The sequence below is a fragment of the Nonomuraea sp. NPDC005650 genome (assembly GCF_040605375.1).
In the GTDB taxonomy this organism is placed as follows: Bacteria; Actinomycetota; Actinomycetes; order Streptosporangiales; family Streptosporangiaceae; genus Nonomuraea.
This window is the reverse complement of sequence record NZ_JBEXCR010000012.1, coordinates 227518-284882: the sequence shown is the minus strand read 5'-3', so window position 1 is coordinate 284882 and position 57365 is coordinate 227518. Positions and strand designations below refer to the sequence as shown.

Annotated in this window: 50 protein-coding genes (2 of these 50 only partly in view); 14 read left to right on the top strand and 36 right to left on the bottom strand. The window is 72.3% G+C overall.

Annotation, left to right across the window (positions count from 1 at the left end; all coding sequences use genetic code 11):
* Positions 1-268 carry the start of a transporter substrate-binding domain-containing protein gene (locus ABZS69_RS22640; protein WP_355375624.1) on the bottom strand. 653 nt of this gene lie to the left of the window's left edge, so the window shows 268 of its 921 coding nt (coding positions 1-268); the start codon lies at positions 266-268; its stop codon lies off the left edge, out of view.
* 158 nt (positions 269-426) lie between these two features.
* On the opposite strand from ABZS69_RS22640, the gene ABZS69_RS22635 reads away from it, so the two are divergent.
* The 3 genes from ABZS69_RS22635 (at position 427) to ABZS69_RS22625 (ending at position 2759) form a co-directional block, all read left to right on the top strand.
* Entirely contained in the window at positions 427-1614 is a 1188-nt protein-coding gene (locus ABZS69_RS22635; RefSeq protein ID WP_355375621.1) for a sugar diacid recognition domain-containing protein, read from the top strand.
* Positions 1615-1713: 99 nt separating this feature from the next.
* Positions 1714-1926, top strand: coding sequence for a hypothetical protein (locus tag ABZS69_RS22630; protein ID WP_355375619.1), 213 nt, complete (start codon positions 1714-1716; stop codon positions 1924-1926).
* A 140-nt stretch (positions 1927-2066) separates the two neighbouring features.
* Complete coding sequence (locus ABZS69_RS22625; protein WP_355375617.1) at positions 2067-2759, top strand: hypothetical protein; 693 nt, start codon at positions 2067-2069, stop codon at positions 2757-2759.
* 8 nt (positions 2760-2767) lie between these two features.
* On the opposite strand, the gene ABZS69_RS22620 is transcribed toward ABZS69_RS22625, so the two are convergent.
* On the bottom strand, positions 2768-3388 hold the full coding sequence (locus tag ABZS69_RS22620; protein WP_355375614.1) for a TetR/AcrR family transcriptional regulator: 621 nt from the start codon (positions 3386-3388) through the stop codon (positions 2768-2770).
* A gap of 84 nt (positions 3389-3472) precedes the next feature.
* Between ABZS69_RS22620 and ABZS69_RS22615 the strand changes: the two genes are divergently transcribed.
* Positions 3473-4675, top strand: a complete 1203-nt coding sequence (locus ABZS69_RS22615) for a cytochrome P450 (RefSeq protein ID WP_355375611.1) — start codon at positions 3473-3475, stop codon at positions 4673-4675.
* Positions 4676-4777: 102 nt separating this feature from the next.
* Positions 4778-5677, top strand: a complete 900-nt coding sequence (locus ABZS69_RS22610; RefSeq protein ID WP_355375609.1) for a CHRD domain-containing protein — start codon at positions 4778-4780, stop codon at positions 5675-5677.
* A gap of 72 nt (positions 5678-5749) precedes the next feature.
* Here ABZS69_RS22610 and ABZS69_RS22605 read toward each other — a convergent pair whose 3' ends face one another.
* The 3 genes from ABZS69_RS22605 to ABZS69_RS22595 all read right to left on the bottom strand — a co-directional run bounded on the left by ABZS69_RS22605 (position 5750) and on the right by ABZS69_RS22595 (position 9713).
* Positions 5750-7747: a serine/threonine-protein kinase gene (locus ABZS69_RS22605; protein WP_355375606.1), complete on the bottom strand. Its 1998-nt coding sequence runs from the start codon at positions 7745-7747 to the stop codon at positions 5750-5752.
* 171 nt (positions 7748-7918) lie between these two features.
* Complete coding sequence (locus ABZS69_RS22600) at positions 7919-8737, bottom strand: ABC transporter permease (RefSeq protein WP_355375604.1); 819 nt, start codon at positions 8735-8737, stop codon at positions 7919-7921.
* Positions 8738-8768: 31 nt separating this feature from the next.
* Positions 8769-9713, bottom strand: coding sequence for an ATP-binding cassette domain-containing protein (locus tag ABZS69_RS22595; protein WP_355375601.1), 945 nt, complete (start codon positions 9711-9713; stop codon positions 8769-8771).
* A 59-nt stretch (positions 9714-9772) separates the two neighbouring features.
* Here ABZS69_RS22595 and ABZS69_RS22590 point away from each other — a divergent pair, with 59 nt between their 5' ends.
* Positions 9773-10522 carry a TetR/AcrR family transcriptional regulator gene (locus ABZS69_RS22590; protein ID WP_355375598.1) on the top strand — a complete coding sequence of 250 codons (750 nt, stop codon included), beginning with the start codon at positions 9773-9775 and terminating at the stop codon, positions 10520-10522.
* A 46-nt stretch (positions 10523-10568) separates the two neighbouring features.
* The gene (locus tag ABZS69_RS22585; protein WP_355375595.1) at positions 10569-10958 is read left to right on the top strand and encodes a hypothetical protein; all 390 of its coding nucleotides are present in this window, start codon (positions 10569-10571) and stop codon (positions 10956-10958) included.
* Here ABZS69_RS22585 and ABZS69_RS22580 read toward each other — a convergent pair.
* From ABZS69_RS22580 to ABZS69_RS22480, 21 genes are all read right to left on the bottom strand, one after another.
* Entirely contained in the window at positions 10924-11796 is an 873-nt protein-coding gene (locus ABZS69_RS22580) for a pentapeptide repeat-containing protein (RefSeq protein ID WP_355375592.1), read from the bottom strand. The two genes, ABZS69_RS22585 and ABZS69_RS22580, sit on opposite strands and share 35 nt — an antisense overlap.
* A gap of 136 nt (positions 11797-11932) precedes the next feature.
* Positions 11933-12637 carry a BTAD domain-containing putative transcriptional regulator gene (locus tag ABZS69_RS22575; protein ID WP_355375589.1) on the bottom strand — a complete coding sequence of 235 codons (705 nt, stop codon included), beginning with the start codon at positions 12635-12637 and terminating at the stop codon, positions 11933-11935.
* 322 nt (positions 12638-12959) lie between these two features.
* Positions 12960-17126, bottom strand: coding sequence for a DUF4157 domain-containing protein (locus ABZS69_RS22570; protein WP_355375586.1), 4167 nt, complete (start codon positions 17124-17126; stop codon positions 12960-12962).
* A 2-nt stretch (positions 17127-17128) separates the two neighbouring features.
* On the bottom strand, positions 17129-18451 hold the full coding sequence (locus ABZS69_RS22565; protein WP_355375583.1) for a DUF6519 domain-containing protein: 1323 nt from the start codon (positions 18449-18451) through the stop codon (positions 17129-17131).
* A 10-nt stretch (positions 18452-18461) separates the two neighbouring features.
* Entirely contained in the window at positions 18462-20528 is a 2067-nt protein-coding gene (locus tag ABZS69_RS22560; protein WP_355375580.1) for a phage tail protein, read from the bottom strand.
* Positions 20525-23086: a putative baseplate assembly protein gene (locus ABZS69_RS22555; RefSeq protein WP_355375577.1), complete on the bottom strand. Its 2562-nt coding sequence runs from the start codon at positions 23084-23086 to the stop codon at positions 20525-20527. The genes ABZS69_RS22560 and ABZS69_RS22555 overlap by 4 nt, the downstream gene beginning before the upstream one ends.
* 6 nt (positions 23087-23092) lie before the next feature.
* A complete protein-coding gene (locus ABZS69_RS22550) occupies positions 23093-25678 on the bottom strand; it encodes a putative baseplate assembly protein (RefSeq protein WP_355375574.1) in 2586 nt (861 codons plus the stop codon).
* The gene (locus tag ABZS69_RS22545; protein WP_355375571.1) at positions 25675-26043 is read right to left on the bottom strand and encodes a GPW/gp25 family protein; all 369 of its coding nucleotides are present in this window, start codon (positions 26041-26043) and stop codon (positions 25675-25677) included. Before ABZS69_RS22545 ends, ABZS69_RS22550 begins: the two co-directional genes overlap by 4 nt.
* On the bottom strand, positions 26040-26384 hold the full coding sequence (locus ABZS69_RS22540) for a hypothetical protein (protein ID WP_355375569.1): 345 nt from the start codon (positions 26382-26384) through the stop codon (positions 26040-26042). The genes ABZS69_RS22545 and ABZS69_RS22540 overlap by 4 nt, the downstream gene beginning before the upstream one ends.
* A gap of 14 nt (positions 26385-26398) precedes the next feature.
* Positions 26399-26986: a phage baseplate assembly protein V gene (locus ABZS69_RS22535; RefSeq protein WP_355375566.1), complete on the bottom strand. Its 588-nt coding sequence runs from the start codon at positions 26984-26986 to the stop codon at positions 26399-26401.
* A 9-nt stretch (positions 26987-26995) separates the two neighbouring features.
* Entirely contained in the window at positions 26996-28105 is a 1110-nt protein-coding gene (locus tag ABZS69_RS22530) for a hypothetical protein (protein ID WP_355375563.1), read from the bottom strand.
* Entirely contained in the window at positions 28095-28409 is a 315-nt protein-coding gene (locus ABZS69_RS22525; protein WP_355375560.1) for a LysM domain-containing protein, read from the bottom strand. The genes ABZS69_RS22530 and ABZS69_RS22525 overlap by 11 nt, the downstream gene beginning before the upstream one ends.
* Entirely contained in the window at positions 28409-29089 is a 681-nt protein-coding gene (locus ABZS69_RS22520) for a hypothetical protein (protein WP_355375557.1), read from the bottom strand. The genes ABZS69_RS22525 and ABZS69_RS22520 overlap by 1 nt, the downstream gene beginning before the upstream one ends.
* Complete coding sequence (locus ABZS69_RS22515) at positions 29086-29319, bottom strand: hypothetical protein (protein WP_355375555.1); 234 nt, start codon at positions 29317-29319, stop codon at positions 29086-29088. Before ABZS69_RS22515 ends, ABZS69_RS22520 begins: the two co-directional genes overlap by 4 nt.
* Positions 29316-31487, bottom strand: coding sequence for an ATP-binding protein (locus tag ABZS69_RS22510; RefSeq protein ID WP_355375553.1), 2172 nt, complete (start codon positions 31485-31487; stop codon positions 29316-29318). Before ABZS69_RS22510 ends, ABZS69_RS22515 begins: the two co-directional genes overlap by 4 nt.
* Positions 31484-32671: a Pvc16 family protein gene (locus ABZS69_RS22505; protein WP_355375551.1), complete on the bottom strand. Its 1188-nt coding sequence runs from the start codon at positions 32669-32671 to the stop codon at positions 31484-31486. Before ABZS69_RS22505 ends, ABZS69_RS22510 begins: the two co-directional genes overlap by 4 nt.
* Positions 32668-33366: a hypothetical protein gene (locus tag ABZS69_RS22500; RefSeq protein WP_355375549.1), complete on the bottom strand. Its 699-nt coding sequence runs from the start codon at positions 33364-33366 to the stop codon at positions 32668-32670. Before ABZS69_RS22500 ends, ABZS69_RS22505 begins: the two co-directional genes overlap by 4 nt.
* Positions 33363-33998, bottom strand: a complete 636-nt coding sequence (locus tag ABZS69_RS22495) for a hypothetical protein (RefSeq protein WP_355375546.1) — start codon at positions 33996-33998, stop codon at positions 33363-33365. The genes ABZS69_RS22500 and ABZS69_RS22495 overlap by 4 nt, the downstream gene beginning before the upstream one ends.
* A gap of 11 nt (positions 33999-34009) precedes the next feature.
* Positions 34010-34540: a phage tail protein gene (locus ABZS69_RS22490; RefSeq protein ID WP_355375544.1), complete on the bottom strand. Its 531-nt coding sequence runs from the start codon at positions 34538-34540 to the stop codon at positions 34010-34012.
* 25 nt (positions 34541-34565) lie between these two features.
* Positions 34566-36065 (bottom strand): phage tail sheath C-terminal domain-containing protein, encoded by a 1500-nt coding sequence (locus tag ABZS69_RS22485; protein ID WP_355375541.1) that lies wholly within the window; start codon positions 36063-36065, stop codon positions 34566-34568.
* Positions 36066-36335: 270 nt separating this feature from the next.
* Positions 36336-36641: a hypothetical protein gene (locus ABZS69_RS22480; RefSeq protein ID WP_355375539.1), complete on the bottom strand. Its 306-nt coding sequence runs from the start codon at positions 36639-36641 to the stop codon at positions 36336-36338.
* Between the two features lie 123 nt (positions 36642-36764).
* Between ABZS69_RS22480 and ABZS69_RS22475 the strand changes: the two genes are divergently transcribed.
* Genes ABZS69_RS22475 through ABZS69_RS22465 form a run of 3 tightly spaced genes read left to right on the top strand, consistent with a single transcriptional unit; the run spans position 36765 to position 43714 of the window.
* Entirely contained in the window at positions 36765-37154 is a 390-nt protein-coding gene (locus ABZS69_RS22475; RefSeq protein ID WP_355375536.1) for a YbaB/EbfC family nucleoid-associated protein, read from the top strand.
* A gap of 52 nt (positions 37155-37206) precedes the next feature.
* Complete coding sequence (locus tag ABZS69_RS22470; protein ID WP_355375533.1) at positions 37207-43167, top strand: NUDIX domain-containing protein; 5961 nt, start codon at positions 37207-37209, stop codon at positions 43165-43167.
* A gap of 31 nt (positions 43168-43198) precedes the next feature.
* Positions 43199-43714, top strand: coding sequence for a hypothetical protein (locus ABZS69_RS22465; protein ID WP_355375531.1), 516 nt, complete (start codon positions 43199-43201; stop codon positions 43712-43714).
* A 10-nt stretch (positions 43715-43724) separates the two neighbouring features.
* Here ABZS69_RS22465 and ABZS69_RS22460 read toward each other — a convergent pair whose 3' ends face one another.
* Positions 43725-44231, bottom strand: a complete 507-nt coding sequence (locus ABZS69_RS22460; protein WP_355375528.1) for a helix-turn-helix domain-containing protein — start codon at positions 44229-44231, stop codon at positions 43725-43727.
* Between ABZS69_RS22460 and ABZS69_RS22455 the strand changes: the two genes are divergently transcribed.
* The 4 genes from ABZS69_RS22455 to ABZS69_RS22440 all read left to right on the top strand — a co-directional run bounded on the left by ABZS69_RS22455 (position 44222) and on the right by ABZS69_RS22440 (position 46668).
* Positions 44222-44830, top strand: coding sequence for a hypothetical protein (locus ABZS69_RS22455; RefSeq protein WP_355375525.1), 609 nt, complete (start codon positions 44222-44224; stop codon positions 44828-44830). The two genes, ABZS69_RS22460 and ABZS69_RS22455, sit on opposite strands and share 10 nt — an antisense overlap.
* Entirely contained in the window at positions 44823-45008 is a 186-nt protein-coding gene (locus ABZS69_RS22450; protein WP_355375523.1) for a hypothetical protein, read from the top strand. The genes ABZS69_RS22455 and ABZS69_RS22450 overlap by 8 nt, the downstream gene beginning before the upstream one ends.
* A 36-nt stretch (positions 45009-45044) precedes the next feature.
* A complete protein-coding gene (locus ABZS69_RS22445) occupies positions 45045-45965 on the top strand; it encodes a hypothetical protein (protein WP_355375520.1) in 921 nt (306 codons plus the stop codon).
* 172 nt (positions 45966-46137) lie between these two features.
* Positions 46138-46668 carry a hypothetical protein gene (locus ABZS69_RS22440; protein WP_355375517.1) on the top strand — a complete coding sequence of 177 codons (531 nt, stop codon included), beginning with the start codon at positions 46138-46140 and terminating at the stop codon, positions 46666-46668.
* Between the two features lie 42 nt (positions 46669-46710).
* Here ABZS69_RS22440 and ABZS69_RS22435 read toward each other — a convergent pair whose 3' ends face one another.
* The 9 genes from ABZS69_RS22435 to ABZS69_RS22395 form a co-directional block, all read right to left on the bottom strand.
* The gene (locus ABZS69_RS22435) at positions 46711-47772 is read right to left on the bottom strand and encodes a LacI family DNA-binding transcriptional regulator (protein ID WP_355375514.1); all 1062 of its coding nucleotides are present in this window, start codon (positions 47770-47772) and stop codon (positions 46711-46713) included.
* A 101-nt stretch (positions 47773-47873) separates the two neighbouring features.
* Complete coding sequence (locus tag ABZS69_RS22430) at positions 47874-48785, bottom strand: carbohydrate ABC transporter permease (protein WP_355375511.1); 912 nt, start codon at positions 48783-48785, stop codon at positions 47874-47876.
* Positions 48782-49642 carry an ABC transporter permease subunit gene (locus ABZS69_RS22425; protein WP_355375690.1) on the bottom strand — a complete coding sequence of 287 codons (861 nt, stop codon included), beginning with the start codon at positions 49640-49642 and terminating at the stop codon, positions 48782-48784. The genes ABZS69_RS22430 and ABZS69_RS22425 overlap by 4 nt, the downstream gene beginning before the upstream one ends.
* A gap of 57 nt (positions 49643-49699) precedes the next feature.
* Complete coding sequence (locus tag ABZS69_RS22420; protein ID WP_355375510.1) at positions 49700-51379, bottom strand: extracellular solute-binding protein; 1680 nt, start codon at positions 51377-51379, stop codon at positions 49700-49702.
* Between the two features lie 29 nt (positions 51380-51408).
* Positions 51409-53175, bottom strand: coding sequence for a cellulose binding domain-containing protein (locus ABZS69_RS22415; RefSeq protein ID WP_355375507.1), 1767 nt, complete (start codon positions 53173-53175; stop codon positions 51409-51411).
* 195 nt (positions 53176-53370) lie between these two features.
* On the bottom strand, positions 53371-54615 hold the full coding sequence (locus ABZS69_RS22410; RefSeq protein WP_355375504.1) for an amidohydrolase family protein: 1245 nt from the start codon (positions 54613-54615) through the stop codon (positions 53371-53373).
* Complete coding sequence (locus ABZS69_RS22405; RefSeq protein ID WP_355375501.1) at positions 54612-55418, bottom strand: ABC transporter ATP-binding protein; 807 nt, start codon at positions 55416-55418, stop codon at positions 54612-54614. The genes ABZS69_RS22410 and ABZS69_RS22405 overlap by 4 nt, the downstream gene beginning before the upstream one ends.
* Positions 55411-57093 (bottom strand): dipeptide/oligopeptide/nickel ABC transporter permease/ATP-binding protein, encoded by a 1683-nt coding sequence (locus tag ABZS69_RS22400; protein WP_355375499.1) that lies wholly within the window; start codon positions 57091-57093, stop codon positions 55411-55413. Before ABZS69_RS22400 ends, ABZS69_RS22405 begins: the two co-directional genes overlap by 8 nt.
* Positions 57080-57365, bottom strand: the final stretch of a protein-coding gene (locus ABZS69_RS22395) for an ABC transporter permease (RefSeq protein WP_355375496.1). The gene runs 731 nt beyond the window's last position; the window shows 286 of its 1017 coding nt (coding positions 732-1017); the start codon falls outside the window, past its right edge; the stop codon is at positions 57080-57082. The genes ABZS69_RS22400 and ABZS69_RS22395 overlap by 14 nt, the downstream gene beginning before the upstream one ends.

The following is a 57365-nucleotide window of genomic DNA, read 5'->3' as shown; positions in this document are numbered from 1 at the left end:
CGGTGACCTGGGGTTCGAGCCGCAGGCCCAGCTTCTTGGCGACCGTCTGGAGGATCTCGCTGTCGATGCCGACCAGTTCCTCGCCTCTGACCGCCGTGTACGGCATGTACGGCTGGACGGCTACCTTCAGCACCCCGGGTTCGAGGGTGCCGTACGTGTTCGCGGCCGCCGGCTCCGTCGCGTCGTCGCCGCACGCCGTGAGCGAGGCGAGCGCGACCAGCGCGAGGGCCGCGCCGAAGACGTTCCTCCGGCGCCTTGTCCACCACATAGATCCCGACCTCCATTCCGGAATCAGCCCCCCGACCTGGCCTTTCTTCGAATAGGACCACGTTAAAGGGGGTTAACTCCGGCGTCATTGGATGATAAGTACGTAGATATCGACCTTTATGGTGTTGAATTCGTACGATTCGCATGAAGGCAGGTCTCATGGCGACGTCCGGTCACGCATGGCCGCCGATCCTGACGCCCGCGCTCGCGCAGGGCATCGCCGGCGACACCAGCGACATCATCGGCTTCAACGTCCTGATCACCGACCGGCACGGCACGGTCATCGGCAGCGGCGACAGCAGCCGCATCGGCTCGTTCCACGAGGCGTCCGTCGAGGTCATGCACACGCTGGAGCCGGCCGCCCACTCCGGCGACCAGGCCCGCAGGCTGCGGGGGGTGCGGCCCGGGATCACCCTGCCGATCGTCATCGACGGCCGCGCGGTCGGCACGGTCGGGATCACCGGCTCCCCCGCCCAGGTGAAGCGGTTCGGCCTGGTCGTCAAGCGCCAGACGGAGATCCTGCTGCAGGAGTCGATGCTGCTGCGCTCGCGGATGTTGCGCGAACGGACCCTGGAGGACCTGCTGCGCGACATCATGCAGTTCGACCCGGACGTGGCCGACCCCGACGAGCTCATGGCCAGGGCGCAGGAGCTCGGCTTCAACCTGGGCCAGCCGCACACGGTCGTGCTCATCGAGCTCAGCGAGACCCCAGGACACGGGGACGGCACGGACTCCCGGCCTGGTCTGCTCCGCGTCATCCGGGAGGTCTTCTGCGGCCCGCAGGATCTCGTCGCCTCCGTGGCGGGCGGCCGCTACGCCGCGCTCCGCTGGACCTCCGCCCCCGCCGACCTGCGGCCGCTCGCCGACCGGCTGGCCGACCGCATCCGGCAGAGCGCCGGGCTGCAGGCCAGGATCGGCATCGGCGTCGGCGCCTCCTCCGTCCCGGGGCTGCACGCCTCCTTCGCCGACGCGGCGGCGGCGCTGCGCCTCGGCCCCCGCGTCCGCCCCGGCTCGCCGGTGCACGCCATCGACGAGCTACGCGTGCACCAGGTGCTGGCCGCCGCCCCCTCGACCGCCCGCCTGCGCCTGGGCGAGGTCTTCACCACCGAGCTGCGCGAGCGCCCCGAGTGGCCCGCCCTGCGGCAGACGATCATCGCGTTCTGCGAGAACGGGTTCAACCTCGTCAAGGCCGCCTCGGCCCTGAACATCCACCGCAACACGCTGCTCTACCGCCTCGACAAGATCGCCGCGCTGTCCGGCCACAGCGGCGACGACCACGTGGCCCGGCTCGGCATGTACCTGGCCTGCGTCGCCGACCAAGTCGACCAAGTCGACCACCCGGCATAACCCCACAAACCCCGACACCTTTCCTGACCTGCGACAACACCGCGAACAACCATCGGCAACCAAGCATCAAACCCGGCAGACGACAACACCGGGAGCACCATGAAAACTGGTACGAAAGCCACCCTCGCCGTCCTCACTGGCGCCCTCACCACGACCGCCACGTTCCTCCTCACCGCCGCCCTCAGCCCCATCCCGGCCCCCACCCAGCCGGTCCCCCACTGCTCGGGCGGCAGCGCCGCGCACCCCGGCGAGCGGATCTGCCACCACGACGCCGTCGACCGGCCCAGAGAGCTCAGCTCAGCCCGGCCATGACCCGCCGCGGGGCGCCGCGCGCGAAAGTTTCACACCGGGTTGACTGAGCGGGTCAACAAGCGGAAAGTGTGTCTCGTTTGGATTGTTAATTTGGATAACAGCCAAACTAAAGACAGCGCAGAGGCAGAAGGGACCATGCAATGCGCAGGATCGTGCGTTCAGCCGTACCCGTATGCGTACTGGCGATCATCATCGGCCTCTTCGCCCCGCCCGCGCTGGCCGCGACCTGGTCCTCCAGCGCCCAGTGGGGCACCTGGACCAACGGCGGCTACACGCTCTACAACAACATCTGGGGCGGCGGCGCCGGCCCGCAGACCATCTGGGCGAACTCCTACAGCAACTGGGGCGTGTGGGCCAACCACCCCAACACCGGCGGGGTGAAGTCGTACCCGAACGCCACCAAGTACGTCGGCAAGCGCATCAGCGCCCTCGGCAGCGCCACCAGCAGCTTCAACGTCACGGTGCCGAACGGCGGTTCGTACACGACGGCGTACGACATCTGGGACTCGGCGAACGCGTACGAGATCATGCTCTGGATGAACAAGCACGGCGCCGTCGGCCCGCTCGGCTCCCGCCAGACCAGCGCGACGGTGGGCGGGCACAGCTGGGACGTCTACCGGGGCAGCAACGGCGCGAACCAGGTCTTCTCGTTCGTCAGGACCGGCAACACCAACTCCGGCACCGTGGACATCAAGGCGGTGCTCAACTGGCTGCGTACCAACGGCTGGATGGGTGACGTGACGCTCGGCAACGTGCAGTTCGGCTACGAGATCACCTCCTCCAGCGGCGGGATGGACTTCGTCACCAACAGCTTCTCGGTCTCCGCGAGCTGAGCGCCCGGCTAGGCCGGGTCGTCCTCGCGGTAGACGGCCATCAGCAGCGGGCGGGTCAGAGCGGCCATCTCAGCGGGTGAGCTCGGGCAGCCGTGCTGAAGCCAGTCGGTCGCGACGCCGATGAGCGCGCCCGCCGTGAACGCGGCGGGCACGTCATGCGGCGTCTGAGCCGTGTAGTCGGTCGGGACGCCGTCCCCCGTGGCGGCGCGGCGCGCGCCGGCGTAGGCCGCGACGGTGGCGCGGCGGCGCACGTGGTCGATGACGCGCGCGCTCCCCTGGGGCCCGAGCACGCTGCGGTAGAGGCCGGCGTGCTCGTCGAGGTGGGCGAAGAAGGTCAGCAGCGTGTCGGGGGCCGGGTGCGGGACGTGCCCCGCGCCGGGGTCGGGGATGGCCTCGACCAGGTCGTCGATCATCGTCGTGCAGGCCGCCTCGGCCAGCTCGTGCACGTCACGGTAGTGGTCGTAGAACGTGGAACGACTCACCCCGGCGCGTTCTGCGACGTCGGCGACGCTGATCCGGGACAGCTCACGGTCCTGGACGAGGTCGATCAGCGTGCGTTGCAGGGCCGATTGGGTGCGGCGCACCCGCGGGTCGTTCAGGTCGCTCTTTCTGTCTCTGGTGAGGGCCACGCCTCAGTGTACTGTGACCTACATCTGTAGGTTAGCCTACAGATGTAGGGAAGTTTGGGAATGGCACGCTGATTGGGGACAACCGTGACCGCTGACTCCGCTGAGACGCTCCAGATCACCCGCACCTGCCCGTACGCCCCGCCTGAGCAGCACCTTCGCCTGCTGCGCGAGCAGCCGGTCAGCAAGATCATGCTGCCGAGCGGTTCGCCCGCCTGGGTCGCCGCCCGCTATCAGGACATCCGCACGGTCCTGAGCGACCCGCGTTTCAGCGCCGACCGCCGCCATCCCAACGCGCCCAGGCTGAGCGGCGAGATGGCGCCCGCCAACTCGCCGCTGCCCAAGATGATGCTGGAGATGGACCCGCCCGAGCACGGCCACGCGCGTCGCGCGGTGATCGGGGAGTTCACCGTCAGGCGCATGGCGGCGCTGCGGCCGCGCATCCAGCAGATCGTGGACGAGCACCTGGACGCCATGCTGGACGGCCCGCGCCCGGTCGACCTGGTGTCGGCGCTGGCCCTGCCGGTGCCCTCGCTGGTGATCTGCGAGCTGCTCGGCGTGCCGTACGACGAGCACGACTTCTTCCAGACGCACTCCGCGCAGTTGCTCAACCGCACCATCACGGCGCAGGAGCGCCAGCACGCGGCCTTCGAGCTGGTCATCTACCTCGACAAGCTGATCAAGGCCAAGGAGGAGAACCCGACCGACGACCTGCTCGGCCGCCAGGTGATCAAGCAGCGCGAGAGCGGCGAGGTGGACCACAGCGCGCTGCTCAGCCTGGCGTTCCTGCTGCTGATCGCCGGGCACGAGACCACGGCGAACATGATCTCGCTGGGCACGTACATGATGCTGCGCCACCCCGAGGCGCTCGCCGCGCTGCGCGAGGACCCGGCCAAGACGCCGGGCGCGGTCGAGGAGCTGCTGCGGCACTTCACCATCGCCGAGTTCGCGATCATGCGGGTGACCACCGAGGACGTGGAGCTCGGCGGCACGGTCATCCCCGCGGGAGAAGGCGTGCTCACCCTGGCCAACGCCGGCAACCGCGATCCGGAGGCGTTCGAGGACGCCGACTCGTTCGACATCGAGCGCGACGCCCGCAGCCACCTGGCGTTCGGCTACGGCCCGCACCAGTGCCTGGGCCAGAACCTCGCCCGCGTGGAGCTGGAGATCGTCTTCAACACCCTGTTCCGGCGGATCCCCGGCCTGCGGCCGGCCGTGCCCGACGAGCAGCTCTCGTTCAAGGATGAGGCCAGCGTGTACGGCATGCACGAGCTGCCCGTCACCTGGTAATGCCGCGCGGGGCGGCAGCGGATCACCTTCGCCGTTGAACCAAGGTCATGTATCGGCCCGTACCTCCCAGGAGTAACCACCAACGACGAACAAGGGCCGATCATGAACAAGCGCACCCTCGCTCTTCCTGGCCTGGCCATTTCCACGGCACTGCTCGCCGTCCCCGCTCCCCCGGCCGCCGCACAATCCAGCACGCCCATCTACCTGGCCGCCAGCCTCGCCGGCAAGAACGAGGTGCCCGCCGACGGCACCAAGGTCGGCGACAACGACGGCGCCGCCCTGGCCGTCTTCCGCATCCACGGGCAACGCGTCGACTACGCGGTCCGCTGGAGCAACGTCAACGCCCCCAGCGGGTTCCACATCCACAAGGGCACCAGCGGCCAGAACGGCGATGTCGTCATCCCCTTCATCACCACCGCCCTGCCGCCCCAGCTCCACGCGATCAAGGGCACCGTCCAGGTCAAGGACACCAACCTCCTCTCTCGCATCCTCAACAACCCGAAGGGTTGGTACGCCAACCTCCACAACGACGAGTTCGGCGGCGGCGCCGTCCGCGCCCAGCTCACCCGCATCCGCCCCGTCGCCCTGGAATCCATCCTCGCCCACGGCTTCGGCCGCACCCTGACCACCCGCGCCGACGGCAAGCAGGAGATCCCCGCCCCCGGCACCAAGGTCGGCGACAGCAACGGCCGCGCCGCCTGGCTCGTCCAGCCCGAAGGCGACCGCGTCTGGTTCGCCGCCACCTGGAAACACGTCGACACCCCGACCGCCGCCCACATCCACCGCGCGCCCAAGGGCACCAACGGCCCCGTCGTCGTGCCCTTCTTCGAAGCCAAGAAGGGCCTGCCCCCGAGCGTCAACGGCCTGGCCGGCAGCTCCACCACCGACGCCGCCACGGCCCGCCGCATCTGGAAGAACCCCAAGAACTGGTACGCCAACCTGCACAACGCCAAGTTCCCCGGCGGCGCCGTCCGCGGCCAGCTCTACGCCGGCGACTGGTAGAAGACCCTGAAACAAGGGGAGCCCCGCTCGGGGCTCCCCTGGGTCCTCTCACGGGTCCTCTCACGGGCCCTCTCACGGGGACGGGTACGGGGAGCCCAGGCTCCAGACCCGGACCTCGCCGTCGTTCCCCCCGGAGACCGCCACCGGGCGGCCGTCCAGCCGTCCGATCGCCACCGCTTCGATCAGGCCCCGGTGGTCCTTGAAGGGCTCGCCGATCGGCCTGCCGGTCGCCAGGTCCCATACCCGTACGGTCTGATCGTCGTAGCCGCCGGAGACCACGATCGGGCGGCCGTCGCCGAGCTGCCCGGCGGCCAGGCCGAGCGCCCAGCTCCGGTGGCCCATGAAGGGCGGGCCGAGCCGCGCGCCCGAGGCCAGGTCCCAGACGCGTACCGTGTGATCGCCCTTCCCGCCGCCGGTGACCGCCACCGGATGACCGTTGAGTCGCGCCACCGTCGCCGATTCGACCGGCCCCTGGTGAGCGTGGTCGAGTCTGGAGATGAGGGTGCCGGTGGCCAGGTCCGTGATCAGGACGGTGCCGTCGACGTCCCCGGAGACCACCGTCGGACGGCCGTTCAGCTCGCCCACCGCCACCGACAGCACCCAGCCGCGGCCGGTGCCGGCAGGCTCGCCGACCGGCTTGCCGGTGGCCAGGTCCGAAACCCGCACCGTGCCGTCGAGGCCGCCGGAGACCGCTACCGGGCGACCGTTCAGGTCTCCGACCGACACCGACTCGACCGAGCCCCGGTGGCCGCGGAAGGGTTCGCCGACCGGCTCGCCGGTGGTCTGGTCCCAGACGCGCACGGTGCCGTCGCTTCCGCCGGAGACGACGACCGGGCGGCCGTTCACCTGCCCGGTCGCCACCGACCAGACCGGCCCCTCATGCCCCCTGAACGGCGCGCGGAGGGGTGTGCCGGTGGCGAGATCCGAGACCAGCACCGTGCCGTCGTAGCCTCCCGAGGCCACCGCAGGGCGGCCGTCCCGCTGTCCCACCGCCAGCGACAGCACCCACGGCTGCCAGCCGCTGACGGGCTCGCGGACCAGGGCGCCGAACGGCGCGGAGGGCTTCGCGGTGCTCCCGGGAAGGACCTTGGTCAGGGCGGGCGTCAGCCATAAGGCCACGGGGACCGCGAGGGCGACGACCGCCGCCGCGAGCACCTTCGCCAGGCGGGCCGGACGGCGGCGGCGCGGGGCGGTTCCCGGTGGCGCGCCCGCCTCCTGGAGGCGGCGCCGGGCTTTACCCGGTCGCGCGCCCGCCTCCTGGAGGGGAGTCTCGTGGGTGAGCGCGGTGAACAGGTCCGTGACGCTCGGCCGGGCCGCGGGATCCTTGGCCAGGCCGGCCGCCAGGAGGGGACGCAGGCGGTCGGGGACGCCCGACAGGTCGGGCTCGCGGGTCATGATCGCGTTGAGGACGCCCGCGGTGACCGTGCCGGAGAAGGCCCGGTGCCCGGTGGCGGCGTACACCATGGTCGCGGCCCAGGCGAACACGTCCGAGGCGGCCCCGGCCGGCTCCCCGTTGAGCTGTTCCGGCGCCAGATAGGCCGGGGTGCCGATCAGGCCGGATCCCGTGGTGGAGTGGTCCAGCACCCGGGCGATGCCGAAATCGATGACGACGGGCCCCTCCTGGCCCATGATCACGTTGCTGGGCTTGAAGTCCCGGTGCACGATGCCGGCCCGGTGGATCGCGTCCAGCGCGACCAGAGTGGTGATCGCCAACCGGTCCAGCCCGCCGCCGGCGCGCGGCCCCTCCCCCGTTACGAGCTCGTCCAGGGACGGGCCCGGCACGTACTCGCTGACCAGGTAGGGTGCCCGGTCGGCGATCCCGGCGTCGACGACCCGCGCCGTGCAGAACGCCGCCACCGACCGGGCGATCTCGCTCTCGCGCAGGAACCGTTCCAGGGTCTCGGCGTCGGAGGCCAGTTGGGCGTGCAGCGTCTTGACGGCCACCTGCCGTCCCGAGGGGGCCTGCGCCAGATAGACGACCCCCTGCCCGCCGACGCCCAGCACCCCGACCAGTCGATAGTCCCCGATCTGCCGGGGGTCGTTCTCGGCCAACGGGCGCGGACCAGACACGAGGCAATCTTCTCCTGGGCTCAGGGAGGATCCACTCAGCTGCTGCTCAAAAGGTATATGTCCCCCCGATGTTTGCCTATCGGGGACCTTCAACGCCGCGCATGGCGGATCTTCAACCGTCCCAGCCCCATGGCCCCGGAGATCCGGATCCTCGGCCCGCCGTCCCGGCCGTCACCGTCCCCTGCGCTGGTAGGCGCGGATCGACAGCGGCACGAACACCAGCAGCAGCGCGGCCGACCAGAGCAGGACGGCGGCCACCGGATGCGCGAGCGGCCAGGACACCTCGCCGGACGGGGCGCCCGGGTTGCCGAACAGCTCCCGTGAGGCGGCGGTGAGCGCGCTGACCGGGTTCCAGTCGGCCAGGAAGCGCAGCCAGCCCGGCATGCCGTCGGTCGGGACGAACGCGTTCGACAACATCGTGAACGGCAGGCCCAGCGGCACCATCGCGTCGGCGGCCTGGTCGTTCTTCACCGCCAGGCCCAGATAGACGCCCACCCAGCTCAGCGCGTACCGCAGCACGATCATCAGCAGGAACGCCTGGGCCGTGGGGATCAGGCCGCGGTGCGGCTGCCAGCCCACCACGAGGCCCGCGCCCACCATGATGGCCAGCATCAGCAGGCCGATCAGCAGGTCGGCGCCGGTCTGCCCGAACGGCACCGCCAATCGCGCCATCGGCATGGAGCGGAACCGGTCCATCACACCGCGGGAGGAGTCGGCGGCCATCCGCGTCATGACCCCCAGCCACGCGGAGAAGGTCACCATCGCGAACAGGCCGGGCATGAGGTACTCGCGGTAGTCGCCGCCGTCCGGCACCTGGATCGCGCTGCCGAAGACGTACCCGAACAGCACCACCATGACGGCCGGGAAGAGCAGCGCGGCGACGATCTGCCCTGGTTCCTGCCGCAGCCGTCCCAGCTCGCGGCCGACCAGGGTCAGCCCGTCGGCGAACGTCCAGCCCAGGCCACGCAGCGGTGAGGTGAGTGTGGTCATCGAACAGGCTCCTCGCGGTCGGTGAGGTCGTTCATCCCACGGACTCCTTGCGGTCGGTGAGGCGCAGGAACACCTCGTCGAGGGTGGGGCGGCGCAGCCGTACGTCGGCCGCGGCGACTCCTGCGTGGTCGAGCTCGCGCACGATGTCGGCGAGCCGGAGGCCGCCGGCGGGCAGGACGACGCTGAGCCCGTCGGCGCCCGCCGGTGTGGGATCGGCGCCGGCGAGGGTGTTCAGGACGGTCATCGCCGCAGGCAGCGCGGCGGGGTCTTCGAGGGTGACGTCGAGGCGGTCCCCGATCGTGGCCTTCAGCTCGTCCGGCGTGCCGGCGGCGATCACCCGCCCGTGATCGATGACGGCGATGTCGTCGGCCAGCTGGTCGGCCTCGTCCAGATACTGCGTGGTGAGCAGCACCGTGGTGCCATCGGCCACCAGCTCGCGCACGCTGTCCCAGATTTCGCCGCGGCTGCGCGGGTCCAGACCGGTGGTGGGCTCGTCCAGGAAGAGCACCTTGGGGCGCAGGATGAGGCAGGTGATCAGGTCGAGCCGGCGGCGCATGCCGCCGGAGTAGCCGAGTACCGGGCGGTCGGCCGCGTCCATCAGACCGAAGCGCTCCAACAGCTCGTCAGCCCGCCGGTGCGCCTGGCGGCGGGGCAGGTGGTAGAGGCGCCCGAACATGCGCAGGTTGCCACGGCCGGTGAGCTTCTCGTCCACGGCGGCGTACTGGCCGGCGAGCCCGATCTGCTCGCGCACTTTGCCGGCCTCGCGGACGACGTCGTATCCGGCGACGCGGGCGTGCCCGCCATCGGGATCGGACAGGGTCGCCAGGATGCGCACCGCGGTCGTCTTCCCGGCGCCGTTCGGCCCGAGCACGCCGCAGACCGTCCCTCTCGGGACGCTCAGGTCCAGGCCCCGTAGGGCGTGGGTGTCGCCGAAGGACTTGTGCAGCCCCTCGGCGACCACGATCGGATCAGACATCAACCCCTCCACTGGGTACGTTGTACGCGGTTTCGGGTCAGGCTAGATTACTGGGTACCATGTACGCAACTGGAGAGGAGGAGACGGTGGCCGACGCCGAGTACGTGAACATCTGGATGCGGCCCGAGCGCCCCGCCCGCGGGCCTAGGCCGGTCTACAGCCGCGCGCAGATCACCGAGGCGGCGATCCGGATCGCCGACGCCGAAGGGCTGGAGGCCGCCACCATGCGGCGGATCGCCACCGAGATCGGCGCCGGCGCGATGTCCCTCTACCGGTACGTCCCGAGCCGCGACAACCTGGTCGAGCTCATGGCCGACCGGCTGATGGGCGAGATCGACGTCGAGGGCATGCCCTCCGGCGACTGGCGCGCCGACCTGACCCGCTACGCCGACGGACTGCGGGCCATGTGGCTGCGGCACCCGTGGATCGCCACCGTGCAGCGCTCACTCCCCAGCTTCGGCCCCAACCAGCTGCTCCTGATCGAACGGCTGATGGGAGTGCTCGACGCCTTCGTCTCCATCGACGAGAACCTCGGCCTCGTGGCCATGCTGAACAGCTACATCGAGGGCACCGTCCGCGAGGAGATCAGCTCGGCCAAGGAGTTCCGCCGCAGCGGGCTCACCGAGTCGGAGTGGATGGCGCGGAGCCACTCGTACGTCGACCAGTTGGTGAAGAGCGGGGAGTACCCGATCTTCACCAAGATCGTGATGGAGGCGCGCCAGCCACACCTGAGCCGCGACGACCAGTTCCGACACGGGCTCCAACGCGTCCTCGACTGCATCGCCGCCGCCCTCCCACCGACGCCCTGAGACGATCTCCGTCCTCATGACGACGTGATCGATAAGGTGTTCGACCATGGGCGTATTGGTCGATTACTTCACGGCGGGCTCCGACGAGTCGGCCGGGTGGGCCCTGTCCGGCGGGCCGGGGTACGCGCGGCTGCCGTTGGTCGACTGCAAAGGGTGGATCGACGAGCTCGACGACCTGGTCGCCGAGCTCAGCGGACGCGACCTCAGCGAGTTCGGCGACAGCGAGGTCGTCGTCGACGATGAGGCGTCGGGCGTGGAGCGGATGATGCCGGAGACCGTCGCCGCGCTGGCCGCCGTGGAGGACGCGCGGTTGCGTGAGTACGCCGAGGACGAGCTGCTCGACGACTACCAGATCGAACGCATCACCGCCCTGCGGGACCTGGCCCGCGAAGCGGTGCGGCTCAACCACGGGATGTATCGCTGGATGTGCGTCTGAGCGCCTCGAACAGCTCTTCACGGAGAGCGGGCGGCAGCTTGCGGCCCAGGATCGCCGGGCTCACCAGGGCCTGGTCGTCGTTCCACGCGCGTGCCGTGTCGGCGAGGAACTCCAGCGCGAAGCGCGCCCCCTTGCGGTGTCGCTCCTCCGGCCAGCCCTCGACCAGCGGCAGCACCGCGCTCACCCGTTCGGCGACCCGGTCGAGGAGGGCGTAGCCGGGCAGGCCGGGGAAGCGCTGGGCGTGCAGGTCGATGTGGTGGAAGGCGACATGAGTGAGCTCGGCGGCGGTGAAGTCGTTGCCCGTGAAGTCATTGTGCGCCCTGCCCAGCGCGGCTTGATACTGGGTCGGGCGGCCCCAGAAGTTGATGTCGCGCACCGGGCCGAGGAAGACGCAGTCGACGAACTCGGCCTCGAAGGTGGCCGTCTGCCCCCGCAGGCGAGACCGATCGAACGTGCACCGTTCGAACCGGACGTTGCCGAAGAAGGTGCGCTCGGCGAACCGGGTGCGGCGGAACACGCAATCGCGGAAGACGGTCTGCGGCCACGCGGTGCCGCCCCACGCCTTTCCACCGACGCCGCTGCTGGTGCTGCCCATCGACAGCTCCTCGAAGGCGGTGCCGGAGAAGTCGCATCCGTCGAACTCGCTACCGTAGGCCAGGAAGCCGGTGAACCGCGTCTCGGTGAAGTCCGCGTTCGCCAAGCGCGCCCGGTCGAAGATCACGTCAGCCGCCCCTAAGGGCAGCGGGAAGCGCTGGTCACGGAGCTGCCCGCGGGCGATCCTCGCGCTTCGCCACTCTTCGCCGGTCGGCTCCAGGGTGAACCGCTCAGCCGCGTTCACGTCGGCCGCCCGGGAGGACGCCCCGATGGGGGCGGGCCACGGCGCTGGTCGCGGTCGTCCGCGACACCCGGCGAATCACCATGACGGTGATCTTAGGACTGCACGGATCACGCCCGCCACCGCCCCCCGGATCGCATCAGCTCGGCGCCGGGAGCTCCACCAGGCGCATGAACTCGGGGCTCGGCCGCACCTTGATCTCCCGCCACAGCAGCTCCGTGAACGCCCGCACGGCGCGGACCGCCTCGACCAGGTTGCCCTCGGCCAGGTGGATGCGCACGACCAGGCGCTGGGAGCTCTCGCGCAGCGGCTCGTACTCGACGGCGCCCAGCGCGAGGTCCAGCGCCCGCCCGTAGGCGCCGCGGGCGAGCTGATGCTCGGCCATGGCCTCCAGGGTGTGCAACTGGAGCTGGCGGACGCGCTCGCGGACGGCGACGACCCACTCGTCGTACCAGCCGGGCAGCAGCACGCCGCGCGGCGGCACCCACGTGCCCTCGTCCTCGGCCTGCGCCGGCCGCCGCACGTGCAGCCGCCTGCTCAGCGCCTGCAGCTCGTCGACGTCGACCGAGACCCGCGAGTCGAGCCGCATGGCCGGGCCGCGCGTGACGATCAGCCCCGGGCAGGCCCTGCCGACCCGCCAGAGCGTGGTGCGGAGGTCGCCCTGCGCGTGGGCCTCGGTGGAGTCGGGCCACAGGTTGCCTGCGGCGAAGTCACGCGTCGCGGTGCCGTGCAGGCCGAGAAAGGCGACCAGCCGCCGAGCGCTGTGCGGGAGCTCGCCCCACCGTGCACCGCCCGTCTCAGCGCATGCCGACACCTCGAAGGTGCCCAGCAGACGCAGGCTCACCGCCCCCTCCGGCCGTGCATCGTACGCCGCGACAGCAGATGCGCTGTCCATCGGGCGCCCCTCCCATGCACGAACAGATCCCCCTGGGTTTTATGTCTTCCGCAGATGATCTGTCAATAGGTTATTACCGGGGACGGTCACGAAAAGGACGGGGGTCGGTCGGAAATTATCCGAAAGGCACTGATCCAGGCATCGGATCGGTCATGAACTGGGCTTTCGAGCCAAACTCCGGCGGCAAATCGGCCCGTTTACCGCCGTTGACACCATCTTGATAATGCCGAAAATTGCATTTATCCGAGCGACAGTCGTAAACGATCGCGGCTCACCCGAATTTGGTCAGTTCGGGGTGGCGGCGCAGCTCCTCATAGGTCTTTCTGTCGGGGGCGTAGCCGTCGGCGCGCGAGCCGTCCTCGCCGCGTTCGCGATAGACCTCGCGTAGCTTGGCGACCAGCGGATCCCACTGCGTGTAGACCGGCTTGAGCCGGTTGAGCGCCTGGATGACGGAGATGACATCCGGGCCCCGGTACCACGGCGGATGTTCGAGCTCCTTGCGCACCTTGTCGAAGATCGCTCTCTCCTGCTCCCGCAGCGTCAGCAGGGCGGGGATCAGGCTCTGGATCCTGGCGTTGCGCTCCTCCATCGCCTCGGCCGCGGCGTCGGAGGCAGGGGCGGGCGGAGGTCCTATCGTCTCCTTCTGCGCGGGCGCGGGCGCGGGCGCCAGAGCTGCCTTCAGCTTGCGCAGCTCGGCGCGGATCTCCGCCTGCCTGTCGCCGATCCTGCGCAGCATCTCGGCCACCGCCGCCACGTCGGTGAACTGCTCGGAGGAGGCCGTGATGGCTTTGACCGCCTTGTCCAGCCGGGCGTTGTCGGCCTTGAGCCCCGCCTGGGCCTCCTCGAAGCCTCCGGCCGCGGCGCGGGCCTTGAGCTGGGCGACCCGGTCGCCCACCACGATCGTCTCGAACGCCTCCCGCTCCTTGGCCAGCTCGGCCGGCCAGTCGTAGCGGACGCCGCCCTCGGCCTGGCCCTGCGGCCGGACCACCGCCTGCACCGCGTCGGACGCGCGGTCGTTGTCACTGGCGTACTCGGCGAGCGCGCGGCTCATCGCCTCCCTGTCCCCGCCGCTGCCCGCGATCCTGCGGCCGAGGCGCTGCCAGTCCTGGAAGCTCGCGACCCGGCCGCGGAAGGCGTGGTTCCACCTGCCGGGCTCCCTGGAGACCGACGCGATGGTCGCGAAGTCGTCGTCCGACAGCTTCATCCCGATCACCTCGGTGCGGGACTGCAGCAGCTTGCTTCCGCCGGTGGCCAGTTTGAGCGCGCTCGCGATGGGCGTCTGGTCGGCGGCGGAGGCCAGCGCGCGGGCCGAGGCGCCCAGGTCGGTCTCCGAGGTCGTGGTGCTGACGTCGCCCGTGGCCTTGTTGCCGGGGCCGACCGCAGCGGTGACGGCCTGCTCGGTCCGGTACACGAGCTGGGGACCCGGCGCCGCCCCGGAGCCCGGCCCCTGGGGACCCGGCGCCGTCCCGAAACCGGCGCCGCCGCCCGTCGCCCCGGAGAACAGCTTGTGCGTGCCCGTCTCGTCGACGACCGTCTTCTCGGCGTAGGCGTGGGTGGTCGAGATCGACGCCTCCAGCCCGGCGATGCCCACCTTGGGGGTCAGCGTGCTCGACCAGCCGGTGGCGGACTCCGTACCCGCGACCCTGGTGGGGTCGGCCGCGGCCAGTGCGGCCAGTCCAGCGGCGTCGTCGACCGCGAGGACCCGGTCGAACCTGAGCTGGTAGTCCGGGTCGCCCGGGTTGAGGCGGAAGGTGACCGCCCTGCCCTCCGACGTCGTCCTGCCGTAGCTGAGGCCGCCGCTCACCGCTCCCACCGAGCCGGACGCGCCGACGGACCTCTCGGTCTCCGACACCACCTCGACCGTGACGAGCACGGCCCCGCCCCGGCGCGCCACCGTACGCTTGAGCGACCTGCTCCGGCTGTAGGAGACCTCGGCGCCGACCGGCGACCTGCCTGCCGAGGTCAGCCCGAGCGAGCCGCCGGCGCCCCGCCTGGCCTCCAGGCTCGCCTGGTCGCCCTCGCCGAGCTTGGCCGCCTCGGCGGCCGACAGCGGGGCGGCCAGGGTGGCGAGCAGTTGCCGCGCGTCGTCGACGCTGCCGCGCGCGACGAGGCCGACGACCTTGAGCTCCTGCTCCGCGCCGCCCGACCCGTCGCGGGCCAGGTCCCCGAGGTACCGCTTGGTCTCCTCCGCGCTGAACCGGTGGACGAACGTGCCGGTCACCGACCCCGTGACCGACAGCGACGCGCTCGCCGTGCCCTTCCGTCCCGCCCCGCCGCCCAGCGTGCCGGAGGCGCCGATCGTGACGGTCACCATGAGCTGGTACGCCGGCGGCTCCGCCCCCTCAACCCGGGTGGCCTTCACCACCACCCTGGCGTTGCCCGCGATGGACCTGGTCGTGGTGAAGCCGTTGCCGTACGCGGTGGTCCGCTGCGCGCTCGCCGACCCTACCCCGCCGAACCCCTCGGGACCGGCGACGATGCCGGCGCTCGCCTGGCGGCCGGTCTGGGTGCCCTGCTGGAGCCTGCCCTCCTCGTCGAAGGTGCCCTGGGCGGTGTCCTTGCTGCGGGTGAGCGTCAGGCTGCCCTCGTTCCGCCGCACCACCGTCCCTGCCGTGCTCTTGGTCGTGGCCCCCGCCTTGCTCCGGTCCCCCTCGGGGGGAGCCTGGACCCCGGGCACGGGCGCCGCGCTCGCCTTCGGCCCCTTACCAGGCGCGGGCGCAGGCGCGGGCGCAGGCGCGGGGGCGGGGGCGGGCGCGGGGGCCGGGGCTGGGGTCGGGGCGGGGGCCGGGGGTTTGGCGGGCCGGGGGATGGGGGCCTGCTGAGGGGGCTCCGGTTTCGGCTTGGCCTTGGGCGCCTTCGGCTGGGCCTGTGCCTGCCGGAGGATCTCGTCGTCCGCGTCGGCCGGGATCGGGAGGGCCTTGGGGGGCGGCGGCTTCGGGGGCGGGGCCGGCTGCGGCTTGGCCGGGGGCGCGCCGGTGGGTGGGGCTCCCTGCGGACGGCGCTGCTCGACGACCGGCTCGGGCCGCGGCGGCCGGGGCGGGAGCTTCTTGACGGCTTCCAGCGCCGGGGAGATGTTCGCGGGGACGTGCTCGCGCACCGGGTCCTTGCCCCGGGGAGTGCCGATGGCGGCGCCGGCCAGCCCGAGCTTGGCCGCGCAGTGCGGGCAGATGAGGGAGCTGGCGCCGACGGCGACCAGCTTGAGCTTGTGCTTGGCCGCGTAGGCGATCAGCCTCGCCTCCGCGTCCTTGAGCGCCTGCTGAGCCGAACGCTTGCGCTGCGGCTCGTCCGACTCCGACGTCTCCCCTTCGGCGGCCCCACCCTCGTGCTGGTCGGCGAGCTGCGGTCCCAGCGGGGACGCCGGATCGGTCTTCCGCACCACTCCCGACTGGGGCACCGGTTCTGACTCCGGCGCCGCCTCGGACTCGGGTGCGGGCTCGTGGGCGAGCGCGAGCGCCGACCCGGGCGTGGGCACCGGACCGGGGCCCGCGGAGGGAGTCGCGGAGGGAGCCACAGAAGGGGCCCCAGAAGGCGCCGCGGCAGGGGCCGGTGCGGCGGGTTCGGCCGGTACGACCTTGAGCGCGGGAGCCTCCGGCTTCTGCTTCTTCTGGCGTACGGCCTTGACCCACGTCTCCCCCTCTCCCAGCTCGACGAGCTTGCGGCGGTTGCCCCTGGAGGTGGTGACGAGCTGGTGCAGGTTGCCTTCCTCGTCCACGCCGTAGCCGACGCCGACGGTGATGTCACCCCGGAAGGAGCCCTCGGCCGCCGCGCGGCGCTCCTCGGAAGTGCGTTCGTCGGGCTTGCCCTCCTGCTCCGCCTTGGCGGCCTTCGCCGCCTGGGCCGCGTCCCACTGGGCGAGGCGCTTCTGGACGACCCCCTCCATCAGCTCGCTCGCCCGCAGGTCGGCCGCGTCCTGGAACTCCCGCAGCCGGGCGAACGCCTCGGCGTCCTCCGGGCTCGCGGGGCCGCCCGTCTCCTCCGCCATGGCCAGCCCGACCGACGCGCTGCCGCCCACGGACACCGGGCCGCTCTCATGAGCCGCAGCGTCGACCACGGCGTCGGCCGCCGCGTGAGCCGCGGCTTCGAGCCCGGCGTGGCGGGTCGGCCGCGGGCCCGCGCCGCCGCGCTGCTGGATGACGTGGGCCAGCTCGTGGGCGAGCAGGTGCCTGCCGTCGGGGGTGTGCGGCGCGAACCTGCCGGGGCCGAAGACGATCTGCTCGCCCACCGTGAACGCGCGGGCGCCCAGCGTTCGCGCCGACTTCGCGGCCAGGTCGTCGGAGTGCACCCTGACCTGGCTGAGGTCCTGCCCGAACCGCTGCTCCATGCCCGTACGCGTCACCCGGTCCAGCGGCTCCCCCCGGCGCGCCGGTTGCCTGCGGGCCGCGCCCGGGACAGGTGCCGCGGCCCGCGACGGGTCGGCGCGTCTGTCGTTGGCCGCCATCGTCACAGGCCGTGCGTGAGCGGCAGCGCGAACGACGTCCGCCAGCCGGTGACCCCGTCACCCTCGACGACGGCCAGCGGCGCGTAGTGGTAGGCCACGCCGTGCGGGCCGCGCCCCTGGGGGTGGTGCCAGATGACGTCGCCCAGCGTGCGCCGCGCGGGGAAGACCCAGTAGTCGCCCGTACGGTAGCGGTGCGGGTGGCCGCGTTCGCCGGCGAGGAAGCGCACCTCGACGCCCCGCTCCAGCGGTATCCACCCCGCGTCCTTCCTGGCCGCCTGCGCCTCGGTCACCGGTACGGCCCCGTCGGGGGACTTGTCGGGCGGCGTGTGGTCCCAGCGCCGCAGGTACGGGTGGCGGCGCCGGTCGGTCGCGGGCGGCGGCGCGTCCAAGGTCACGGTCGACAGCTCCACGTCCACGTCGACCACCTGGCGCAGCGGCGCGGCCGGGCGCGGCCAGCCGAGCTCGCGGCGCAGCGAGACGGCGTCGTCCACGGCCTCCACCCACTGGCCGATCTCCAGGGCGGTGTGCCGGTCGCGCCCCAGGCTGCTCACCTGGACCACGGGCCCGTCGCTCGCGAGGATCGGGTAGATCACCGAGCCGTTGTCGCGCGACCAGGCGAAGCTCGCCCCTTCCCTGGCCGTGCCCCCGCCGCGGATCTCCACCCGGTAGAGCTGGTTCTCCCCGGTGTAGCCCGCGTCGGACGGCGCGGTGCACGGGTCGTCGTCGGCCTCGTGCGGGCGCGTGGCCCGTACCTGGAGCACTCCCCTGTGCTCCGCCGACGCGGCATCGGCGATCCAGTCGGCGACCCAGGTCTCCAGTGACACGTCGCCTGCCGGCACGGGCACGGCGCGCACCTGCCAGACCACCTGCGCCCGGCTGCTGGTGTCGGGGTGGTGCGGGCCGAGCGCGGGCTCGTGCAGCCTGGGGTCCTCCACCTCGGTGACGTGCCGCTCCCAAACCTTGAGGTACACCAGGTACCTGCCCTTGGGCAGCCTGTCGGCCCCCGCGACGTCCAGCACGGCGTGCGGCTGCCTGGCGTAGGTGGTCTCGGCCGGGTTCTCGACGCCGATGCCGGACACGTAATAGCGGCCCGCCCCGATGGTGAAGTCGGCCGCGGCCGGGTTGCCGACGGCGAAGCCCAGTCCGGGGCCCGCCGGCCCCGCGTGGGGGCCCATCAGGTCGGCCAGCGCGCCGCGCAGCTGGTGCAGCAGGATCGCGGTCTGCTCGTTGCGGTTGGCGTCCAGGCCGACCCGGCCCTGCAGGTCGAAGACGGCGGAGTAGCCGCGCTCCGGCGAGAAGGTGAGGTTGGAGAAGTCTCCGTGCACAGCGGGCTCCCTAGGTGGCGTTGATGACGGCGGCTTCGACACCGAGGGGGACGAACCCGTCCAGGTGGTCGACGAGGTTGGCGAGTCGCCGCGCCTGGAACAGGTCGTGGAAGGCACCCATCTCGGCGCCGTCCTCCGCTCCCGTGCGGATGGCGTCGGCACAGGTGTCATGCAGTTGGCAGTAGCCGGGCGTGCCGTACCTGACGCTGGTGAAGCGGGGCCGCAGCCGGTTCTCCGAGTCGGGCGGGCACCGGTAGCGCGGCGGGCCGCCGTGGCAGGCGTAGGAGACGTACGAGTAGCGCGCGCAGCCGATGTCCCGCCTGGCCACGTGCACGCAGCCGGTGACGATGGTGTCCTCGGCGAGCCTGAGCAGGTAGACCCGCACCTGGCCGAGCACGGTGCAGCGGCGCAGGGTCAGGTCGGCGTAGGCGTTCCTGGCGTCCACGCCCGTCACGGCGGCCAGCTCGTGGCCGGTCGCGTCGATGATCGAGTCGTCCGCCTCGACGACGAGCGGCTCGCCCGCGGTCTCGTCCTGGTCGACGAGGATCGTGCCGACGATCGAGCGCTCGACGCGCAGGCGGGCGGTGGTGCGGCGCAGCTCGATCGACGGTTCCTCGCCGTGGCGGGGCTCGCAGCGGTCGTCCAGCTCCCAGCCGGGCACGAGGGTGCAGTGCCTGATGGTCACCTCGCCCACCTGCCCGGTGATGTCGACGCTGCGGCCCGAGATCACGAGCCCGTCGAGGAGCAGGCGCGGGCGGCGGGCGGACGGCGGCGGGCAGTCGGCGGAGGTGCCCGGCGGCGGGGTCTTGGACCGGGCCCGCACGCTGAGCGCGTCGAACCTGTTGGCCCGCTGGTTGAGCAGCCTGATGACCGGCCGCTGGTACGGCGCCGCCCGCAGCTCCAGCCGGTCGTCCAGGTCCAGCTCGACGCAGAGCGCCTCGGTGTAGTCGGCCGAGTCGACGATCTCCACGAGCACGTCGTGCAGGGCCGGGTCGGCCTCCTTGTCCTCCTGCCACTGCCGGAGCGCGGCGGTGATCGAGCCGAACCCGTCGCCGCCCACGACGTACCGGCGGCGGTCGCCCACGGGGGTGGTCGACCTGGCGTAGGCGCCGCCGCCCATCCGGTCGGCGAAGCCGTAACACCAGCTCACCCACACCCCCTCCTCCGGCGCCTCGTCCGGCGGGAACGCGATCCTGCCCAGCACCGGGTCCACCACCACCTGTCCCGGCCGGGCCCGGTAGCGCCAGTCGCTCAGGTCGGCGCCGACGATCCGGTCGGCGGGCACGGGGTTGTCCAGGCTGTCGCGCCAGATCCGCAGGGCGCGCCCCGGGCCGTAGTACTCGGTCACGGCCGCGGCGAACTCCTCGCGGCCGATCGGCTGCGGCAGGTCGGCGGGTCCCGACAGGTGGGCGGCCCGCGGCCCCGTGCCCTGCGGCGCGAACAGCTGGGTGTCGATGCCCAGCACGTTGACCAGGTAGCGGCTGTAGCGCTGGTCGACGCAGAACGCCGGGGCCCGGGTGACGGGGAAGGACAGCAGCCGCCACACGTACAGCGCCAGGCTGGGGATGTTGGGCAGCCCCCTGGTCAGCTCGCTGTTGATCCGGCGCACGTCGGGCAGCCTGGGGGCGGTGTCGAAGGGCCCGCCGACGCGCTCGCAGGCGACGAGGTCGCGCACGTCGAAGGTGGCCGGCCGGTCGGGCTGGAGGTGCCGGAGGTGCTGGTCGCGCACCAGCATCCGGTACGTCTCCACGGCCCGCGCGGGCCACCGGGCGACGTCGAAGGCCAGCTGTTCCAGCGCGGCGGCGGTGCCCTTGCGACGGCGCACGGCCACCGCGTCGGCCACCTCGGCGCGGGAGACGCCCTCCCTGTCGATGCCGACCAGCGCCGCGATGTACGGCACGACCCACTCGTCGCAGGTCTCGGCGAACCAGTTCGCGTACCAGGTGTCGAGGTCGTCCTCGATGAGGCGTACCTGCTCCTCGATGATGCGCAGCAGCGCCCGCAGCGGGTGGCCCCGTTCCTCGTCCCTGCTGCGGTGGATGGCGGGCAGCAGCGCGGCCAGCTCGTCGCGGGTCATCGGGCCACCTCCACGTGCAGGACGACGAACCCGTCCAGGCCAGGCGTGATCGTGACCAGCTCGGCGGGGTCGATGTGGACGCCGTCGGCCTGGGTCCTGGCCGGTCTGGCGGGTATCCGCCCGGCCACGCCGGTGACCGCGGCGGCCTCCGGGGCGGTCGTGCCCCGGGTGGCGCCCAGCCGTACGACGTCGGCGAACGCGACGCCGGGCACGCGCTGGAGCGCCGCGACGACCTCGGACAGGTGGACGCCGCGGCCGAGGGCACGCGCGTCGAACCCGAACTCCGACTCCAGGGCCGCGCGGGCCTGCGGGCCGACCAGGTCGGGGGCACGGTCGGGGTCGATCCACACGTTCGCCTCCAGGACGACGTTCCACAGCGTGCGCGGGGCCGCGGCGACCGGCACGCCGGGGTCGCCGTGGTGGCGGCAGGCCGCGAGCAGGCTGCGCAGCAGGTCGGAGTCCGGCTCGATCGGCGCGTCGTCCACGCCCGCGACCGTCAGGTGGACCAGCTCCCTGCCGCCCGCGATCAGGCGGGCCGCCACGGCCTTGCCGACGCCCGCGCGGGCCAGCGTGAAGTCCGCGTAGTCTCGCAGGCCCACCAGCCGGTCCATGGCCAGCGTCGGCAGCGGCGCCCGGCCGCGCAGCGCCGAGTCCGCGTCCTGGTCGGTGCCGCCGCTCGCGCGCAGCGGGTTGGTCACGGCGCTGACGCCCAGCGGCTTGGTCTGGAGCTGGCTGAGCTGCCCGGCCCGCGCGTTGCCCGCCCGGCCGATGCCGACGCGGTAGGTGAAGGCCACGTTGCCGGTGCCGGTGGGCAGCCGCGACCCGCGCCGGCCGTCGCCGAACTCGACGGTCGCGCCGCCAGCCGCGTCCACGCTCACCTGGTAGGCCCGCTCGTCCGGCCCCGCCCAGGCCAGCTCGGAGACCTCGTGCCAGGCGATCCCGCCGACCCTGACGGTCAGCTCCGCCTCCGCGCCGTCGGCGTCGGGGGTGGCGACGTACGTCAGCGGCTGCTGGCCGAGGGTGAAGCGCTGGCCGGCCGTGCCGGCGTCGCCGCTGCCCGCCGCGGGTTCGAGCTTGGTCTCGCCGTTCGTGGCGCGTACGACGTTGCCCCAGACGGTGACGGTGGAGCGGCGGTAGCTGCCGCGCAGCGGGGCCGCGAGGTCCAGCACGGTGTGGTCCGGCACGGTTCCCGACGAGGGGACCCGCCGGGTGCCGACGACCCGCGCGACCTCGCCGCCCGGCGCGGTGAGCGGGCCCGCGTCTTGCGGCATCCCGGACACGACGATCGTCCGGCCGGTCGGCAGATCCTGGATCACCACGCCGAGGTCGATCGAGCCGCCCTCGACGGGTTCCGTGATGGGTTCGTCGGCCAGGGCGAGGGGCTCGGCCTGGACGTAGAAGGTGTAGCCGCGCAGCTCGGAGAGGGAGCGCCCGGCGTCGCCGTGCTGCTCGGGAAACCAGGGCGCCACCAGCACGAGCGCGGTCACCCGGCCGGAGATGCCGTAGCGGGCCAGGCCGAGCGTGCGGACCTCCTTGACGAGGTTGACGTTCACGAGGCCGTCGCCGGAGACCACCACGATCCAGCTGCCGGGGAGGATGCGCGGGTAGTCGGCGTCGAGCGGGAGCAGGGTGCGCGAGCCGGCGTCGGAGTCGTACAGGCTCTCGTCGAGCTCCCAGTCGGGGTCGTCCACGGCGGCCTCGCCGACCACGCCGCCGGACGACGCCGGCGGCAGCGGGGCCGCCGCGCCGAACGTGGCCGCCTTGGCCCGCAGCACCTCCAGCCGGACGAACTCCGCCTCCTCCTCGTCGCCCTCGGCCCCGCCGAGCGGGGACGACTGCAGCCGGACGGCGGTCACCTGGGCGTCCAGATCGGTCTCCGCCGACGCCACGATCCTCAGCAGGGGCGACCCGTCGGTGAAGTGGAAGAGCAGGCGGTCGTTGGGCGCGAGCCCGGTCGCGACCCCTTCGACGTGCACCACCCGTAGGGAGGCCACCCGGCAGCGGGTCAGGCGCGTCGGGCGGCGCAGCCGGGGCGGCAGCGCGCCCCACGACGAGCGGGCCACCAGCTCCCCGGCCGTCTCGAAGATCTGCGGCTTGGCGCCGGGGTCGGGCACGCTCTGGACCCTGGCCCCCGCGGGCACCCGCACGGGCGGGTCGGCGGGGTCGGGGTCGAGGGTGTAGGCCAGCCAGGCACTGGCCGCCAGGCCGGGCCGGGGCCGGTAGCCGACGAGCGCGGCCAGCTCCACCAGCGACCGGCGTTCCTTGGCGGTCGCGAGGTAGCCCTCGTCGGCGATGCGTTCCTGGTAGAAGGTCAGGACGTCGCCGACGCACGCCCACGCGTCCAGCAGCGCCAGCGCGGGGTCGTCGGGGGCGCGCGTGGTCAGCCTGGCCAGCTCGGGATGGTCGGCCGAGGCCAGCCGCCCGATCATCCTGGCCAGGAACGCCGCCCGGGTGCCCACGCGGACGCTCAGGCTCGACCGCCCCGGCGGGTTGGCCGTCGGAAGCGGCGTCCCCGACGCGCACCGCCCGCAGCATCCCGCCGCTTCACCGCAGCTCATACCGGCTCACCGCCCTCCCACGAGATCCAGCGTCAGCGTCCCGGCCGAGGGGATCTCCAGCGGGCCGAACGCGAGCGCGCCGCCCGCGGGCACGGGCGGCCCGGTGGAGACCGTGCGGGCCAGCCGGACGACGCTCGCCGACACCACTCCCGGCACGGCCATGGCCTCGGCCAGGATCCGGCTCACGTACAGGCCGGTGCCGAAGGTGAGGCGGTCGGGGTCGAACATGCCGCCCGGGGCGTCGCCGAGCCTGGCCCGCAGCGCGACGGCGACGGCCGAGCGGGTCGCGGTCGCCGCCAGGCAGACGCGCAGCCCGAGGTCGACCGCGATCTGCCGGGGCGGGTCGACGCGCAGGTCGTGCCCGATCCGCCGGACCTGCTCCAGCCGGGTGCGCACCGTTTCCAGGGGGAACTCCTCGCCGCAGCGGCCGCGCAGGGGGTCGATCGCCACGTCGGCCTCGTACCAGCCGCCGGTCCAGGCCAGGTCGGTGGCCGCGCTCTGGACTCCCGGCTGGGCCGCGGCGATCGTGGCGTAGTCCTCGGCGGTGACCGCCCGTACCAGGCGGTGCCGGTAGGCGGTGGGGCCGAGCAGGCGGGCGTCGGCGACCGGTTCGGGGTCGATGCCGCCCGCGGCAGCCAATGGGTTGCGCACGCCCGTCACGGGCACCGCGATCGGGCGCGCGGCCACCAGATGGGCGACCGCCTCGGGGCCGACGTTGCCCGCCGTCCCGTTGCCGATCCGCATCCGCAGGTCGAAGCGCTGGCCGGGGCGGACCCCGCGGCCGTACGTGCCGTCGCCGAAGCGCAGGTGCGAGCGGCCTTCGTCGTCCACCTCGACGACGACGTGCGGGTCCTCGGGACCGCTGCCGATCAGGTCGGCCCGCACCGTCCACGTCACGCCGTCGGAGGTGAGCCGCAGCTGGGCGAGCGCCGTACGCGGGTCCTGGGCGAGCGCGGCCGAGGCGGGACCGGCGGCGACCGGCCCGTCGGGGTCGAGCTCCGCGCCGGTGCCCCAGGTGGCGGTCACTTCGGCCGCGTCGTCGGCGTCCAGCGGCAGGCCGAGGCGGGCCTGGGCGGTCAGCCTGGCCAGCCGGGCGACCTGGCGCGGCCGCGGCTCGGCGCCGGTGGGGATGCCGGCCAGCGTCAGGGCCTGGCCCGCCGCGACGGTCTCGGGGGCTGGGTAGGGCGCCCGGCGGGTGAGGGGCGCGAGCGGCAGCTCGGGCTCGAACCGCACCCGTACGGGGTCGCGCCCGGGACGCCCGAGCCCCTCGCAGCGCACGGGGCCGGGCTCCCCGTCGGGCACGCTCAGCCTGCCCGTCTCGGTGGCGCCGTGGTCGACGAGGACCACGTTCCCCCTGGCCACGCTCACGTCCTCGAACAGGCAGCACTCCTCGCCGCCGACAGAGGCCAGGCACAGGTCGAACGTGAGCGCGTCGGCGCACGCCCAGCTCACCCGCAGCAGCGGCTGGTCGTACACGGGGTCCTCAAGCTCCTCGACCTCGGTCAGCCGTACGGCCTGCCGGTGGGTGACGTCCGCGTCGCCCGGCACCCCGGTCAGCGGGCCGCGTACCTCCTCGAAGATCACCACGTCTCCGGGGCACAGGCCGAGCAGCCGCTCCCCGTCGCACCAGTCGTCCACCAGCGTGGCGGTCGTCGCGCCGCGCGGCAGGCAGCACTCCTCGCCGCCCCAGGTCCACAGCCGGATGCGGTTGCGGGCGGGGCTGACGGGCACATCGTGCTCCAGCACGGGTTCGTACACCTGGTAGCCGCCGCCGGGCGCGCGGCGGCGCAGCTCGCCCTCCGAGACCATCGGGCGGCCGTCGAGCGCCGGGACGGCCGTCACGAACCGGTAGGCGCCCGCGTACAGGACGCCGGGCTCCTCGACCTCCAGGTGCACCCAGGTGCGCGCGTTGCAGCCGTCGTGCAGCCGGTAGTCGACCAGCCGCAGGTGCCGCCGCACCGACGTGCGCAGCCGGGCCGTGTTCAGGTACGCCTCGGTGGCCACCGCGTCCTGGCGGTAGGAGAGCTGGTCGCCGACGTAGGCGAGCAGCTCGACGAGCGTGACGCCCAGGTCGGGGATCTGCCGGTCGGTCCAGGAAGGGGAGGTCAGCGCGAGCCGGTCCAGGATGAGCCGCCGGAAGCTCGCGTAGTCCTTGGCCAGGTAGTCGATGACCGCGCGGTCCTCCTCGCCCGGCGGGCAGGAGTCCGTCGCGCCGCAGTCGCTCTCCTCGCCGCAGTCACCGGTGAAGGTGAAGGCCGCCCGGGCGTACCTGGGGTCGAGGTCGCCGGCCCCGGTCAGCGCCACCTCGTACGGCGAGCGGTCCCCGAGCCGGTCGAGGTGGACGACCAGCTCGTCGTAGCGACCGGCCGGGCGCGAGGCGACCACCTCGACGTGCACGGCCCGCACCACGCGCCCGGGACCGCTGACGACGACGTCGTCCGCCTCCGGCGCGGGCACCGGGGCCTTGCCGAACAGCAGCAGCCGCAGCGTGCGCGCCTCGTTGTCGACCTGCACGCCCGCGATGCCGCCCCAGCCGCAGGCGCGGTCCCGCTCCCGCCGCTCGCGGGGCGGGCAGCCCTCGTCGGCCGTCATGGGCCGGTCCTCCGTTCGACGGTGACCGAGTTGAGCTCCCCGGTCAGCAGCAGCACGTACGCCACCGACACCAGCAGCGCCCCCTCCTCCGCCCGCACGTCGACGCGCTCGATCCGCAGATCGTCGGGCAGCCACTGCTGCAGGGCGGCCTGAAGGGTGTACTCCACGGCCCCGGCCAGCTCGGGGCTGTTGGGGGCGAAGACCAGCCGCAGGACGCCGGTGCCGAAGTCGGGCCGGTTGACCCGCTCCCCCGGGATCGTGAAGAGCAGCTGCTCGACCATGTCACGCACGTGGTCCTCGTCCGTGGTGGTGGCCGACCTGCCGTGCGCGTCGACGTGGAAGGGGAAGTCCAGGTGGGTGCTCATGATCCCGCCGCCCTGAGCTGCGTCGAGGTGATGACCGGCGTGCCCTGGGGGGCCTTGGCCGCCGACTGGCTGACGCCCGTGCCGGGGCCTGACGGCTCCAGCACGACCGGCTTGCCGAGCACGAAGACCCGGCTGGACGCGGCCAGGGCGAAGTCGACGGTGACGCAGGGGCTCGGCGGGGTCGCCCCCGACAGCGAGCAGCCCGCGACCGCGACCAGGTCGGCGACGGTCACCACGGGCGCGCCCCCGGCCAGCACCACGGTCTGGCCTGGGGTGATCGTGGCCTTGCCCTGGTGCATGCAGGTCACCTGCGAGGCGACGGTCAGGAGGAAACCCGGCATCGTCGGCACCCCTCTCAGGCCGGCTTCACGACGAGCGCGCCGTTGTTGATGTTGACGAGCCCGACGAGGTTGATGGCCGGCGCGGTGATGGTCACGCCCGAGGTGTCGACCGTGATGGCCGCCGACTGGGACTGGAGCAGCACGCCGCTGCCCTTCATCGGGGCCACCGGGGTGTCGGACAGGGCGATCTTGCTCTTGCCGATGGTCTCGATCAGGAGCGCGGGCGCCTTGGGGGTCAGCAGCTTGGCGGTGGCGGGCGGCTCGGCCGTGCTGCCCCAGAAGAACCCCACCCAGATGGGGTGATCGGGGTTGCCCTGCTCGAACTCCACCCAGACCCCGGCGCCCGGCGGCGGCACGGCGAAGACGCCCATCTGCAGCCCGGCCAGCGGCACGCACGGCATCGCCCACGACGATGGCAGCAGGCCGAGGACGTCGGGCACGCTGACCAGCAGCCGCCCCTTGCCGAGGGGGTCGTAGTTGTCCAGCACCGCGCCCCGGTACTTGCCGTAGAAGCGTTTGGTGCCCGGCGGCTCGGCGTCCTCGCGCTCGGCGGGGCCGAAGAAGCCGGGGGACTCGACGTACCCGAGCTCGTCCATGTTCATGGCAGGTCCTTAGGCCAGGGGGAGGAACGCGTTGCGGGTCAGGGTGAACTGCTGGGTGTATCCGCCGCGCTTGATGTCGTGGGTGACGCTCTTGACGAAGTACGTGCCGTCGTAGCCGAGGCTCGCGCCGCGTACGGTGACGGGACGGCGGGCGCGCAGCGGCCGGCCGTAGCGCAGCACGTCGAGCGTGCCCTGCCCGCTGACGACCTCGTAGCCGTCGGCGGCCCTGGCCAGCGCGACCCCCGCCGCCTGCAGGGGGGACAGCTTGGCCAGGCCCCTGATCACCGACGCCTTCAGCGGCAGCGGCTTGCGGGCGCCCATCGGCGGGTTGACCGGGGTGATGTCCGGGATCGGGATGGGCACGGGGAACTTGGTGACCGGCTCCTGGATCAGCGCCACGTACTGCGTCGCGGAGAACCCGTCGAAGGTGAACGTCAGCGTCTCGACGTTCGTGGTCGCGTCGGCGTTGGCCCACAGGGTGGGCTGCGGCGATCCGGCCTTGACCAGCGGCCCCCAGTACGCGAAGTTGACGCCGGGGACCGGCCCCGGCTCGACGTAGAAGTGGTAGCCGACCTGCGCCGCGAGCGCCTTGACGTAGGCCAGGTCGGTGCCCTGCTGGGCGGGGACGGACTCCAGCGGGTTCGGGGTGATCAGCTTGACGCTCGGCACGATCTTCGGGACGAGCCCGTACATCGGGTATTTGGCGCAGATCACGGCGACCCGCGCCTCCGGCGGCAGGCCCATGAAGGGCACGCCGGTGAAGTCGATCACGTCCATCATCCGGGAGACGTCCTCGCCGGTGAGCGTGAGCCGCGCCTGGCCGGGTTCGGCGGACGGCGTCACCTCGTGCCTGGTCACGACGCCGTCCATCAGCACGGTGGCCTGGCCCCTGATCGTCACGACGATCTGCGCCCTGGCCGGCGGGTCGAGCGCCCCCGAGGGCAGCAGCTCGCGGTAGAGCAGCGACCGCTTGCCCATGCCGAACGACAGCCGGAACCCGCCCGGCTGCCCCACGCCCTCGCTCACCTGCACCGACAGCAGCGCGTCCGCGACCTCGCGCGGCACCTGCTCGGCCAGCACCGCGCCGAGCCTGAGCGAGACCAGCATCTCAGAAGCCATGCGGGCTCCCGGTGGTCGCGGTGGGCAGCGCGACGTCCAGCCGCCGTCCCGGGCGGGCGGTGAGGTCGGCGGGGTCGAGCACCGGGTTGCCGTCCGCGATCTGCCAGAAGCGCTCGGGGTCGTCGAGGTGCAGCGCGGCGATCCGGTCCAGCCGGTCGCCGTCGCGCACCACGTGCACGGCGATCACGGTGAGCGTGCGCCGGTCCGGCAGGAACCTGCGGCGGACGTACGGGATCGGCTCCCCGCCCTCCGGCCGGTGGATCGCGAGCTCGATCCCGTGGTAGCGGCTGGTCGCGGTGAACATCAGGTGCCTCCTGGCGGGCCGTCGAGTCCGAGTGCGCGCAGCTGGTCGGACGGGTGCAGCGCGGCGAGCTGCTCGCGGCGCCGCTGGTGGCCGATGAACAGGCCGCTCCCCCGGTGGGTGAACCCCAGGTCGTCGACGGTGAGGATGCGCATCGACAGCGACACCTTGGCCCTGATCGGGTTGAGGTTGGAGTCGAACGCCTCCTCCGTGACGGTGAACTCGGTGAGCCTGACCGGCACCACCCGGTCGCGGCTCCACACGAAGACCGTCAGCGGCGACTCGGCGGGGACGATCTCGAACGCGCCGTTGCGGGCCGCCTCGTCCTGCGCGAGCAGGGCGCCGGCCGTCGGGTTCACCAGCAGGTCCAGCGTGGCGAGGACGGGCAGCAGGCCGTGCGCGGCGACGGCGTCATTGCCCGGCGCGAAGGGGTCTTCGAGCTGCATCGTCGCGTCGAGTTCCGCCTCGAGCTTGATGGTCTCGTGCGCGGGCCCGCGCAGCCGCAGCGCCTCGCTGCGGTCGCCGGGCTCGGCGCCCACGCCCTGGGGCTGAAGCGTGCGGGTGATGGTGTCCGGGTTGTACTGCAGGGTGATGACCCTGAGCACCGCGCCGTTGGCGGGGTCGAGCAGGACGAGCCCGCCCCTCGGCACCACGGGCGTCCCCGGTGCGAACTGCGCGCTCACCGCTGCCCGCCTTCCGCCAGTCCCTGGATCCCGCCGACGACGGCCTGTGCCAGCCCCGGCGTGGAGCCGTCGGCGGCGTCCACGCTCAACCGCCCCCGGGCGGCCTTTTGAGTGGGTCCGTCCGCCAGGTCCCGCTGTACGGCCTCGGTCAGGGCGTCGATGAGCTCCTGCCTGGAGGGTCCCGCCGCGTCCAGTACGACTCTGTCGATGTGCAGCACGATGCGCGTCACCGGCCCACCCGCTCGGGGTGCGGGACCGTCAGCGGCAGGCCCAGTTTGCGGAACTCCGTACGTGCGGCGGTGAGCACCCTCGCGGTGTCGACGGGCCCGCCGGCGTCCGCGGCGAGGAACGCGGCGCCGAGCGCGATCGCCTGTACGGCGGCGCCCGTGACCGGCAGGTCCACGAGCGCGTCGAGATCGAGGTCGCCGAGCGGCACGCCCGCGGGGAAGGCGGCCGACCACAGCCGTCTGCGCTCCTCCAGCGCCGGCAGCGGGAAGTCGACGACGAACCGCAGCCGCCGCAGGAACGCCGGGTCCAGCGCGGCACGCAGGTTGGTGGCCAGCACCGCCACCCCCTCGTAGGCCTCCATCCTCTGGAGCAGGTAGCTGACCTCGATGTTGGCGTAGCGGTCGTGGCTGTCACGCACCTCGCTGCGCCGCCCGAACAGCGCGTCGGCCTCGTCGAACAGCAGCAGCGCGCCGCCGTCCTCCGCCGCGTCGAAGACCCGGCGCAGGTTCTTCTCGGTCTCGCCGATGTACTTGTCGACCACGGCCGACAGGTCGACGCGGTAGAGGTCCTGGCCGAGCTCGTGGGCGAGCACCTCGGCGGCGAAGGTCTTGCCCGTCCCGCTGGGGCCGCTGAACAGCGCGGTGACCCCGTTGCCGCGGGCCCTGCGCTCCCCGTACCCCCAGGCGGACATGACCGTGGCGCGGTGGCGCACCTGCGCGACGAGCCCGCGCAGCTGATCCGTCTGCTCCGCGGGCAGCACCAGGTCGTCCCACCTGGCCTGGGGCACGGTCCGCCGGGCCAGGGCCTCCAGCCTCGGCCTGGCGGAGGTGCGGCACGCCGCCCACAGGCGCGCCCGCCCGTCGGGGGCGTCGAGCGCGGGCCGCAGGGCGGTGGCGATGCGATGGATCGCGGGCACGCTCAGCCGGAACTGGCCGGCCAGCGCGCGCGGCGCGCCCTCCAGGGGCAGCCCGGTCGCGGCCGCCCACAGCTCGGCCTGCTCGGCGAGGGCCGGCCGGGTGACGTCGACCACCGAGGTGGCCCGGTCGGCGACCGGCCACACCTCGCGCGTGGCCAGCAGCACGAGCCCGCCGACCTGGGACAGGAACCGCCGCAGCGCCGCCGCTGTGGCGGGCTCGCCCAGGTCGGCGTCCACGGCGTCGAGCAGCAGGGCCATCGGCAGCAGCAGGCTCTCGCGCTGCCACAGCCTGGCCACCAGGTCCTGGTCCGCCCCCGCCGCCACGAGCGCGCCGACCGGCAGGTGGTACAGCTCGCGGTTGAGCAGCGCCATGGCCCGTACGGCGACCAGCTCGCAGCTCGGCTCGTCGCCGCCGAGCAGCTGGATCACCGGGAGCCGCCCGTCGGGCGTGTCGGTCAGCGCCGCGCCGGCCAGGGCGTCCGCCGCGGCCTGTGACGAGGCAGGCAGGCCGAGGCCCGGCGCGGGGTCGGGTCGGTGCTCGACCAGCCCCGTCAGCCGTTCGTCGAGCCGGTTGAGCCCTCTGATCAGGTCGACGATCCGGTCGTCGGCCCGGAGCGGCACCGCGGCCAGCGGCCGGGCTCCCGCGCCCACGGGCTCCACCAGCCGCCAGAACCGCAGGCCGCGTTCGGGCGAGAGCACGTCCCAGCGGGCGTCGTCGAACAGGCGCAGGGCCAGGGCGAAGGTGGGCTCGTGGTCTCCCTGGGCGGCGGCGATCAGCGCACTGGTGCCAGGGTCGATCGCGGGCGCGGCGCACAGCAGGAGCACGTCCCGTTCGAAGTCGCTCAGGCCCAGGCGCTCCGCGATCTGCACCAGGGCGGGTGCACCGAGGTCGGCCATCGCTCGCGCGGCGGCCTCCCGCGCCGCCGCCGACGCCTCCCGCACCGCCGCCTGCGCCGCGCTCTCCCGCACATCCGCCACCACCCGCGCTGCGCCCTGGAGCGCGTCCGCCGTGCCCTTCCACGCGTCCGCCGCCGCGGTTTCCCTCGCTGCCGGACCGCCGGAGGGAGGTGCTGCGGCGGTGCGGTCGCGGAATCTGCGCCAGCCCTTCCTTGACGGCTCCGCCCTGGACGGTTCCGCGGCAGGGACGGGAGGGGGGCTCGAGGGCTGGAGGGCGGTGAGGCGGGCGGCCAGCCAGGCCAGGGACGCCTTCAGGTACGCGCCGTTGGCCTGCTCCCAGGCGAGGGCGTCGGTCACGGGATCACCACCTCAGCCGTGGGGCCGGTCTTGAAGGCGCCGGTGGCGCGGTCCACGATGTCGGTGTCGACGCCGTCCACGCGGACGCGGACCTTGTGGGTGCCCGGCGGGATCGCGGCGGTGACCGAGAGCGTGCCGGTGCCGGCGGTCAGCATGGGCACCGGCAGGTGCAGGCCGCCCACGAGGACGGCCGCCTGCTGGCCGACCAGCACCGGATGGGCGACGGTGGCGGTCACTGTGGTCCTGAGCGGGTTGCCGCCTGCCGGGGCGGCGGTGAGGGCGACGATCTCGGGGGCGACCGCGAGGGGGACCTCGTTGGTGGGCGCACCGCCGGACGCGGGCGTCAGGGAGATCGCCCACGGCCCCGCGGGCAGCCCCGCGGCGGGCAGCGCGACGGCGACCTCGGCGGCGCCCGGGGTGGGGAGGTGGACCTCGGCCGTGGCCGGCACCCGCAGGTGACGCAGGTGGGCCACGAGGGCGCCCGCGGGGAGGTTGCGGACGGTCAGCGTGACGGTCTCGCCGGGCAGCGCCCCCGGGCTGCCCGGCACGCCGTACCGGATGCCGGTGATCGCGGGGAAGGGCGAGGCGGCGTCCGGCTGGGCGACCGGGGACCGGCCGTCGGGGCCGCGCTTCAGCACGGGCAGCGGCGCGGCGCCGGGCGCGGGGTTGTCGATGAGCACCGTCGAGACCTGGTACGACGCCGAGACCCGGTACGGCGTGGCGAACGCGGTCCACATCTTGGCGATGTCGTCCTGGCTCAGCGACTCGAAGCTGACCTTCACGTGTTCGGGCTGCAGGTGCAGGTCGCTGCCGGCCAGCGGGATCGCCGTAGCTGCCCGGATCTCCGCGCCCGGCAGGATCGGGCTGTCGTGCAGCGCCAGCATCGCGGCGCCGAGCAACTCGTGGGCGGTGCCCTCGTCGTTGCTGTAGGCGGCCAGCAGGTAGTGCAGCACCAGTGGGAGCAGCGGCCTGGGCGACTCCCCGGGCGGTGTGCCCGGCGGGTCGGCGTTGCGGAAGGAGGGGTGCATGTCGGTGCGGTACAGGAACAGGTTCACGTGGTCGCCGTTGACCTCGTCGGGCGCGCGGTCCGGCGGCACGATCGTCACCTGCGGCCCGCCGAGCCGGTTGAAGATCCTGGCGCGCAGCGCGGCGGTCACGGCAGCGATCGCGAGGGAGTTGCTCATGTCAACTCCCCTCTGCTCCGCCTGCGCAGGTACGCCTGGAGCACCGAGGCGTGGTCCTTGCGCGGCGGTTTGGCCTGCGGGGCGGCCGGGGGCTGCGGGGCGCGTACTTCGAGACGCCCGATCGAGATCTCGACCACCGGGGGCGCGGGGGCGTCCTGCGCGGCCCGGCCACGCGGAGTCCGCGCGGGCGCGGCGAGCACGGGACCCGACGGGACCCGCAGCAGCGGCGCGCCCGCGACGGCGCGCCCGGCCTCGGCGACGGCGGGGAACGGGGAGCCGGGCTCGCTCGCGAGGAGTTGCGGCGGGGCGGCTGCGCGGCGCTCGGCACGCGGCGTCCGGACCGCCGCGGCGGCGGGATCCCCCGGCGCGTCGGGCCCGGTCACGGGCTGCGGCTCGGCCGGTGGAACGCGGTCGGCCGCTCCGGCGTCGCGCGGGGAGCGTTCGACCTCGATCCCGGGCTCCTCGTACGCCTCCGCCTCCCCCGTCGCGGGCCGCCGGAGTGCCTGCTGCCTGGTCACGGGGAGACCGGGCGGCCGGGCGGCAGAGGTGTGGTCCGGCACGTCGAAGAAGGCGGGCGGCTCGGCCTGGGCGCGGCTCACCGGCGAGTGGTCCTCGAACAGTGCGGCCGGGCGGGGGCGGATGCCGGTCACCGGTTCGCGGCTGCGGGTAATCAGCCGCTGGACCAGGCCGCTCATGATCTCACCAGCCCCAGATAGCACTGCCGCCGCCAGGCGCTCAGCGCGAGAACCTGCGGTTCGGTCCAGCCGTAGGCGGCGGCCAGGTCGTGCACCTCCAGCAGGGTCCTGCGGCACCAGCCGTCCAGCTCCGTCCACAGGTAGCTGACGATGTCGAAGGACTCGGCCCACTCCCGGCCGCAGTCGGGGCACGACAGGCACAGCTCGACGTCCAGCAGCGGGTCGGCGGCGGCCCAGGTCGCGGCCGTCTCCTCGGGGTCCGCTCCGGAGCAGCGGCCGACGAGGGCTTCGCACGGGTCCCGGTCGGACAGCGCGGCGGCGACGTCCGCGCTGGTGGGCAGCCGGCACGGTGCCGAGGACGGCGGGTCGAGCAGTTGCCCCTGGTCGAAGGAGACCTCCACGTCCGTGCCGCACTCCGGGCACGTCGACACCCCGTCCAGGCCGGGGCCGAACAGCGCGGCGCGCAGCTCGAACAGGGCCCGGTCGCGCTGCCCGATGGTCAGGCGGGCCAGCTCGCCCGGGGAGCGGCCCGTACCGGCCGCGAGCAGGGCGAGGCCCCGCTCCAGCGGCGTGCGGTCCCAGCCCGCCTCCCACGCGTCGAGCAGCTCAGCAGCACCGGCCACCACTGTCACCGGACCGCTCCTCAGGAGTCCTGCTCGGTGGGCTCGGTGACGCTCAGGTCGCGCACCCATCCCTCGTTCTCCAGCTTGAGGTGCTGGATCGCGATGGCGTTGGCGTTGGCGTCGAGGTCGGGCAGCGCCTGGAACTCCGACACCCAGCAGCGGAAGACCTGGTACGCCAGCACCTTCTGGCCCGCCTCGTTGAAGACCTCGATGACGAGGTCCTTCCTGAAGGAGGCCAGCGCCACCTCGCGGTCCCGCTGGTCGGGGCCCGCCTGGGCGTTGGCGTAGTTCCACACCTTGTTGGCCCACAGCTCGAACTCGGGGTCGTGGGTGACGCCGCGCTCCAGCGTGATCGGCTCGTACTTGGTGCGGCCCGGCGACTTGCGCGAGCTGGAGTGGTCGCCGCCGTCGCGGTGCTCGACCACCTCCGTGGTCCGGCGCAGGGCGCTGACCTTGCTGATCCCGGCGACGTACTTGTTGTCCCACTTCACCCGGAACTTGAAGTTCTTGTACGGGTCCAGGCGAGTGGTGTTGACGGAGAACTGAACCATGTCGCTCCTTGGGACTGGCCGATCGTCAGGCGTCGGGACGCTTCTGCTGGATCCGGATCCGCACGAACTCGGCGGGTTTCAGCGGCTGGAAGCCGACGTCCACGTTGACGACGCCGACGTCGATGTCGGCCTGCGGGTTGTTCTCCCTGTCGCACTTGACGAAGTACGCCTCCCGGGCCGTCCTGCCCTGGAAGGCGCCCTGGCGGAACAGGCCGTCCATGAAGGCGCCGACGTTCAGCCGGATGGAGGCCCACAGCGGCTCGTCGTTGGGCTCGAACACCACCCACTTGGTGGCGCGGAACAGCGTCTCCTCGATGAACAGCGCGAGCCGGCGGACGGGGACGTACTTCCACGGGTCGCCCACCTCGTCGTTGCCCCGGCAGGTCCGCGTCCCCCACAGCACGTGCGAGTAGACGGGGAACGTGCGCAGGCAGTTGACGCCCAGCGGGTTGAGGCCGCCGTTCTCCGCGTCGGTCAGCGTCACGGTCGCCGAACGCACGCCCGCCAGCGCCGCGTCCACCCCCGCCGGCGCCTTCCACACCCCGCGCAGCGTGTCGGTACGGGCGAACACCCCGGCCACGGTGCCGATGGGCCCCACGGTCAGGTCGGCGCCGCCCGCCGGGTCGGAGATGGTGAGCCGCGGGAAGAAGACGGCGGCGTTGCGCCCGGCGACGCCGGTCACCGGCAGCCCCGCGCCCGCGCCCGACGTCGCGGCGGCGACGCTGGTCCAGGCGAAGGGCGGATCGAGCAGCAACATCGCCCTGCGGTCCACGCACAGCCTGGCCGCCGCGTCGACCACCGGCGCCCAGCGGGCGTCCCGGTCGTCGGGAGACCCGGAGGCGGGGGGCGCGAGCTGCGGCGGGATCACCAGCAGGTTGAAGATCGGCACGTCGAGCAGGGCCTGCATGCCGGTGCGCCGGACCGGGTCGCCGATCACGTCGGAGGTGCTGAGCGTCACGTCGGCCGCCGCGGTGACGGCCTTGTCCCCTTCGGGCGGCCGCTTGTCGACCGGGCTGCCTGCGGCGACCTCGACCAGCCGGGAGGTCTCCAGCGCCCGGTCCACCCACCTGCCGCGCAGGGCCGGGTCGATGGAGATCTCGTACGTCTCGGCCGTCTTGCCGGAGACCTTGATCGTCAGGGTGTAGTGCTTGTTGTCGGCGGCGTCGTGCTTGACGGTCGCCGTCAGCGCGTTGCCTGCCGTGCCCGTGGCCCTGGCCTGCAACTTGACGTTGTCGCCGAGGTCGATGGTGGCGTACTGGGTGTCGGCGCCGACCCGTACGACGATCGCCTTGGCGCCGCCGTTGAGGAAGAACTGGTAGACCGCGTAGCTGAGCTCGCTGCCGGTCCACAGCCCGCCGAACGTGCTGTCGTAGTCGGACCAGCTGTTGACCGTCGTCGGGGTGCGCGGTCCCTCAAGGGCCAGGCCGACGAACGCCGCCACGGACGTGTCGACGCCGACGATCGGCCGGACCGCACTCTCGATCTCCTCAAGGTAGACACCGGGATAGGTGAATCTCGTCGCCATCGGCCTTCCTCGTCCCGTAGCCGCAGAGCCTCTGCCGGTAGTGTCGGGCCCGGCCATAACCCGGCCGTCACCCCGCCATCACTGCGGCGTCACCCCGGCGTTCGGAGCTGCGTTGCTCACGGGCCTGAGGAGCACGAACAAGACCGGCGGACTCCGCCTTTCCGCGCGGCCGGTCGAATCGCGGATACGACCTCCACTCCCCTACCAAGGACCTCGTCGTGTGGGAGGCCGCCTGCGCGCCGGCTCACGGCCAAGGGGCGCCCGCAGGGCTCAGGTGCGGAGGGTGCTGGCGTCCTCGCCCGCCTTGTACGTCTTCGACGCCAGGTGAAGCCGGTTCTCCTGCTCCCGGAGCGCGGCCGCGAGCAGTTCGAGCCCTCGGCCGAGGCTCTCCATCCGCTGGCCATGGGCCTGCCAGTACGCGCGGCCGTAGTCGTCGTCGCCGACGGCGGCGCGGGTCGCGCTCGACGCCGCGTCGAACCTGGTGTGGACGTCGGACACGTCACCGGCCATGCCGTCCGCCGCGCTCGCCAGCCGGTGCAGCTGGCTCTTGCTGTAGACGACGCCGTTGAACTCCACGGCTGGCGAGCCTAGCGGGCATGCGGTGACATTGGCGCTTCATGTCGATATTTACGAAAAATCGGGCGAGAATGGTGCTGCTGTGATCTTTGATGCTTGTGTGGCCGAACGTGAGGGACACAGATGACGATGGACGAGCCCTGGCGGCTGTTGGAGCAACTCGTCCAGGAGGTCAACCAGCAGACCGAACAGCTCAAGCAGATGCAGGAGAAGGTTCGGGAGCTGGCGGCGACGGCCAAGTCCAAGGACGGCATGGTGACCGTGACCGTCGGCCCTCGCGGCGAGGTGCGGACCATCGAGTTCGACCCGCGGGTCTACCGCAAGCTGTCCCCGTCGGAGCTGTCCGCCTCGATCGTCGAGCAGATCGGGCGGGCGACCAGACAGGTGTCCGCCGAGATGAAGGAGCTGATGGAGCCCTTCGGCGTGCCGGATCTTCCGTTCGAGGACCTCTTCGGCGAGGGCACGGACTTCGAGTCGTTCCTGCCGAAGCCCGGCACCCCAGAGTCGCGGTGATCAGCCCGCGCCGGTCACGACGTCCTTCGACCATGAAAGCTGACACCGTCTGATGGGGCTCGATCTCAGCCTGGTGCCCGAGGTTGTGAAGCCGCTGGCACTGCCGCTGACGGGCGGCGCGTTCCCCGAGACCGACATCGACGGGGCCATCGCCGCGGCGCAGACGCTGGAGGACCTGGCGGACCTCCTGGCCAAGATCAAGTCGGACGACGCCGCCGCGGTCGTGCGGTTGCTGCGCGACCACGCCTGGCAGGGGGCCGCCAAGGAGACGTTCGAGCAGGTGTTCAAGGTGCTCGGCGGACAGCCGGAGGGCGACGGCGCCCCTTCGGACGAGACACTGATCGACCTCCTGGAGAAGGCGCTCAGGAAGGAGGCGGAGTCCCTGCGCGAGCACGGCGTGCGGATGCAGCACACCGAGTGGATGATCTACGCCTCGCTCGCGCTGCTCGGCGCGATGATCGTCAAGCTGCTGGTGTGGATCTACGTCAACGGCCCGGCCGTGCTCAAGCTGATCCAGTACAACACGCTGCTGACCCAGGTGAACATCCAGACGCTGAAGCGGCTCGTGCTGGTCAACATGCTGAAGTTCGCCGGGATCATGGGCGGCCTGGACTTCGGCGTGCAGGTGGCGCAGCAGATCTGGGGGGATCGCGAGGCGGGGGACTTCGACCTCGCGTCGCTGGCGATGTCGATCGGCAGCGGCGCGCTGACCGGGGCCCTGTTCGCCGGCGCGAACGCGGCTCTGTCGCGGCTGCTGAGCCGGCGGATGGTGTACGTCGCGTCCGAGGCCGAACTGGCGGTACGCGACAAGATCGCGGCGATCGCGCAGAGCATGTACGGCCAGGCGCTGCTCGGCGGCACGGCGGGCACCGCCGGGGCCATCCCGGGGCTGGCGCTCAGCGGGCAGCTTGACGCCAAGCACCTGGCGTACACCTTCGTCGCCGGCGTCGCGGGCGGCCTCGACGTCCCTGCCTCGGCGCGGACGAGTTTCTTCCCGATGCGGGCGGTCGCGGAGCTCGGCGACGCCTCGACCGGCCCGCCACCCTTCACAGCTCCACGCGCTGACACCGACGCGCCGCCTTCGGCGATTCCACGCGGTGACTCCGACCCGCCGCCCTCATCCGGTGGTCAGCCCGCGGCAACACCCTCGTCCCGGCTCGTGCCGCACGACACCACCGCCCTGGCGCAGTACCACCCTCGGCCGGAGCATGCCGACGTCGGCGCCCTGATCAACCGGCAGCACCCCGAATCGGGCGCCAACCTGCCCCAGCAGCACTCGGGCCAGGTGATCGTGGGTGAGGTCACCCGGCGCCACGACGTGCTCCTGCACGGCCCGGCCGGTGACAGAGCCGAACCAGGTGGCACGCTCGCCCGGCCCCAGCAGCACCTCCCGGCCACGCGAGCCCCGCTCGGCGACGCCGCTCCCGCCGTCCCGCGAGCCGAGCCCGCGGCTTCGGGCAGCCTGCTTCGCACGTCACTGCTCCCTGCCACGGTCCCGGCGCTCATCACCCCGGCCCCCGACGACGCCGGTGCCGTCGACCAGGACAACCGCCAGGGCCAGGAGAGCACGGCTCCCAGAACCACCGAAACAGCAGCGACCACCCACGAACAGCCGCAACACCCCAGCCAGAACGACGCCGCGCTTCCGCCTCGCACGGACGACGCCGCACCACCCCCTCGCACGGACGATGCCGCACGCGGGGACGGCACGCCGCCGCCGGCCGATCCGCAGGCGACTCCGGACGCGCCCCAGGACCGGGCGGCGGCCCCGGACTCCCCGCAGCACGCGCGCACGGACCTCGAGACCGCGCCCGTCACCAGGCCCGCCCCACTGCCCGACAACCCGCGCCGGTTCGAGCCGGTGGCGCGGCGGGTGGCGGACCTGCTCAGCCGGGACGGCGCGTACGACCCGATCAGCGGTCCCGCCTGGGAGGCCGCCCACACCTCCACGGTCGGGCGGCTGATGGACTCGATGCGGTCCTCCACGAAGGACATGCTGGGCGTCGGACGCAGACGACACCTGCAGGCGGGGGTCGGCGACCCCGCCGTCGACCTCGTCCAGAGCGAGGTCCGCGTCCTGGGGATCACCAACAGGAGCTGGAACGCGGTCGAACGGAGCGCCTTCCAGCACTTCGTGGACAACCCCGGCTCGGAGGCCGAGGGCCCACGCCGGGTCATCAGCCGGATGCCGTTCGACTCGTCCGAGGCGCAGCACACCGTGAGACGGCTGGCCGTCGAGGATCTCATGAAGATCTGGGGACAGGGCGGCACGACGATGCGCTCGGACCTGCTGGCCCTGCACATGACCGCGCGCGACGAGTTCGGGCTGACCGGAGCCCTTGATCTGACGAGGTACGACACCAAGGCCGCCGGGAAGGTCCAGGCCCGCGCCGGGGACACGCTGCACGACTTCCTCCGGCAGCAGTACGAGGAGACCCAGCGCGAGCTGGACCGCCGCGGCATCGAGGAGCTGGTGCTCTACCGGGGGATCACGTTCGACCGGTACACCCATTCGGTTCCGCGCTTGGCCGGGGCCGCGAACGGCGACGTCGTGCCGGCTCCGCCGGGGCTGCCGTTGCAGGCGTGGACCGCCATGCCCGGGGTCGCCAAGCGGTACACCGGCCTGGCGGACGGGGTGGTCATGGCGGGGGTCTTCCCTGCCTCCCAGGTGTTGTCCACCCCGTGGACGGGAATGGGCCAGCTGCCCCTCAACGAGTTCGTCGTGCTCGCCACGCCCGGCGAGGTCACCGTGCTGCGGCCACCGCACGTCGACGCCTCCGCGGCGTATTCCCACGTTCCAGCCGGCTGGCTGATCTCGGAGCCGGGCGACGGATGGGTCCAGTGCGCGCAGGGGCACCGTCACTGGGGAACGGAAGGCGGGGCAGGTCTGCTGCTCTTCCACCGCGCGCCCGGCGGTGAGGTCCACGTCCTCATGCAGCTCCGTTCCTTGGAGACGCAGCACGGAGGGACCATGGGGCTGCCCGGTGGCGCTCTCCACCCCGGCGAAGGCCCGGTCGCCGGTGGCTTCCGCGAGTTCGGCCAGGAGAACAGGCTGGACCTTCGCGAGGTGGAGGTGCGGGGAGTCCACCACGACGATCACGGTGGCTGGGCGTACAGCACCGTCATCGGCGAGATCTCCCACCTGGCCGACGTCTGGCCCGCCTCCCACGAGTCCCTCGACAACGTCTGGGTGCCGCTGGACGAGGTGCCGCAGCTCAACCTGCACCCCGACCTCGCCCGAGCATGGCCCGAGGTACGAACGGAGCTCGACAGCGTTATCCCGCCTCCCCGCCCGCGGCGACCGCACCCGGCGGAGACGCACCAGGTGCCCGGCTTCCCGGAGACCGGCGAATTCTCCCCGATAGCGGACCCCCGACCGCGGAACTTCGCCGAAGCCGCGGCGACCGTCCACCGCTGGTCGCCGGGCAACGGCCGCCCCGGCGACGACGGCCCACGCCACGCCGGCCCACGCCAGGACAGCCCGCACCAGGACAACCCACGCCAGGACCCCCCGCGCAACGACGGCCCGCGTCAGGACCCCCCGCAGAACCGGATCGAACAGCTGCTCAGCAACCCCCAGGACCGTACCGACCCGCCGCCCCCGGCCGGGCCGGACGAGGCGCTCCTGGCGGAGGGCCGGCGCCTGGTGGAAGAGCTGCCCGTCGTCGACGGGAGCGACACGACGGCGATGGCCCTGGCGTCGATGGGCCGGACCCTCGGCGAGGCGAACCCGCGCAGGACCCTGCACGGCGTGGCGCGCGAGCTCGGCCTGGACGCCGATCTCGACTCCTTGGTCGAGGTCTTCAACGACGCCCGGCGGTACGACATGAACCCGGACGCCGCGACCAGCCGTACGGACCTGACCGGCATTCTCCGGGGAGCCATGGCGGCGGACCCCTATCGCTGGACGGGGTACCGGCACCAGTCGCTGTTCTCCGTCCGTGACGCGACCGCCGCCGAAGCGCGCACGATGGGGCTCCTGCTGGGGATGATGGGGGACCCCGTCACCTCGACCAAGGTCCGGAACTTCGTCAAACCCCTGCTCGACGGGCAGGGCCCGCGCGACGCCAGGCAGGTGCTCCCGGTCGTCCGGGCGGCCCATGAAAAGGGCTATCTCCCGGCCGGAACGACCGGGGACGCGGCATTCCACGAGGCAATGCGGCAGTTCCGGCACGACGACCCGTACCTGTGGAACGGGGTGCTGCTCGCCGAGAGGTACTCCCTGACCGATCTCCTCGACCCGACGGCACGTCTGGCCGCGCGCATGGAGGAGATCATCGCGCGCCCCGGTGGCACCCGCCCGCTGGAGCCGCTGGCCGGCGACGTCGGGCAAGGATCCGTCGAACAGCTCGTCCGCCTGGCCAAGGACGCGCAGGCGCAGGGAGCCGACCTGGCGCGGGCGGCCGACCGCCAGGACCTCGTCGACCGCATCACCCGATACCGGGCGCGCGACCCGCACCTTTGGGACGGGCTGCGCATCGCGGACGAGTACGGCATCACGCGGCCGAGCGACGACGCGGCGCGCGTCCTCTCCCGCCTCGCCGAGGCCACCGGCTCCGAGTGGCCGTCCCGGTTCTGGGCGCTCGATCCGCTGCGCCGGTTGGCGCGGGACGCGGGTTTCGACCATTCCGTCGAGCAGCTGCTGCGGCAGGCGGTCACCGACCTGCCGCACACCTACGACCTCTCCGGGCCGCTCGATCGGCGGCAGGTGCTCGACACCGTGACCCGGGACACCGGCAGGCGGCCGGACCCGCTGCACGTCCCGCCGGGGCTGCACGACCTGTCGCCCGCGGCCGTCCGGGACGCCCGGCAGGCCGCGGTCCACGAACACGCGCGGGCGCGGCAGGCTTTCCAGCAGGCCCACCCGTCTCTGGGTCGCACCCTGTCGCGCCTGGCCGGCACCACCGACCCGCGGGTCGTGGCCGCGCAGGAACGGGTCGCCTCGCTGGAGGCCCGCACCCGGGCGTGGCAGCGCTGGCCGGAGGTCCCCGAGGTGTCCTTCACACAGGATTTCGGGGCCTATCAGCGCGCGTACGATCAGGCGGTGCGACGCGCCGCCAGAGGAGAGGCGGTGATCCCCTACATGATGGAGAACGCCACCGCGTCCCTGGGGGCCCGTGACGGCGGGCGCGGGTTCGGGCTGGAGATCGAGTTCGACCTGCCGAAGCACCTCGCCCGCCAAGCCCGGCAGTCCATCGCCCAAGCCCTGCGCAAGGCCGGTCTGACCGGCGACGCCCAGGTGCACGCCTACCATTCCATGCAGGACCAGGGCTACCGTTCGGGCAAGAACGGCGGGCGCGGTCTGTGGAGTCTGGAGCTGGACGGCACGGTCGAGGGCGAGCTGGTCTCGCCCATCCTGTACGACGAGCCGGCGACGTGGGAGAATCTCCTCACCGCCCTTGAGATCATCCGCTCGCACGGCGGCAGGGCCGGCGTTTCGACCGGTGGGCACGTCCACGCGGGCACCCCCGACTACGACCACATCGTGGAGAACTACACCAGTGTGCTGAACTACGCGGGCCATCACTCCGACACGTTGTTCAGGCTCGGGCACAATCCGGAGCAGGCGAGCCACCGGGGTCTGAAACACTGCCACCCCAACCCGCTCCCCGCTGCGGGCTACACGACGATAGCCCCGGTGCGGAATTTCCACAGCAGCCACAATTTCGCGGTCAACATGGCGAGCATGAAGGGATCCGCGAAAGACCACGTCGAGTTCAGGTTGTGGGACGGTTCGCTCGACGCCGCCGTGATCCAGTCTCAGGTGAAGGTGTCGCTCGCGCTGGTCGAGGCGGCGTTCCGCACCGCGTCGACGGGCGAGCTCCCCAACCTGGGCCGGCACGACCGGCTGGGCACCCACGCCGACCTTTTCAGGGGGGCCACCGCGCCGGACCTCTCCGGGCCGGGCAGCCTCTCCTTCCGGATCCTGATGGACGAGCTGTTCTGGCGGGCCGCCGACAAGGAGCAGCTCACCGCCCTGTTCGCCGCCACCCGCTGGGTGCCCGCGGCATGACCGACCTCACCACGAAACGGAATGCCGGCCAGTGACCGTGATCATCCGTAACACCTCGGCGATGGAGCCGCCACCGGCCGCCCCCGTCAACGGCGACGGCCGGCCGTACCGGCATGAAATGATCTACGCGGGCGGGACCTACCGCGGCTACGCCGACGATGCCGCAGAGCTGGTCGGCATGCTCATCCCCGGCTACGCCGCGCTCGCCACCGACGGCGAGCGCGCCACGGCGCGGGTCCGGCTGGCCCTGGACCTGCAGGTCAGGGTGCAGGCCGAGCTCGCGGCCGGGCCGCTGCTCGACGCGTGCGGCGAGACGGAGCGCGCCGTCGTGCTCGGCGCGCGGCACGAGCCACCGGCGCCCGCCCGATGGGAGGCGCCGGTCCCCCTGGTGCTCGTCTCGACCTTCTACGAGCCCGCCGGGGCGCTGCCGAGGCCGTCGGGGCCCGCCGAACTCCAGGTCTGGCTCGACCCGGCCGACGACTGGACCCTGCTGACCAGCCTGCACACGGCCGGTGCGATCGTCGTGGGAACGCGGGCCGGCGCCTGAGGCCGGAGCTTCACTCGACGGTCTCGGCCTGGAGCTCGTTGAGATAGTTGTAGATCGTGAAGCGGCTGACGTTGAGCCGCTGGGCCGCCTCGTCGACCGCGCCGCGCAGGGTGAAGAAGCCACGCTTGTCGAGGTCTTCGACCACCGCGACCTTGTGCGACTTCTTCATCAGGTCGACCGGCACCCCGGCGCCGTTGACCGCGTTGTCGAGGATCCCCTCGCCGAGGCTGTCCAGCGACACCGGGAAGGTCTCCGCGGGCTTGCCGGGCGGGGCGTGGAAGAAGATGCTCGACGAGCGCATCACCAGCCCGTCCGCGGTCTCGGACCGGTAGCCGATCAGGTGCTCGGTCCAGCCCGCCTTGAACGTGCGCAACCCCAGGTCGGTGGGCGGCCCGCCGACGTCCGTGAGCACGTCGAAGCCGCCACCCGCTTCGCCGAGGAGGAATATCTGACGGCCTTGTTCGCCGGCTCCCGGCTCGACCGGCGGCGCCGCGGCGCCGCGGCGCGGTGGCGGCACGGCTGCACGAGCTCATCGGGCTCGCGCCCGAAGTGATCGCCGAGCACGACCTGCGCCTCACCCCGCAACGGTTCGCGCGTCTCCTGCTCAAGGACCAGGGCGAGCAGGTGGGCCTGTACGACAGCCGCTACCGGCTGCCCCTGGCCGGGGCCGGCGGCGATCCCGTGGCCGACGATCCGGCGATGGGGCAGTACGTCCCCTCCTTCGCCGGCGCCGTCGACGGCTATCTGCGCGAGGAACTCGGCGTCGATCGGGACGAGGACTACCGGACCATCGAGTTCGCCCGGGTCAACTTCCGCTGGGACTACGGCGGCGGCGCGCGACTGCCCGCGGGCAACTACGCCGACGACCTCGCCGCGGCCCTGCGCCGGAACCAGGACATGAGCGTCCTGCTGTGCGTGGGGATGTACGACCTGGTCACGACCCTGGGCGAGACGAACTACGCGATCTCGCAGGCCCCCCTCGACCCGGCACGGGTCCGCGTACGCGCCTACGAGTCCGGCCACATGCCCTATCTCGGGCGCGAGTCGCGCGAACGCCTGGCCGCCGACCTGCGCGCCGTCGTGAAGCACCGACCGGAGAGGAACCCCCGTGCGTGAGCCTGTGACGACGTTTCATGAAGGCGTGTTCAACGGCCACCGGCTGCGCTACGCCGCCACCGTCCGGGAGGCCGCCGTCCCCTTCGAGGGCGGCGATCCGGGCGCGCACGTGGTGTCGACCCAGTACGTGCTCGCCGGGCAGGGCGACCCCGCCGGCCGCCCCGTGATCTTCGCCTGAAACGGCGGGCCGATCATCGCGGCCACACCGCTGCACATGGGCGGGCTCGGGCCGCGCCGGATCGCCTACCCGGACGACATCAGGGCCGATCCGTCGGCCTTCCCGATCGTCGACAACGCGTACTGCCTGCTGGACGTGGCCGACCTCGTCTTCTTCGACCCCGCCGGCACCGGTTACAGCAGGGTGGCCGAGGGCGTCGACCCGGCCGTGCACTACGGCGTCGACGCCGACGCGCGCCAGATGGCGACGTGGATCGAGGGCTGGCTGCGCGACCACGACCGGCTGGCCTCGCCGGTGTACCTGGTGGGCGAGAGCTACGGGTCGATCAGGGTCGCGGTGGTCTCGGAGCTGCTGACCGGGCTCGCCGAGCCGGTCCGCGTCGAGGGCGTCGTTCTGGTGAGCCAGGCCACCAACATCATCGAGACCTGCTGGCGCCCGGCCAACATCCTCAGCTACGTGGTCTCCCTGCCCACCCTGGCGGCGATCACGTGGTACCACGGCAGGATCGACCGCGCCGGCCGCACCCTCGACGACGTGGTCACGGAGTCGTCGCAGTTCGCCGACACGGAATATCTGGCCGGGCTGTTCCTGGGCGACGACCTGCCCGCCGAGCGCCGGGACCGCCTGGCGGAGCGGCTCGCCTCGCTCACCGGGATCCCGGCGAGCCGCTGGGCGGAGCGGAGCCTGCGCCTGTCCAAGCACGACTTCCGGGCCGAGCTCCTGTCCGGGGAGGGGCTCGTCCTCTACATGTACGACGGGAGGTACGCGGGGCCGCCGGCCGTGCCCGAGCCCTCCGGCGAGGAGTCGTTCAGCGCGCACGTCGCGGGACCGGTGAACCCCACCGGCGTCTCGGCGATCGTCGAACGACCACGATCGGCGCCGCCCGGCACGCCGTACGCCAGTCGGCCTGGCCGCGCGACCGCGTCAGGACGGCCGGCTACGCCGGGGGGCACATGATGTACAGCGTGGAGTCGAGCCTGCGGGAGCTGTCCGGCGATCTGCGTGACTTCGTGAAGAACGGCCGGTGACGACTACTGCCTCCTGGGAGATAACAGGTACGCAATCCGCCCGGATTCTTCTATGTTTGTCCGTGGCCGTGACCATGTGCCCCCCCAAGGAGATGTTCCACGTGAAGAGACCTCTCGAAGGTGCCGCCCTGCGTGCCGGTGTCGTCGCCGTCGCGCTGACCGGCGGCCTGCTGACCTCTTCCCCGGCCGGCGCCACCGCCGTGACCGGCACGGAGTCCGTCGCCCTGGCGTCGCAGCAGGCCGCCGCACGCCCGGGCAACGGCCGGATCCTCTACGACCGCTACAGCGGCGGCCGTGGCACCCTCAAGATCAAGAACGGCACCCCGAGGGACGGCGTCGTCACCCTCGTCAAGGGCAAGACCAGGGCGATCAGCATCTACGTCCGCGCGAAGTCGTCCGCGAGCATCAAGGACGTCCGGGACGGCACGTACCGGATCTACTTCACCACCGGCTCCCGCTTCAGCGTCAGCAAGCGGCGGTTCGCCGTGGGTGCCAGCTACCAGCGGTTCAACGATCGGTTGAAGTTCGTCACGACCGCCCGCTCGTACAGCATCTGGACCCTGACCCTCCACCAGGTCAGGGGCGGCAACGCGCAGACCACGCAGATCAACCCGAAGGACTACCCGGCCTGACGGCTCGCGGCGGGACGCCTCGCACGGCGGAGCGTCCCGCCTTCAGCCGTGGGGTTGTGCCACCGGGGCGGTGCTCTCGCGGACCGTGAGGGTGGTGGCCAGCTCCAGGCCGGCCCGCGGCGTCGGCGGCTTCTCCCCGCGGCCCAGGGCCAGGGCCAGCTCGGTGGCGGCCACGGCCATCTCGGTGAGCGGTTGGTGGACGGTGGTCAGCGGCGGGTCTACCAGGGCGGCGACCGGCAGGTCGTCGAAGCCGACCACGCTCAGGTCGGCCGGGATCCGCAGCCCCGTCGCCCGCGCGGCCTGGTAGACGCCGAACGCCTGCAGGTCGTTGCAGGCGAAGATCGCCGTCGGCCGCTCCGGGAGGCTCAGCAGGTGGAGCGCCGCGGCACGGCCGTCGGCTTGGGTGAGGTCGGTGCGCACCACGAGGCCGGGGTCCACCGGCAGCCCGGCGGCCTCGATGGCGGAGCGGTAGCCGTCCATCCTGGCCCGGCAGCACAGCACCCGGTCCGGGCCGCCGACCATCGCGATGCGGCGATGCCCCAGCTCGATCAGGTGGCGGGTGGCCGACCGGCCGCCGGCCCAGTTCGTCGCCCCGACGAAGGGGACGTCGTCGGGCAGCTCGGTGGTGGGGTCGAAGACCACGAACGGGATGCCTCTGGCGCGCAACTGGTCACGCTGCTCCTCCGACAGCTGGGCCACCGAGACGACGCAGGCCGGGCGGCGGGCGAGGGTGTCGTCGATCGGATAGCTGACCGAGTTGCGCTGCGGCCCGAACTCCGTCAGCACGACTCCCACCCGGTGCTCGCGGGCCACCTGCTCGACCCCGCGGATGATCTCGATCCCCCACAGGTCTTCCAGCTCGTCGAAGACCAGCTCCATGACGTTGCTGCGGTTGACCCTGCGGTAGCCGTACTCGTTGATCAGGGCCTCGACCCGGGCACGCGTGTCCGCGGCCACGCCGGAACGGCCGTTGATGACCTTGGACACCGTCGGGATGGACACCCCGGCGGTCTCCGCGATGTAGGAGATCGTCACGGGTCTGGCCGGATCGCCGCGCGGGGCCTCCCGGTCGGCGACCGGCTCGCCCGACTCGGCGTAGGACAACCTGGCTCCCCTCTTCACCGGTCCGGGCGGCCGTCGCCGGGCCCGTTCACGGCGCCAGAATAACCCGTCCGGCCGTCCGGCCGGACGACGGCGGCGCCCGCTCATCCCTTGATCGCGCCGACCAGCATCCCCTTGACGAAGTGCCGCTGGACGAGCGGGTAGGCGACCAGGATGGGAACGAGCGTGAGCGTCACGACCGCCATCTGCAGCGACAGCGGAGCGAGCGCCTGATAGCCCAGGTGCTGCCCGTTGGTGACCCCGGTGCCGGGGATGAAGTTGCCCTGCAGGGTGTACGTGTAGATGATCAGCTGAAGCGGCCATTTGCCGTTGTCCGGCAGGTAGAGCAGCGCGTTGAAGAACGAGTTCCAGTAGCCGACCGCGTAGAACAGCGTGATCACCGCCACCACGGCGCGGGAGGTGGGCAGGACGACCGACCACAGGATGCGCCAGTCGCCCGCCCCGTCGACGCGGGCCGCGTCGACGAGGTCCTGCGCGGTGGCGGTGAAGAAGCCGCGCATCACGATGACGTTGAACACCGACACGGCGCTGGGCAGGATCAGCGACCAGTAGTTGTCGTAGCCGCCGAGCGACGAGACGACGATGAACGTGGGGATCATCCCGCCGCCGAAGAACATCGTCACCACCAGGGTCATGAGGATGGCGCGGTGGCCGAAGGAGCGCGGCCGCGACAGCCCGTACGCGCACAGCACCGTCACCACCATGGAGAAGGCGGTGCCGGCGAGCGCGACCATCAGACTGACCAGCAGCGCGTGCACGATCAGCGAGTTGGTGAAGATCGCCCGATAGGACTCGAGCGTCAGGTGGTGCGGCGCGAGCACCATGCCGCCGGCCAGGTTGATCGACTCCTGGTCCGACAGGCTGGTCAGGACCACCGAGTACAGCGGCACCAGCACGACCGCCAGGACGACGAGCGACACCCCGCCCTTCGCGGCCCGGCCGCCCGCGCTCGACCTCTCCTCCCAAGGCGGGCGACGCGTGGCGGCGGTCGTCATCTCCGGTACAGCCCGTCCTCGCCGAACGCGTGCGCCAGCTTGTTCGCCGCCAGGATCAGCACGAGTGACAGCACCCCCTTGAACAGCCCGGCCGCCGCGCCGTAGCCGAAGTTGTTGTTGACGACGCCGTAGTAGTAGGCGAACGTGTCGAGCACCTCGGAGGCGTCGCGGCCTACCGCGTCCCGCTGGATCAGCAGCTGCTCGAACCCGACGGTCAGCGTGTCGCCCAGGCGCAACACGAGCATGAGCACGATGACGCCGCGCAGGCCGGGCAGGGTGATGTGCCACAGGCGGCGCCACCGGCCGGCCCCGTCGACCGCGGCCGCCTCGTACCGCTGCTGGTCGATCGCGGCCAGGGCGGCCAGGAACACGATGATCCCCCAGCCGGCCTCCTTCCACACCGCCTGCGCGGTGACCAGGTACTTGAACGCGGCCGGATCGGTCATGACGTCCCACGCCGCGAACCCGTGCCGGCGCAGGAACGAGTTCAGCGCGCCCGCCCCGCCGAGCATCTGCTGGAAGATCGTGATGACGAGCACCCAGGAGAAGAAGTGGGGCAGGTAGACGACGGACTGGACGAGCGAGCGGACCTTGCTGTCGAGGATCGAGTTGAGCAGGAGCGCCAGCGCGATCGGGACGGGAAAGTACAGGACCAGCTGGACCGCGCTGATCGCCAGGGTGTTCTCGAACGCCTGCCAGAACAGCGGGTCGGCCAGCAGTTGCCGGAAGTTGTCCAGCCCGACCCAGGGGCTGTCCCAGAACCCGGTGTAGACGCTGTACGCCTGGAAGGCCATGACCGAGCCGAGCAGCGGGACGTACGTGAACACGACGAGCAGCACGAGCACCGGCAGCGTCATCACCAGCAGCGTGCGGTCGCGCCGCAGCCGCGTCCGGATCGTCGGCCTCACCCCACCTCACCCGCCTGTGCCGTACTTGTCGCGGATGCCTTCGTAGAAGGCACGCAACTGGTCCCCGCCCTGTTTGCGCCAGGTGTCGACGGCCGACCTGAACGCCTCCACCGGCTTGCGGCCGCACCGCACGTCCTTGACGGTGTCCTCGACCTGGAGGCCGATGGAGGCGTACTGCGGCGGTTCGGAGATGTTCATGGCGAAGAACAGCGGCTTGACCGCGTGCTTCACCGCGTCCGCCTGCCAGGCGGCGTAGTCCTCGGCCACCTGGGTGAAGCCGTTCTTGACCAGCGTCACCTGCGGGCCGGTGGCCAGGAACTGGAAGCTGGTGGCGACGTCCTTCTGCCCCCGCGCGGTGAGGACGGCGTTCCCGTCGCTCATCGTGTGGTCCACTCCGGCGGCGCCGAAGTTGACCAGCAGATACTCCGTGGAGCCGTACGGCGCGGCCAGGAAGTCGGCTATGGACAGGCACTCCCGGATCTGCCGGTCCGTCAGCCTCTTGTTCAGGTAGCTGAAGAACCCGGCTCCGGGGCCCAGCTGGATCGCGGGGGTGCCCCCGGAGGCGTCGAAGACCTTGAAGGGCTGGCGGTCGTAGTCGCGGTCGGCCGCCGTGCCGCCCTTCGCGTCGATCCCGTCCATCGCGCCGGTGCCGCCGCCGCTGATGGCCACCTTGCCGCTCCAGAAGCGCTGCTGGCCGTTGGCGGTGTTGCCGGCGAGCGCGTCGGGGTGGACGTGACCCGCCTTGGCGAGCCTGGCCGCGAAGTTCAGCGCCTCGATCATGCCCGGCGTCTCGTACTGGTGGATCAGCCTGCCGCCGGGGCCGGCGGTCCACGTGCTGGTCACCCGGAACGGGAAGAGCAGGTACGGCCACAGGTCGTCGAACGCCCACCGGCCAGCCTTCGCGTCGGTGAGCGCCTTGCCGAGGGCGAACAGGTCGTCGGCGGACCTGACCTCCGGCGAGACCCCGGCCGCCGCGAGGAGGTCCTTCCGGTAGAAGAGGTAACCGGGGAAGTTGTTGGGCGAGGAGAAGCAGGGGATGCCGTACAACCTGCCGTTCCAGACGCCGGCCTGCCACGCGGCCGGCGGGATGCCGGCCAGGTTCGGATACCTGGCGATGTTCTCTCCGGCCAGGTACGGCGTGAGGTCGGCGAACCGGTCGACCGCGCTGCCCAGGTTCAGCCGCTGGCCGGCCCAGGACGGAATCTGGATCCAGTCCGGCAGTTTCCCGGACGCGAACAGCGCCGGCAGGGTGTCGACGTAGGTGTTGCCGTCGGCGGGCTGCATCTTCAGCGTGGCGCCGAGCGCCGCGTTCACCGCGTCGTAGTACGAGTTGCCGGCCGACGGCGGGATGGCTCCCCACAGCGGGGTCCGCGTGACGTACGTCCCGCCGGAGCCGGGCGTGGCGCTGACGGTCCGCACCGGCCGGGCCGGGTAACTGAGGAACGCCGGGTCGGAGGCCGCTCCGTTCGCGCCCGCCACGCTGGGCAGGTCGGGCGAGACGGACCTGCCGGGGAGGTACCTGGGCAGCGCCCGCTTCAGCGCGTCCGCGCCGGTCGTGCCCGGTCCGCCGGGCCTGCCGCCCGAGCCGCAGCCGGTCGCGGCCAGCGCACCGGCGGCCGCGGCGCCGGCGAGCAGGCCGCGGCGGGAGATGAGGCCCGGCGTCGAAGGGTGGTCTTCCACTGTCATGTGCGCACCGCCTTCGCGGGGTGGGTCCGTCAGCTGGTGGAGCAGGCGGTTCCGTTGAGCGCGAAGGCGGTCGGGTTCGCGTCGTTGCCGGTCCAGGTGCCCTGGAAGCCGAACGACTGGGAGCCGCCCGCCGGTATGGTGCCGTTGTGCGCGGCGTTGGCGGCGGTCACCGCCGCGCCGCTCTGCGTCACGCTCGCGTTCCAGGCGCTGGTCACCTTGGTGTCGCCGGGGAAGGTGAACGTCAGCCGCCATCCGTTGACCGCGCTGCCGCCGGTGTTGCTGACCGTCACGTTCGCGACCAGCCCGCCCTGCCACTCCGACTTGTCGTAGCCGACCCGGCAGGCGCCGGTCCCGCCGCCGCCGCTGCCGGCCCGCAGCTGGACGACCACGACCGAGTAGGCGGGCACGGTCTGCGTGGCCGCGCTGCCGCTGGTCGCCGACCCGATCGACGAGGCGTTCTTCAGGTACGAGTACACGGTCGGCGTCGCCGAGGACGGGGTGAAGCCGCTGTAGGAGAGGTTGACCGTGGTGTCGTTGTTCGGGTCCTTGTTGATCAGCATGACGCTCACGTCGCCGTTGGCGCGCTTGACCGCGTGCGCGGACAGCATCGCGGTGGAGGAGGCCGCCCGCACCAGCGCGTCGCCGGCGGCGCCGAGCTTGGTGATCATCTGGATGCCGTAGTACGGCGGGAACGGCGTGTTGGCGGGCGGTTCGCAGGACGCGCCGCTGGACACCACGCCGCCGTCGTTGTAGTCCGTCGCGCCCTGGATGGTGGTGACCTTGCTGCAGTCGGTGCCGTTGCGCAGGTTCCACCAGTCGATGTTGAACGCGCCGTTCTCCATCCAGGTCAGGTAGACGTCCGGCGCGTACAGGCCGGACGGCGAGGTGTTCAGCGCGTAGTTGGAGCTGTCCTCGGTGACCGCGATGCCGACGTTGGGGGCGTTGCCGCCCGCGTACTGGTTGATCAGCGCGCGCAGCGCGCTCGTCATGCCCGGGACCTCGGCCTGCGGCTTGGTCACGAGCTCGGCCTCGTTGGCGCTGTTCGGGTAGTGGTGCACGATCACGAAGTCGATCCGCGGGCCGGCGATGGACATGACGGTGCGGTTCCAGTCCATCGTGTCGCCGGGGCCGACGACGCCGTCCGGCCAGTTGCCCGGCGTGGTCAGCACCGCGCCGATCTTGATCGTGGGGTCGACCGCCTTCATCGCGGTGACGTAGTCGAGCAGGTTGGTGGCGTACGTGGCGGGGCTCTTACTGGCGTGCTTGTCCAGCTCCCACTCGGCGCCGTAGTGGCCGTTGCCGTACACCTCGTTGCCGATCTCCCAGTACTTGATGCCGTAGCCCTTGGTGACGTTGGCGTACCGCACCCAGTCGGCGGCCTCCTGCGCCGTGCCCGAGCCGTAGTTCGCGGTGACGACCGGCTGCGCGCCGGCCGCGCGCGAGGTGGCCACGTACGCGTCGAACCCGGTGTTGGGCGCCACGTACCCGCCGCCCTCGACCGTGTGCGTCTGCCAGTGGTAGCCGTCGGCGTAGCCGCCGCCCGGGTAGCGGACGGCCTTGACGCCCGCGTCCTTCAGCAGCGTGGACGTCGCCGGATCGTTCATCCGCCCGTCCCACACGGCGACGTTCATGCCGACGCCGGCGGCGGGGATGGTGGCCAGCGTCTGACCGGCGTCGACCGAGACGGTGGCGGTCGTGGCGGCGGATGCCGGCGGCGTGGGGACGGGGGGTAGGCCGCCTACGACCGCGATCGTGGCTCCGGCGAGCGCGATCAGACCGGTGACACGTCTCCGCATTGACCCTCGCATAACGCCCTCCTGGGGACCGAAGGTTGTGAAACTTTCAGAGAAAGATCTCGATAGTTTCTGCGCGGAGCGTAGTAAACGTTAAAAACTCCGTCAACGATGCCGCCGGAGCCGAGCTGAACGATGAGCTGCCCCGGCTCCGACAGGAGGCGAATGATCAGCGATTTCTGCTGGAAACTATCGGCGTCAGACCTTAGAAAGTTTCAAAGAGTCCTTCACGATGGCGCCTGCCTTCATCACGATCTCGATGTGCGCGGGATCGGCCAGCGCGTGGATGTCCCGCAGCGGATCGGCGTCGGTGACCACGAGGTCGGCGAGCTTGCCCGCCTCCAGCGTGCCTACCTCGTGGGAGATGCCGAGCAGCTCGGACGCGGTCCTGGTCCCGGCGACGATGGCGGCCATCGGGGACATGCCGAGCTCGACGAGGTGCCCGAGCTCCCGCAGGTTCTGCCCGTGCGGGCAGACTCCGGCGTCCGTGCCCAGCGCGATCCTGGCTCCGCGGGCGATCGCGTGGCCGATGTTCCTCTTGGTGATCTCGGACCACTTCACCTTCTTGGCGTAGTGGTACGGCTGCATCGCCTTCTTGTCGATCGCGAACACGGTCGACAGCGTCGGGACGAGGAAGGCGCCGCGCTCCTCCAGGAGGTCGAGGCCCTCGTCGTCGATGCCGTACCCGTGCTCGACGCTGGTCACCCCGCCCCGCAGGGCGGTCAGGATCCCCTTGCGGCCCTGCGCGTGCGCGGCGATGGGCCGGCCGCCGTGCCGGTCGAGCTCGTCGGCGATGGCCCGCACCTCGTCCAGGCGCAGGCCCTCGTCGTCGGGGTGGTCGTGCCTGCTGCCCATGCCGCCGGTCGTGCAGATCTTGATGAGGTCGGCTCCCTGGCGGAGCACCCGGCGGGTCGCCTTGCGGACCTCGTCGACGGTGTCGGCGATCTCGATCAGCTCGGGCGCGGTGGGCGTGATCGTTCCGCCGGGCAGGTGCATGTCCCCGTGGCCTGCGGTGTGGCTGATCGGGCTCACCGCGAGCTTCAGCCGCGGGCCCGGGATCAGCCCGCGGTCGATCGCCTCGCGGAAGCCCGAGGACAGCCCGCCGAGGTCGCGCGCGCTGGTGACGCCGGCCTCTAGCGTCGCCCGCAGCCGCGCGGCGGACTCCAGGACGGTCAGGGCCGGATCGTTCTGGAGGGCGTGGAACGGGCCGTTCGCCAGGGCGAAGCCCATATGCACGTGGCAGTCGATGAACCCGGGCAGAATCGTCCTGCCGCGCAGATCGCGTACGTCCGCGCCCTGGGCGTCCGGGGCCTCGGCCGCCGCGCCGGCGAACCCGATGACGCCGTCCGGGGTCACGTCGAGGACGCCGTCCTCTACCGGCGGCGTCCCGGTGCCGTTGATGATCCTGACGTTGGTGAGCCGGAGGTTTCGATGGCTGGTCAAGCGGAGTCCTTCTGACGGGGTTCGATGTCGAAGCCTGGGGCGCCCGGGACCGAGTCGAGCAGGGTCCGGGTGTAGTCGTGCCGCGGGTGCCGGTAGAGGTCCGCGGCCGGGGCGTGCTCGACGACGTCGCCGTGGTAGAGCACCACGACCTCGTCGCTGACGTGCCGGACGACGGCGAGGTTGTGCGAGATGAAGACCATGGTCAGGTTGAGTTCGCGGCGCAGCGCGGCGAGGAGGTTGAGGATCTCCGCCTGCACCGAGACGTCGAGCGCGGAGGTGATCTCGTCGGCGATCACCACCTCTGGCCGGATCATCAGGCCGCGGGCGATCGCGACCCGCTGCCGCTGCCCGCCGGAGCACTCGTGGGGATAGCGGTCGATGGTGTCGGCCGGCATCCTGACGGCGTCGAGCCACTGGACGATCTCGTCCCGGTGCCGCCGCACGTCCGCCCGCCGCGGGTCCACGGCCTCGGCCAGCGCCTCGCCGATCGTGCGACGGGGGTCGAGCGAGGAGTACGGGTCCTGCGGGATCATCTGGACCTTGCGCCGCAGCGCCCGGCGGCCCGCGCCCCGCGCGGAGGAGATGGGGACGCCGCCGATCCTGACGCTCCCGGCGGTCGGCCGGACGAGCCCGACCAGCGCCTTGGCCAGCGTCGACTTGCCCGATCCCGACTCGCCGACGATGCCGACCGTACGGCCCCGGGGGACGTCCATGGTGATGCCGTGCAGGATGCGCGTCGCGTTCTTGCCCCATCCGTAGCCCACCTCGAGGTCGCGTACCTCGACGGCCATCGCGTCATCCATGCGAGTGCTCCTTCGTGCGCGGCGGGGTCCACGACTCGTCGATGGCCGGAGTGGCCTCCAGGAGGGCCCGCGTGTACGGGTGGCGGACGGTCTCCACGGCGAGGTCCCCGGCGGCGATCTCCTCGACGATCTCGCCCTGGTACATGACGACGACGCGGTCGCACAGTGCGCGGACCACCCCGATGTCGTGCGAGATGAACATGATCGAGGCGCCGAACTCCCTGTTGACGCGCTTGAGCTCGCGCAGGATCTCCGCCTGGACGGTGACGTCCAGGGCCGTGGTCGGCTCGTCCGCGATGATCAGCCGCGGCTCGACGGCAAGCGCGGCGGCGATCATCGCCCGTTGCCGCATGCCGCCCGACAGCTCGTGCGGATGCTGCCTCATGCGCTGCTCGGGCCTGGTCAGGTGGACCACCCGGAGGGCGTCGAGGATGCGCTGTCCGGCCTCTCGCCCGCTGAGGCGCTTGTGGGTGCGCAGCACCTCCGTGAGCTGGGTGCCCATGCGGAGCGCGGGGTTGAACGTCGAGCCCGGGTCCTGGTAGATCAGGCTGACGGCCTCCGCCATGAGGGCCGGCGGGACGGGCCGGCGCAGGTCCAGGTCGCCGACCGCCATGCGGGTCGCCGTCGAGGTCAGGCCGTCCGGCAGCAGCCGCGCCAGCGACATCGCGGTGAGGGTCTTGCCCGAGCCGCTCTCGCCCACGATGCCGACGATCTCGCCCCGCCCGATGCCGAAGGAGATGCCCTTGACCAGCGGTGTGTCACCGGCGTGGATCCACAGGTCGCGGACGTCGGCCAACTGCTCGGCCGTCGCCTCCGCCGCGGCCGGGGGTGGTTCGCTCCGGCCCGGCGCCGTGTGCCCCCGCGGGTTCGCCGCGGCCGCGAGGCCGTCGCCGACCAGGACCGCCCCCAGCCCGGTCAGGACGATGAGGAACGCCGGGCCCGCCATCTGGAAGGGCCGGTCCGCCAGGAGCGAGGGCAGGGCCTCGTTCAGGAGCTTGCCCCAGTCGTAGGCGGGCGACTGGACGCCGAGGCCCACGAACGACAGCGCGGAGATGGCCGTGAGCGTGGCCGCGAACGTCGACGCTGACAACACGAGCAGCGGCTCGGCCATGTTCGGCAGCATGTGCCTGGTCGCGACGCGGGCGCGGCTCACGCCCAGGAGGCCCGCGGTGGAGACGTAGTCCTGCTGTGACACCTTCGCGGCGAGGTTCGCGGTGAGGCGGGCGAAGTAGGGGATGCCCGACAGGCCGATGGCGACCACCGCCGAGGAGCCTCCCGCCCCGAGCACGGCCGCCACGACGAGCGCGAGGAGGAGCCCGGGGAAGGCCACCATCGCGTCGATGACGCGCAGGCAGACCTCCCTGACGCGGGGCCGGACGAGCCAGACGCCGGTGCCCAGGACGACGCCGAAGACGACCGACATGGCCGTCGCGCCCACGGTCATCAGCAGGGTGAGGCGGGTGGCGACCAGGCTGCGCAGCAGGACGTCGTGGCCGGCCGCGTCGGTGCCGAGCCAGTGTCCGGACGAGGGCGGGGCGAAGCGCGGGCCCAGCACGGCCGCCCGCTCCGTGAACAGGATCGGGGCCAGCACGGCGATCAGCACGATGCCGCCCAGCAGGGCCAGGCCGAGCACGAGCCCGGGGTTGCGGCGGCGGGCGCGGCTACGCGGAGACATGCGATCCCCCGAGGGTCCGCTGGTCGATCAGCCCGAGCAGGACGTCGACGAGGAGGTTGACGAGTGCCGCGATCATGCCGATGACCAGCACCATGCCCTGGATGACCGGATAGTCGCGGTCAAGGATGGCCTTGATGATGCCGCTGCCCAGACCGGGCAGCGCGAACACCGACTCGATGATGATCGCGCCGCCGATCATGCCGGTCAGGATCAGCCCGCTCAGGGTGAGCGTGGTGGTGAGCAGGTTCGGCAGCGCCCACCGGACGTGGCGC

Excerpts from the sequence above, each read along its gene's own strand:
- ABZS69_RS22630 (WP_355375619.1), top strand. The coding sequence starts at position 1,714 with ATGAAAACTGGTACGAAAGCCACCCTCGCCGTCCTCACTGGCGCCCTC.
- ABZS69_RS22485 (WP_355375541.1), bottom strand. The coding sequence starts at position 36,065 with ATGGCGACGAGATTCACCTATCCCGGTGTCTACCTTGAGGAGATCGAG.
- ABZS69_RS22555 (WP_355375577.1), bottom strand. The coding sequence starts at position 23,086 with ATGAGCTGCGGTGAAGCGGCGGGATGCTGCGGGCGGTGCGCGTCGGGG.
- ABZS69_RS22560 (WP_355375580.1), bottom strand. The coding sequence starts at position 20,528 with ATGACCCGCGACGAGCTGGCCGCGCTGCTGCCCGCCATCCACCGCAGC.
- ABZS69_RS22415 (WP_355375507.1), bottom strand. The coding sequence starts at position 53,175 with ATGCGGAGACGTGTCACCGGTCTGATCGCGCTCGCCGGAGCCACGATC.
- ABZS69_RS22570 (WP_355375586.1), bottom strand. The coding sequence starts at position 17,126 with ATGGCGGCCAACGACAGACGCGCCGACCCGTCGCGGGCCGCGGCACCT.
- ABZS69_RS22400 (WP_355375499.1), bottom strand. The coding sequence starts at position 57,093 with ATGTCTCCGCGTAGCCGCGCCCGCCGCCGCAACCCCGGGCTCGTGCTC.
- ABZS69_RS22505 (WP_355375551.1), bottom strand. The coding sequence starts at position 32,671 with ATGAGCAACTCCCTCGCGATCGCTGCCGTGACCGCCGCGCTGCGCGCC.
- ABZS69_RS22635 (WP_355375621.1), top strand. The coding sequence starts at position 427 with ATGGCGACGTCCGGTCACGCATGGCCGCCGATCCTGACGCCCGCGCTC.
- ABZS69_RS22540 (WP_355375569.1), bottom strand. The coding sequence starts at position 26,384 with ATGCCGGGTTTCCTCCTGACCGTCGCCTCGCAGGTGACCTGCATGCAC.
- ABZS69_RS22470 (WP_355375533.1), top strand. The coding sequence starts at position 37,207 with ATGGGGCTCGATCTCAGCCTGGTGCCCGAGGTTGTGAAGCCGCTGGCA.
- ABZS69_RS22525 (WP_355375560.1), bottom strand. The coding sequence starts at position 28,409 with ATGTTCACCGCGACCAGCCGCTACCACGGGATCGAGCTCGCGATCCAC.
- ABZS69_RS22545 (WP_355375571.1), bottom strand. The coding sequence starts at position 26,043 with ATGAGCACCCACCTGGACTTCCCCTTCCACGTCGACGCGCACGGCAGG.
- ABZS69_RS22430 (WP_355375511.1), bottom strand. The coding sequence starts at position 48,785 with ATGACGACCGCCGCCACGCGTCGCCCGCCTTGGGAGGAGAGGTCGAGC.
- ABZS69_RS22535 (WP_355375566.1), bottom strand. The coding sequence starts at position 26,986 with ATGAACATGGACGAGCTCGGGTACGTCGAGTCCCCCGGCTTCTTCGGC.
- ABZS69_RS22445 (WP_355375520.1), top strand. The coding sequence starts at position 45,045 with ATGGGCGGGCTCGGGCCGCGCCGGATCGCCTACCCGGACGACATCAGG.
- ABZS69_RS22625 (WP_355375617.1), top strand. The coding sequence starts at position 2,067 with ATGCGCAGGATCGTGCGTTCAGCCGTACCCGTATGCGTACTGGCGATC.
- ABZS69_RS22595 (WP_355375601.1), bottom strand. The coding sequence starts at position 9,713 with ATGTCTGATCCGATCGTGGTCGCCGAGGGGCTGCACAAGTCCTTCGGC.
- ABZS69_RS22610 (WP_355375609.1), top strand. The coding sequence starts at position 4,778 with ATGAACAAGCGCACCCTCGCTCTTCCTGGCCTGGCCATTTCCACGGCA.
- ABZS69_RS22405 (WP_355375501.1), bottom strand. The coding sequence starts at position 55,418 with ATGGATGACGCGATGGCCGTCGAGGTACGCGACCTCGAGGTGGGCTAC.
- ABZS69_RS22500 (WP_355375549.1), bottom strand. The coding sequence starts at position 33,366 with ATGAGCGGCCTGGTCCAGCGGCTGATTACCCGCAGCCGCGAACCGGTG.
- ABZS69_RS22420 (WP_355375510.1), bottom strand. The coding sequence starts at position 51,379 with ATGACAGTGGAAGACCACCCTTCGACGCCGGGCCTCATCTCCCGCCGC.
- ABZS69_RS22490 (WP_355375544.1), bottom strand. The coding sequence starts at position 34,540 with ATGGTTCAGTTCTCCGTCAACACCACTCGCCTGGACCCGTACAAGAAC.
- ABZS69_RS22475 (WP_355375536.1), top strand. The coding sequence starts at position 36,765 with ATGACGATGGACGAGCCCTGGCGGCTGTTGGAGCAACTCGTCCAGGAG.
- ABZS69_RS22425 (WP_355375690.1), bottom strand. The coding sequence starts at position 49,642 with ATGACGCTGCCGGTGCTCGTGCTGCTCGTCGTGTTCACGTACGTCCCG.
- ABZS69_RS22590 (WP_355375598.1), top strand. The coding sequence starts at position 9,773 with ATGTACGCAACTGGAGAGGAGGAGACGGTGGCCGACGCCGAGTACGTG.
- ABZS69_RS22600 (WP_355375604.1), bottom strand. The coding sequence starts at position 8,737 with ATGACCACACTCACCTCACCGCTGCGTGGCCTGGGCTGGACGTTCGCC.
- ABZS69_RS22550 (WP_355375574.1), bottom strand. The coding sequence starts at position 25,678 with ATGACGGCCGACGAGGGCTGCCCGCCCCGCGAGCGGCGGGAGCGGGAC.
- ABZS69_RS22530 (WP_355375563.1), bottom strand. The coding sequence starts at position 28,105 with ATGGCTTCTGAGATGCTGGTCTCGCTCAGGCTCGGCGCGGTGCTGGCC.
- ABZS69_RS22585 (WP_355375595.1), top strand. The coding sequence starts at position 10,569 with ATGGGCGTATTGGTCGATTACTTCACGGCGGGCTCCGACGAGTCGGCC.